Source organism: Labrys sp. (in: a-proteobacteria) (assembly GCF_047605565.1).
In the GTDB taxonomy this organism is placed as follows: domain Bacteria; phylum Pseudomonadota; class Alphaproteobacteria; order Rhizobiales; family Labraceae; genus Labrys; species Labrys neptuniae.
Genome location: NZ_JASGFM010000049.1, coordinates 1 through 47,250, shown reverse-complemented (window position 1 = coordinate 47,250; position 47,250 = coordinate 1). Strand labels below are relative to the sequence as shown.

The 47,250-nt window shown below is 65.1% G+C and carries 47 protein-coding genes; 21 read left to right on the top strand and 26 right to left on the bottom strand.

The window, feature by feature from the left end; translation table 11 throughout:
- From QM672_RS28805 to QM672_RS28780, 6 genes are all read right to left on the bottom strand, one after another.
- On the bottom strand, nt 1-477 hold a 477-nt coding region (locus QM672_RS28805), incomplete at its 3' end, for a hypothetical protein (RefSeq protein WP_415086725.1).
- A 10-nt stretch (nt 478-487) separates the two neighbouring features.
- On the bottom strand, nt 488-679 hold the full coding sequence (locus tag QM672_RS28800) for a hypothetical protein (RefSeq protein ID WP_415086723.1): 192 nt from the start codon (nt 677-679) through the stop codon (nt 488-490).
- 10 nt (nt 680-689) lie between these two features.
- Nucleotides 690-2,168: a caspase family protein gene (locus tag QM672_RS28795; protein WP_415086721.1), complete on the bottom strand. Its 1,479-nt coding sequence runs from the start codon at nt 2,166-2,168 to the stop codon at nt 690-692.
- Nucleotides 2,169-2,176: 8 nt separating this feature from the next.
- Nucleotides 2,177-3,784, bottom strand: coding sequence for a caspase family protein (locus QM672_RS28790; RefSeq protein ID WP_415086719.1), 1,608 nt, complete (start codon nt 3,782-3,784; stop codon nt 2,177-2,179).
- Between the two features lie 220 nt (nt 3,785-4,004).
- Entirely contained in the window at nt 4,005-4,931 is a 927-nt protein-coding gene (locus QM672_RS28785; RefSeq protein WP_415086717.1) for a c-type cytochrome, read from the bottom strand.
- Nucleotides 4,932-5,225: 294 nt separating this feature from the next.
- Nucleotides 5,226-5,660, bottom strand: coding sequence for a c-type cytochrome (locus tag QM672_RS28780; RefSeq protein ID WP_311944265.1), 435 nt, complete (start codon nt 5,658-5,660; stop codon nt 5,226-5,228).
- 326 nt (nt 5,661-5,986) lie between these two features.
- Between QM672_RS28780 and QM672_RS28775 the strand changes: the two genes are divergently transcribed.
- From QM672_RS28775 to QM672_RS28705, 15 genes are all read left to right on the top strand, one after another.
- Nucleotides 5,987-6,868: an AraC family transcriptional regulator gene (locus QM672_RS28775; RefSeq protein ID WP_311944266.1), complete on the top strand. Its 882-nt coding sequence runs from the start codon at nt 5,987-5,989 to the stop codon at nt 6,866-6,868.
- Nucleotides 6,869-6,929: 61 nt separating this feature from the next.
- Nucleotides 6,930-8,018 (top strand): alcohol dehydrogenase catalytic domain-containing protein, encoded by a 1,089-nt coding sequence (locus tag QM672_RS28770; protein WP_311944267.1) that lies wholly within the window; start codon nt 6,930-6,932, stop codon nt 8,016-8,018.
- Nucleotides 8,019-8,388: 370 nt separating this feature from the next.
- Nucleotides 8,389-8,976 carry an ACP phosphodiesterase gene (locus tag QM672_RS28765; protein ID WP_311944269.1) on the top strand — a complete coding sequence of 196 codons (588 nt, stop codon included), beginning with the start codon at nt 8,389-8,391 and terminating at the stop codon, nt 8,974-8,976.
- Between the two features lie 166 nt (nt 8,977-9,142).
- Nucleotides 9,143-9,571 (top strand): invasion associated locus B family protein, encoded by a 429-nt coding sequence (locus tag QM672_RS28760; protein ID WP_311944270.1) that lies wholly within the window; start codon nt 9,143-9,145, stop codon nt 9,569-9,571.
- Nucleotides 9,572-9,918: 347 nt separating this feature from the next.
- Nucleotides 9,919-11,319, top strand: a complete 1,401-nt coding sequence (locus QM672_RS28755) for a L,D-transpeptidase family protein (RefSeq protein WP_415086713.1) — start codon at nt 9,919-9,921, stop codon at nt 11,317-11,319.
- A gap of 138 nt (nt 11,320-11,457) precedes the next feature.
- Nucleotides 11,458-12,081: a PadR family transcriptional regulator gene (locus tag QM672_RS28750; protein ID WP_415086711.1), complete on the top strand. Its 624-nt coding sequence runs from the start codon at nt 11,458-11,460 to the stop codon at nt 12,079-12,081.
- 130 nt (nt 12,082-12,211) lie between these two features.
- Nucleotides 12,212-13,585, top strand: a complete 1,374-nt coding sequence (locus QM672_RS28745; protein WP_415086709.1) for an FAD-dependent oxidoreductase — start codon at nt 12,212-12,214, stop codon at nt 13,583-13,585.
- A gap of 85 nt (nt 13,586-13,670) precedes the next feature.
- Nucleotides 13,671-14,483 (top strand): class I SAM-dependent methyltransferase, encoded by an 813-nt coding sequence (locus QM672_RS28740; protein WP_415086707.1) that lies wholly within the window; start codon nt 13,671-13,673, stop codon nt 14,481-14,483.
- Nucleotides 14,484-14,617: 134 nt separating this feature from the next.
- Nucleotides 14,618-15,544 carry a class I SAM-dependent methyltransferase gene (locus QM672_RS28735; protein ID WP_415086705.1) on the top strand — a complete coding sequence of 309 codons (927 nt, stop codon included), beginning with the start codon at nt 14,618-14,620 and terminating at the stop codon, nt 15,542-15,544.
- Complete coding sequence (locus QM672_RS28730; protein WP_415086703.1) at nt 15,541-16,395, top strand: TrmH family RNA methyltransferase; 855 nt, start codon at nt 15,541-15,543, stop codon at nt 16,393-16,395. The genes QM672_RS28735 and QM672_RS28730 overlap by 4 nt, the downstream gene beginning before the upstream one ends.
- A gap of 10 nt (nt 16,396-16,405) precedes the next feature.
- Complete coding sequence (locus QM672_RS28725) at nt 16,406-17,404, top strand: DUF4105 domain-containing protein (RefSeq protein ID WP_415086701.1); 999 nt, start codon at nt 16,406-16,408, stop codon at nt 17,402-17,404.
- Nucleotides 17,405-17,541: 137 nt separating this feature from the next.
- A complete protein-coding gene (locus QM672_RS28720; RefSeq protein ID WP_415086699.1) occupies nt 17,542-18,405 on the top strand; it encodes a hypothetical protein in 864 nt (287 codons plus the stop codon).
- An 87-nt stretch (nt 18,406-18,492) separates the two neighbouring features.
- On the top strand, nt 18,493-18,780 hold the full coding sequence (locus tag QM672_RS28715; protein ID WP_311944281.1) for a type II toxin-antitoxin system ParD family antitoxin: 288 nt from the start codon (nt 18,493-18,495) through the stop codon (nt 18,778-18,780).
- Nucleotides 18,777-18,983, top strand: coding sequence for a type II toxin-antitoxin system RelE/ParE family toxin (locus QM672_RS28710; RefSeq protein WP_415086697.1), 207 nt, complete (start codon nt 18,777-18,779; stop codon nt 18,981-18,983). The genes QM672_RS28715 and QM672_RS28710 overlap by 4 nt, the downstream gene beginning before the upstream one ends.
- Nucleotides 18,980-19,075 carry a hypothetical protein gene (locus tag QM672_RS28705; protein ID WP_415086733.1) on the top strand — a complete coding sequence of 32 codons (96 nt, stop codon included), beginning with the start codon at nt 18,980-18,982 and terminating at the stop codon, nt 19,073-19,075. Before QM672_RS28710 ends, QM672_RS28705 begins: the two co-directional genes overlap by 4 nt.
- A 15-nt stretch (nt 19,076-19,090) precedes the next feature.
- Here the strand turns inward: QM672_RS28705 and QM672_RS28700 are convergent, their stop codons facing one another.
- The 7 genes from QM672_RS28700 to QM672_RS28670 all read right to left on the bottom strand — a co-directional run bounded on the left by QM672_RS28700 (nt 19,091) and on the right by QM672_RS28670 (nt 26,933).
- Nucleotides 19,091-19,756, bottom strand: coding sequence for a class I SAM-dependent methyltransferase (locus tag QM672_RS28700; protein WP_415086695.1), 666 nt, complete (start codon nt 19,754-19,756; stop codon nt 19,091-19,093).
- Nucleotides 19,757-19,758: 2 nt separating this feature from the next.
- Nucleotides 19,759-21,381, bottom strand: coding sequence for a Mur ligase family protein (locus tag QM672_RS28695; protein ID WP_415086693.1), 1,623 nt, complete (start codon nt 21,379-21,381; stop codon nt 19,759-19,761).
- A gap of 249 nt (nt 21,382-21,630) precedes the next feature.
- A complete protein-coding gene (locus tag QM672_RS28690; RefSeq protein ID WP_415086691.1) occupies nt 21,631-22,431 on the bottom strand; it encodes an alpha/beta fold hydrolase in 801 nt (266 codons plus the stop codon).
- Complete coding sequence (locus QM672_RS28685; RefSeq protein ID WP_415086689.1) at nt 22,425-23,234, bottom strand: M15 family metallopeptidase; 810 nt, start codon at nt 23,232-23,234, stop codon at nt 22,425-22,427. The genes QM672_RS28690 and QM672_RS28685 overlap by 7 nt, the downstream gene beginning before the upstream one ends.
- Before the next feature lie 136 nt (nt 23,235-23,370).
- Nucleotides 23,371-23,988, bottom strand: a complete 618-nt coding sequence (locus QM672_RS28680) for an REP-associated tyrosine transposase (protein ID WP_149253613.1) — start codon at nt 23,986-23,988, stop codon at nt 23,371-23,373.
- A gap of 95 nt (nt 23,989-24,083) precedes the next feature.
- A complete protein-coding gene (locus QM672_RS28675; protein ID WP_415086687.1) occupies nt 24,084-25,415 on the bottom strand; it encodes an 8-oxoguanine deaminase in 1,332 nt (443 codons plus the stop codon).
- A 294-nt stretch (nt 25,416-25,709) separates the two neighbouring features.
- Entirely contained in the window at nt 25,710-26,933 is a 1,224-nt protein-coding gene (locus tag QM672_RS28670; RefSeq protein WP_311944291.1) for an acyl-CoA dehydrogenase, read from the bottom strand.
- 79 nt (nt 26,934-27,012) lie between these two features.
- Here QM672_RS28670 and cobD point away from each other — a divergent pair, with 79 nt between their 5' ends.
- The gene (gene cobD / locus QM672_RS28665; protein WP_311944292.1) at nt 27,013-28,026 is read left to right on the top strand and encodes a threonine-phosphate decarboxylase CobD; all 1,014 of its coding nucleotides are present in this window, start codon (nt 27,013-27,015) and stop codon (nt 28,024-28,026) included.
- Between the two features lie 111 nt (nt 28,027-28,137).
- On the opposite strand, the gene QM672_RS28660 is transcribed toward cobD, so the two are convergent.
- Nucleotides 28,138-28,854 carry a glutathione S-transferase family protein gene (locus QM672_RS28660; protein WP_415086685.1) on the bottom strand — a complete coding sequence of 239 codons (717 nt, stop codon included), beginning with the start codon at nt 28,852-28,854 and terminating at the stop codon, nt 28,138-28,140.
- A gap of 101 nt (nt 28,855-28,955) precedes the next feature.
- On the opposite strand from QM672_RS28660, the gene QM672_RS28655 reads away from it, so the two are divergent.
- From QM672_RS28655 to QM672_RS28645, 3 genes are all read left to right on the top strand, one after another.
- Nucleotides 28,956-29,855, top strand: coding sequence for a LysR substrate-binding domain-containing protein (locus QM672_RS28655; protein WP_415086683.1), 900 nt, complete (start codon nt 28,956-28,958; stop codon nt 29,853-29,855).
- 77 nt (nt 29,856-29,932) lie between these two features.
- Nucleotides 29,933-30,412, top strand: coding sequence for an OsmC family protein (locus QM672_RS28650; RefSeq protein WP_415086681.1), 480 nt, complete (start codon nt 29,933-29,935; stop codon nt 30,410-30,412).
- Nucleotides 30,413-30,798: 386 nt separating this feature from the next.
- A complete protein-coding gene (locus QM672_RS28645; RefSeq protein ID WP_394315242.1) occupies nt 30,799-32,187 on the top strand; it encodes an aspartate aminotransferase family protein in 1,389 nt (462 codons plus the stop codon).
- 185 nt (nt 32,188-32,372) lie between these two features.
- Here the strand turns inward: QM672_RS28645 and QM672_RS28640 are convergent, their stop codons facing one another.
- The 5 genes from QM672_RS28640 to QM672_RS28620 form a co-directional block, all read right to left on the bottom strand.
- The gene (locus QM672_RS28640; RefSeq protein ID WP_415086679.1) at nt 32,373-33,269 is read right to left on the bottom strand and encodes a carbohydrate kinase family protein; all 897 of its coding nucleotides are present in this window, start codon (nt 33,267-33,269) and stop codon (nt 32,373-32,375) included.
- Complete coding sequence (locus QM672_RS28635; protein WP_415086677.1) at nt 33,266-34,282, bottom strand: SIS domain-containing protein; 1,017 nt, start codon at nt 34,280-34,282, stop codon at nt 33,266-33,268. The genes QM672_RS28640 and QM672_RS28635 overlap by 4 nt, the downstream gene beginning before the upstream one ends.
- Nucleotides 34,283-34,286: 4 nt before the next feature.
- On the bottom strand, nt 34,287-35,138 hold the full coding sequence (locus QM672_RS28630) for a carbohydrate ABC transporter permease (RefSeq protein ID WP_415086731.1): 852 nt from the start codon (nt 35,136-35,138) through the stop codon (nt 34,287-34,289).
- Nucleotides 35,138-36,019 carry a carbohydrate ABC transporter permease gene (locus QM672_RS28625; RefSeq protein WP_415086729.1) on the bottom strand — a complete coding sequence of 294 codons (882 nt, stop codon included), beginning with the start codon at nt 36,017-36,019 and terminating at the stop codon, nt 35,138-35,140. Before QM672_RS28625 ends, QM672_RS28630 begins: the two co-directional genes overlap by 1 nt.
- A gap of 192 nt (nt 36,020-36,211) precedes the next feature.
- Nucleotides 36,212-37,417: an extracellular solute-binding protein gene (locus QM672_RS28620; RefSeq protein WP_415086727.1), complete on the bottom strand. Its 1,206-nt coding sequence runs from the start codon at nt 37,415-37,417 to the stop codon at nt 36,212-36,214.
- Nucleotides 37,418-37,739: 322 nt separating this feature from the next.
- On the opposite strand from QM672_RS28620, the gene QM672_RS28615 reads away from it, so the two are divergent.
- A complete protein-coding gene (locus QM672_RS28615; protein ID WP_415086675.1) occupies nt 37,740-38,954 on the top strand; it encodes an ROK family transcriptional regulator in 1,215 nt (404 codons plus the stop codon).
- Between the two features lie 265 nt (nt 38,955-39,219).
- Here the strand turns inward: QM672_RS28615 and recF are convergent, their stop codons facing one another.
- The 5 genes from recF to trpS form a co-directional block, all read right to left on the bottom strand.
- Nucleotides 39,220-40,344 carry a DNA replication/repair protein RecF gene (gene recF / locus QM672_RS28610; protein ID WP_367625610.1) on the bottom strand — a complete coding sequence of 375 codons (1,125 nt, stop codon included), beginning with the start codon at nt 40,342-40,344 and terminating at the stop codon, nt 39,220-39,222.
- Between the two features lie 110 nt (nt 40,345-40,454).
- Nucleotides 40,455-41,573 carry a DNA polymerase III subunit beta gene (dnaN, locus tag QM672_RS28605; protein ID WP_311943906.1) on the bottom strand — a complete coding sequence of 373 codons (1,119 nt, stop codon included), beginning with the start codon at nt 41,571-41,573 and terminating at the stop codon, nt 40,455-40,457.
- Between the two features lie 196 nt (nt 41,574-41,769).
- Nucleotides 41,770-41,967, bottom strand: a complete 198-nt coding sequence (locus QM672_RS28600) for a hypothetical protein (RefSeq protein ID WP_367625609.1) — start codon at nt 41,965-41,967, stop codon at nt 41,770-41,772.
- Between the two features lie 76 nt (nt 41,968-42,043).
- Nucleotides 42,044-42,664 (bottom strand): glutathione S-transferase, encoded by a 621-nt coding sequence (locus tag QM672_RS28595; RefSeq protein ID WP_311943902.1) that lies wholly within the window; start codon nt 42,662-42,664, stop codon nt 42,044-42,046.
- Between the two features lie 193 nt (nt 42,665-42,857).
- Complete coding sequence (gene trpS / locus QM672_RS28590) at nt 42,858-43,898, bottom strand: tryptophan--tRNA ligase (protein WP_311943901.1); 1,041 nt, start codon at nt 43,896-43,898, stop codon at nt 42,858-42,860.
- Between the two features lie 265 nt (nt 43,899-44,163).
- Here trpS and QM672_RS28585 point away from each other — a divergent pair, with 265 nt between their 5' ends.
- On the top strand, nt 44,164-45,864 hold the full coding sequence (locus tag QM672_RS28585) for a DUF4166 domain-containing protein (RefSeq protein ID WP_415086671.1): 1,701 nt from the start codon (nt 44,164-44,166) through the stop codon (nt 45,862-45,864).
- A 232-nt stretch (nt 45,865-46,096) separates the two neighbouring features.
- Here the strand turns inward: QM672_RS28585 and QM672_RS28580 are convergent, their stop codons facing one another.
- Both QM672_RS28580 and QM672_RS28575 read right to left on the bottom strand, forming a co-directional pair.
- Nucleotides 46,097-46,339 carry a hypothetical protein gene (locus QM672_RS28580; RefSeq protein ID WP_415086669.1) on the bottom strand — a complete coding sequence of 81 codons (243 nt, stop codon included), beginning with the start codon at nt 46,337-46,339 and terminating at the stop codon, nt 46,097-46,099.
- 90 nt (nt 46,340-46,429) lie between these two features.
- Nucleotides 46,430-47,155: a DUF1223 domain-containing protein gene (locus tag QM672_RS28575; protein WP_415086667.1), complete on the bottom strand. Its 726-nt coding sequence runs from the start codon at nt 47,153-47,155 to the stop codon at nt 46,430-46,432.
- Nucleotides 47,156-47,250 lie beyond the last annotated feature (95 nt).

Below are 47,250 nucleotides of genomic sequence, written 5' to 3'. Positions count from 1 at the left end.
TGCGGCCGGGGCGGGTGCAGGCGCAGGTGCCGCCGGGGCGGGAGCCGCCGCCGGTGTCGGTGCCGGGGCAGGCGCCGGCTCTGGAGCCGGTGCGGCAGCAGGCGCGGGAGCCGGTGCGGCAGGTGCAGGAGCGGGAGATGCTGCCGGAGCGGGAGCGGGAGCCGGGGTCGCGGCAGGGGCAGCGGCCGGTTCGGGTTCGGGCTCGGGCTCCACCACCGGTGCGGCAGGCGCCGCCGCAGGTGCCGGCGTGGGCTTGGGCGCCTCGGGTGCGGCTGCGGCCGGCGCAGGGGCAGGAGCCTCGGCCTGTGCCGGAGCGGCCGGCTTGGCGGTTGCCGGCGTCTCGGCGGCCGCAGGAGCGGCACTGTTCTGGGTGCTGGTCTGGGCAAAGACCTGCGAGGTCGAGGCCGCCAGCCCCACCGTCAGCAGGGCGCCCGCGACCATCAGGCCGGCGATGCGCAAGGGATTGCGGTAAAACATGACGGTCTCCTCACGGGACGATTTGGCGGAAGGGAGCGGCGAAGCCGCGCCCTCCGAATTGCTTGTTGGCCTGGGCGTCTGCCGCCTGCCCGGCAAGGACGAGCCAGCGGCCCGAACCGGGCAGCGCCCTGCCGGTCGACGGTTTCGGCCGCATGATCGCTACCATCGGACCGGCGGTAAAGTCGTTCTGGCGGCAGGTCATCGCGAACTCCTCACGGCACGATTTCATAGCGCATGGTCGCGACGGAGCGTCCAACCGCCTTGGCATTGGCCTTGACACTGTCCGCATTGGCAGGCCTGGCAAGGCTGTCGGCAAGTTCGGGCAGCACCTGGTCATTGACTTCGTCCTGTGGGATCACATCGATCTTGCGCGTGACGAAGCCTTTCGACAGCTTCAGAGGATCGATCGCAACCAGCGCCAGGACTGTACCTTTTGTCACAGAGGTCGCATCGAAGCGCATGCCGTAGCTGGCATCCGGCACCATGATCGGGCTGCCCGCACGGATGCGGCCATCCTTGCCGTGGGCGGCGGCGATGGCATTGGGGAAGAGCTGCACCACTTCACCCTCGTCGGAGACCGACAGCAGGATCAGGAAGCCGTCCTGCGACGAGGTCACCTTGAAGCGCATGTCCTTGGTACCCAAACGCACGGGCGAAGGTGGAATCTGTTCGACGCTGACGCTGTCCGACAGTTTGGCGCCCAGCAGGTCGAGGATCTTGTCTGCCGTCGGCTTGCCCTGGTTGAGCGCCTCGCCACTGCCTGTCTTGTCGGCCGCGACCTTGAGGGCAGCGCCCTCCCCCGACAGCATCGGCGTCAGGCCCATCTCGCAACGGTCGCGATGACGCCCGCAATAGGCCGAGGATTGCGCCCTGACATAGTCGAGCAGTTCCTGGTTCGAGACGGTGCCGTTGCCATTGGCGTCGGCCAGTCCCTTCTCGATGCCATCGGCAAAGGCCGTGGTGAAGACGCCGCGATAGGCAGGTGCGGCTTCCTCGTCGACCAGGGCGGTCTGGGCGGGCGAGACCGCCTGCCACTTGACGAAATCCGCTCCTGCCGGCTCGGGGGCGGCCACCGGCTCCTCACCGAGCGCGGGCTCGACCACGATCGAACGGGTGGAGCCATCGAGCTGCGGCGAGCGGGCCGCCGGGTTCCCCCCGACGCTGGCTTCCACGCTGATCGCCCGCGTCACGGTGCCGGCATGGCTGGAATCGATCACTTCCGTGATCCGGCGGCCGGCAAGCCTGCCGAGCTGCCGGTCGATCTCGTTGCGACTCAGCGCATTGCCGAAACCGCCCGGCTTCGTGGTGGCGTCGAACGGCAGAAGAATGTCCTCGCGCCCGCCGCCCGTCTTGGCGGACTGGCCCTGGCCGGCGAAATAGAAGAACACCCGCTCGCCCGGCTTGCTGCGGCCAAGCCAGTCCTGCAGGCCGGTGCGAATGGCCGCCGTGGTGGCCCGATCGTCGACGAGGAGCCGGATGTCGTCCTGGCCGTAGCCGAGCGTACCCGTCAGCAGGGCCTGCATGCGCAGGGCATCGGCACGGGCGCCGCCCCCGAGCTCGGCCGAAAGCTTGCTTTCCCGATAGGTGTCGATGCCGACGATCAGGGCCTTGTCGGCCAAGGCCGGGCCGGCGGTCACCAGGGCCGCCAAGCCCGTACCGATCAGGCCCGTAGCGATCTGGAGGTGCCGCATGAAGCGCATCATGGCGTCCCCGCGCTGGTGAAGACATTGGCGATGCCGACCGTGACCGACTGGCCGCTAAGGGCGTTCTTCAGCGTGTCGGGCAGGTCCTGGGCAGCCTGCGGGCTCGACAATTTCTGCAGGGCGGTATGCAGCTGGTCCAGTGGCTGGTCGGACAGGATGGCGACCAGATGCTCGGCACCGAAAGGAGGATCACGCACCTGCAGCGGCAGGGTGAACGGCTTGTCGCTCCAATCCTCGTCGCGTTCGGCCTGGGAGGTCGGATAGAGGAATTCGACCTTGCCGTTGGGCGGCAGGTTGAACAGCGTCATGAAACGGTGGTTGGAGGCGGCGAGGCCCACCGTCAGCTTTTCGCCGCGGTTGAAGGTACGCGAGCCGCCCGCCACTTCGAAAGGCTGGATCGAGCCCCCCGCCATGGCCTGCAGGAAAGAGATCGCACGCCATTTGGCGACGATGCCGCCGAGACCGGAAGGCTGCACGCCCTCTGCCACCACGCCGGCCACGCGCTTTTCCACCGTGCCGGCCGCCGCATCATAGACGAGATCGGCCCCGGCCTCGTCGCTCACCAGCGTCGCGCCAGGGGGCGCTTCGGCGAGGTTGCCATTGCGCACGGCGAGCTTGAGCTGGGTATTGGCCGCGACCTGTTCGGCAACGGCGATCGCCTTCACGATATCGTCCTGGCTCCCCGCCGGGCCGGCCGCGACGGAGCGGAAGACGGGAATGTCGCGGCTGATATCGGGGAAGGACTGCGAGACCTGCTGGCTCTGCGTCGCCTGCAGCACGAAAGCGCGCACGAAGGCGACGAGTTCCTTCTCGGTGGTCACGCCGTCATGATTGGCGTCCGCCTTGCCCTCCAGCGCACGCGAAAAGGCATAGGACAGGGCGCCGCGCGGCTGGCCGTCGATCGCCACCTCCGGCACCAGCTTGTCGTCGGCAACGCCCGCCAGGAAGGTGAACGGATCATTGGCGGCGATCTTGGTGGAGACGTCGGGCACGGGCGGGGCGAATTCCAGCAATTCCTCGCGCGAGATCTTGGCCTGGGGCGTCGCTCTGTAGGTCAGGCCCAAGGTGACCGAACGATACATCGTGCCGGAGTTGCAGGCATCGATGACGACGATGGGATAGACCTGCCTGGCCGCAGCCTGCTTGAGCAGTACGGCCATTTCCTTGTCGACGATGCGGTTGAGAGCGCCTGGCAGCTTGGGGGCGAAATCCGTCATCACCAGGATGTTGTTCAAGCCGTCCGGTGAATCGGGATCGTTCGGCTTGCCTGGCTCGCGCGAGCCATGGCCGGCATAGGTGAAGTAGAAGGTGTCGCCGGGTTGGGCCTGATCCATCAGCTCCTTCCAGGCGGCCAGGATATTGGGCTTGGTCGCCTGCTTGTCCGTGATCAGGGTCAGCTTCTTGACGCCGGCCTTGGTCAGCGCCTGGGCGATATCCTTGGCATCGTTGACGGCGCCGTGCAGGGAGTTGATCGGCGCGTCATAGGCGTCGATACCCACCACCAGCGCATAGGAATCGGCAGCCAGCACCGGTGAAGCGAGAACCAGCCCCGCCCCGGTCAGAACCGCCCTGATCGACGTCAGTATTCTCGGCGCTCGCACCACGTGTCGTCCCTGCCTGAAGCAAAGCGCGCTTATGAAAAACGCCGCCTGGCTCTTACTCTTTGTTTTGACGCGCTCTGCGTGATTCCTCCGGGACAGGAGCGCCCCGCCCCGGAAAACCTGCCCGGAGCGCGGTCCTGTCAATTGATCGGACCGCCCCCCGGGCCTTTGTTTCAACGCATAATCCTATCCAAAAAGCAGTGCAGCTTCTTGGGACTATGTTCTAGGGCTTCTTCGGCGCCTTGCCCGGGATCGCCGGCAGCGTCACAAGGAAGGCCGCCATCGCCTTGCGGTCGTCGTCGCTGAGATGGCCCGTATTCTGGATCACCTCAGCCATGCTGCCACCGGCCGAATCGTAGTCAGGCGTGAAGCCATCCTTCAGGAAACTCGCGATCTGTGCCTCGGTCCAGCTGCCGATACCGTCGGCATGGGGGGTGATGTTGGGCACCCAGCCCTTGCCTTCCGGATCGGGCCCGCCCGAGAAGCGTTTATCCGCTTCAATACCGCCAAAGGCGTTGCGCGGGCTGTGACATTCGGAACAGTGCCCCGGACCGAGCACCAGATAGGCGCCGCGATTCCACTCGACGCTTTTGGACGGATCGGGCTTGAAGGGCTTGTCGTCGAAGAACAGGAACTTCCAGCCGCCGAGCAGCCGGCGGATGTTGAAGGGAAAGCCGATCGCATGCGGCTTGTCGACGGTATCGACCGCCGGCAGCGTCTTCATATAGGCATAGAGATCGCGCACATCCTCCAGCTTCAGCTTGGCGTAGGAGGTGAAGGGAAGAGCCGGATAAAGATGCTCGCCCTCGCGCCCGACGCCGCGCTGCAGGGCGTTGACGAACTCCAATTCGCTCCAGGCGCCGATACCCTGCTTGGCATCGGGGGAAATATTGGGGGCGTAGAAGGTGCCGAAGGGTGAGCCCAGAGCCAGGCCACCGCCGAGCTTGAGCCGCTCTTCCTGGCCGGGCGACTTGTGGCAGGAGACGCAGCCACCGACGTTGAAAATGGTCTCGCCATTGGCAAGGTTCGGCTTGTAGTCGGCCGTGAGAACGGAGGCCGGCAAGGGCGAGGGTTGCGTGACGAACCAGAATACGCCCAGCCCGATCAGGCCGAGCACCACCAACCCACCGAGTATTCGCTTGAGTGACATCCGGGAAAGCCCCCTTTTCCGGCTTGAACGCCATTGTCCAGGCCTGTCTCGCCCGACAGCCGCCGCCCCGGTTTTATTCCCGGTCCGCACCCGCCCGCAGGATTCCCGGCCCTTATCGTCTTTTGACCCGGCCGTCCCGTTGCGGCATGTCCCCGGGTCATCGAGGCGTCGTGTGATGTGGCGGAGCCGCCAGCCACCGCGAAGACGCCTCAAAACGACATTACCGGGACGAGCCCGGCAATGTCAGCTTGAGATCAATTTTCGGTGAAGCATCCCGGCAGGTCTGCTCCAACCTCAGTTCTTCTTGATGCGGTAGGTGCCGTGGCAGGCATTGCAATTGGAGGCAACCGTGCCGAAAGCCTTGGCGAAGCTGGCCTGATCGGCGGCGGCAAGAGCAGCGGTTGCATCGGTGCCGAGCTTGGCGGCTGCAGTCTTGAAGCCAGCCTGGTCCTCCCAGATCTTCGGCGCGGCGGTGGTCGGATCGGTGCCGCCGGTCTTGCTGTCATCGGGGAAGAGCGTGGGCAGCTTGGCCGAGTCGTCGATATAAACCTGCAGCAACGCCTTGACCTTGGCCGCGTCGAACGGCGTCTCGCCCTTGGCGACCGCCGCCAGTTCCTTGGTGTTCTTGGCCATGGTCTTCATCAAGGCCTGACGATCCTCGATCGGGCCGGCGAAAGCCGAGGCGGCGCCGACAGCAACCAGAGCGGCGGCAATAACGAAACGTTTCATACAGTTCTCCCTCACATGGGCAAAACGACGCGGTGGCGAATAGCACCTTTTTTTTGTTTCAATCGCAAGTGGGTAGCTTTGAATTATTTCAAATCATACGGCAGATTTTGCGCTTGACCTTTGCGGATGTCATGGTCGCGTCACGCCTGATCGCCGGGGCCGGACCGGCATGCGTTCGGCCGCTGGCCGGCATCGTCGATCAAAAAAGTATCGGTCTTCACATCGATGGCTGGTAGCTGGCGCCACCGCCATGCAGTAGGCTTCCTCATACCGGGCAAGCCTCGACAAGAAAGATGCCAAGCTCCGGGATAGGGGAGGCGAAGGCGATGGAGCCACAGCTCGAACTGGTGCAGATCCATAGCGGCGAATCCTTCATCGTCTGGGCGCATGGCTACCCCTTCCGTACGGTTCGCTGGCATTTTCATCCCGAATACGAGATTCACCTGATCACCGATACCAACGGGCACTACTTCGTCGGCGATTTCATCGGCGACTTCGTGCCCGGCAATCTGGTGATGACCGGCCCCAACCTGCCGCACAACTGGATCAGCGACGTTCCCGAGGGCACCACCATCCCGCGCCGCTGCATCGTGCTGCAATTCACCCAGACCTTCATCGAATCCTGCATCGGCGTGTTCCCTGAACTCGAGCCGGTCGCCACCCTGCTGGACGAGAGCCGGCGCGGCCTCCTGTTCCGGCCCGAGGCCGGCGAAACTGCCCGCAAGGTCCTGACGGCGCTTCTCAATGCCCATGGGGCGGAGCGCATCGCCCTGTTCGTGCAGCTGCTCGGCCTGCTCACCGCCGACAGGGGCCGCAAGAACCTCACCAGCGCAGGCTATCTCCCCGACCCCTCGGCCTATATGTCCGGCGGCATGAACCGGGCGCTCGCCTATGTCGGGGAACATCTCGAGGGTAATATGAGCGAAGGCGCGATCGCCGCCATTGCCGGGATGACGCCGGGCGGCTTCTCGCGCGCCTTCAAGCGCCACACCGGCATGACCTTCGTGCACTATGTCAACCGCATGCGCATCAACCTGGCCTGCCAGCTGCTGATGAGCGAGAAGAGCCCTGTGACCGACATCTGCTTCCGGATCGGCTTCAACAACCTGTCGAATTTCAACCGGCATTTCGCCCTGCAGAAGGGCATGTCGCCGAGCCGTTTCCGCGCCCTGTTCAACGAAAACCGCACCGCCAATTTCGCGGCGTGACGGCGGTTCCATCAGCAGACCGCGACCACGAACAATCGATACCCCAGCCCAGAGGAACGCCATGCCTGCCAGCAATTCGAGAATGACGGCCATCGTCTGCCACGGCCCCGAGGACTACCGCGTCGAGGAAGTCGGCCGTCCGGTGGCCGGCCAGAACGAGCTGGTCGTGAAGATCGGCGCCTGCGGCATCTGCGCCAGCGACTGCAAATGCTGGTCGGGCGCCGCCATGTTCTGGGGCGGCAAGAACCCCTATGTGAAGCCGCCCGTCATCCCCGGTCATGAATTCTTCGGCTATGTCGAGGAGCTGGGCGCAGGAGCGGCCGAGCATTTCGGCGTGAAGGCCGGCGACATGGTGATCGCCGAGCAGATCGTGCCCTGCGACCGCTGCCGCTATTGCCGCTCGGGCAGCTACTGGATGTGCGAGGTGCACAACATCTTCGGCTTCCAGCGTGAAGTCGCCGATGGCGGCATGAGCGAATATATGAAGTTCCCCTCCACCGCCCGTGTGCACAAGATCCCAGCGGAGATGCCGCTGGCCGATGCCGCGGTGATCGAGCCCTTGTCCTGCGCCATCCACACGGTGCAGCGCGGCGACATCCAGCTTGCCGACGTGGTGGTGATCGCCGGCGCCGGCCCTCTCGGCCTGCTGATGACCCAGGTCGCCCGGCTGAAGACGCCCAGGAAACTGGTGGTCGTCGACCTGATGGAAGACCGGCTGGAGCTCGCCAGGGGTTTCGGGGCCGACGTCACCATCAATCCCAAGATGCAGGATGTCGACGAGGTCGTGCGCTCCCTCACCGACGGCTATGGCTGCGACGTCTATATCGAGACCACCGGCCATCCCTCGGGCGTTACCCAGGGCCTGCAGATCATCCGCAAGCTCGGGCGCTTCGTCGAATTCTCGGTCTTCGGCAAGGAGACCTCGGCGGACTGGTCGATCATCGGCGATCGCAAGGAGCTCGACATCCGCGGCGCCCATCTCGGCCCCTATTGCTACCCGATCGCCATCGACCTGCTGACGCGGGGGCTGGTGACCTCGAAGGGCATCGTCACCCATCAATATGACCTGGCCGACTGGGACGAGGCCCTCAAGCTCGCCAACTCCACCGACTCGATCAAGGTGCTGCTGACGCCGGGCTATCGCAAATAAGGCCCTAAGCAGGAAGGCGGCTCGCTGAAAGAGAAAAAACTCCGAATTGTCATAGCCGGGCTTGGCCCGGCTATCCGGAAGCCGCCCGCACAACCGGGGTCGAGGCTGGATTGCCGGGTCAAGCCCGGCAATGACAAAGGTCGTGCAAGCCCGACAAGGCTCAAGTCAACTCTATCGCCCCCAAGCAGCGTTTTCCTGCTTGGGCGGCTCCGATCTTCCGTCCAACAGGTCAAAGCACAGGCAGGGATCGTCCCTCGTCTTCTCTCCCAAGCAGAGGGGAACCCTGCCCGAGGGCCGGCGCGTCTTGCGTCCCAGCGCGCCGGCCCTCATATCTTGCGCAAACGGGCATCTGTTTCGCCCCCGGATCCGCATGAACTATCTCGCCCATCTCCTGCTCTCGCCGCCCGATGCGGCGTTCCGGGTCGGCAATCTCCTGCCGGACCTGCTGCGACTGCCGCAACTCGAACAGTTCGACGGCCGCTATCGTGACGGCATCGCGCTGCATCGGCGCATCGATGCCTTCACCGATGCCCATCCCCTCACGCGGCGCAGCCGGCAACGCCTGTGGCCGACTTTCAGGCGCTTTTCCGGCGTGATCGTGGATGTCGTTTACGACCATTGCCTGATCCAGCGCTGGGAGCACTATCACGAACAGCCCCTGCCGCTCTTCCTGGCCGAGGTGCGGGCCTCCTTGCCCGAGCTGCGCGAGGATTTGCCGGACAAGGCCTATCGGCGCATCGATTCCCTCACGCAATGGCTCGGCGACTACGAGACCATGGCAGGCGTCAGCACCGCCATGACCGAACTCGGCAGGCGCCTGCGCCGGCCGGTGGAATTCGTCGGGCTCCAGGCTGCGCTGGAACGCCAGCAGCAGGGATTTCTCGACGATTTCGACGCCTTCTTCCCCGATCTCGTCGCCATGACTGAAACCGTCATGAATGGGAGCGCTCAAAAGTAATCTAATTGTAATGATACCTTAGCTCCTCGTTAACACCTGTGCCCAAACATTGTCGTGCGGGGGCAAGAAACGAGGAATTCATGCAAACATGACTCAACTATCGATTTTCGCGCTGGTCATTTTCGTTCTTTCGACCACAGGTGTACTTGCATCATCACCAAAATCTTTGGGTGTATTCGGCAAATGGAGCACGTGGTCCTATAGTGATAACTCTGGGAACCACTGTTTCATCTATTCGAGCCCGATCAGCAAGGAGCCAGCATCGCTCAATCACGGCGATGTTTCCTTCTTCATTCGTGCCGCCAGGCAGACGGAAGCCCGCAGCGAGGCAAGCCTGCAGACCGGCTATGCCCTTGCCGGCAATGCCGACATCCTGGTCAGTGTAGGGGCGCAGCCCTTCCACATGATCTCGTCCGGCAATGGCGCCTGGTTGCGCCGGACGGGCACGCGGGAGACGGAATTCCTCACCGCGCTGAAGCAGGAGCGCACCATGACCGTCGACGCGGTCTCGGGCCGGGGCAACAAGACCCATTACGTCTTTTCGCTCGACGGCGTGACCAAGGCGATGGCGCGCCTGCGCCAGGCCTGCCCCTGACGGGGACGATCACCGGCGTCATGCCGCCGGCTCGCCACTCCCATCGATGGCGCGCCGTCATTGCGAGCGCAGCGAAGCAATTCAGTTTCTCCCATGGCGCAGAGCCTGGATTGCTTCGCCATGCCAATCCTGCGGATTGGCAGAGCCCGCAATGACGGCCATCGGATCATCGTTAACGGGCCAGGGACCTCCCGTAAGGAAAGATTCACTATCCTCGCGCTAGTCTGCGGGCCTGAAAGTGTCTCCAGTTGCGTTTGAGTGATTTCATGACCTCCTCCTGGCTTTCGTATTCGTTTCAAGACCGGGAGACATCGTCCCCCTGCCCTTCTTCCTGGTCCGGCGCCACATTGCGCCGCCTGAGCGCCCTGACTTCCGCCCTCGTCGTCGCCTTCACCATCCCGGCTTTCGCCAACGAGGAACCCAACTATTCCCCGCGCACCTATGAACTGACCTTGCGGGCTATCTCCGCCTATGAGGAGATCGCCGACAGTGGCGGCTGGCAGGCCTTGCCGCCGGCCGCTGCGGGCCTGAGGATCGGCGCCAAGGGCAAGTTCGCCAAGGCCCTGCGCGACCGGCTCACCGCCACCCGCGACCTCGATCCGTCCCTGCCGCCCAGCAGCGAGTTCGACCAGGCCACGCAGGATGCGCTCAAGCACTTCCAGGCCCGGCACGGCCTGAGCGAGACCGGCTCGGTCGGCCGCCTCACCATGCTGGCGCTCAACGTGCCGGTGGAGCAGCGGCTGCGCGAGCTCGACGCCTCCGCCAACCGCCTGGCCGCCCTCAAGTTCAAGTTCGGCGAACGCTACATCGTCTCCAACATTCCCGCCGCCGCCCTGGAGGCGGTCGACAATGGCGTGGTGGCGCGCACCTACACCACCGTGGTCGGCCGGCCCGACCGCGCCTCGCCGACGCTGCAGACCAGGGTCATCGCCGTCAACATCCTGCCCTACTGGAACGCGCCGCAGTCGATCTTCAAGGCCGACATCATGCCCAAGCTTCAGAAGGACCCGGGCTATCTGAAGGCCAACCATCTCAGGCTCTATCGCGGCCGCCAGGAGATCGATCCGACCACCGTGGACTGGAGCAAGGCGCGCGCTTCCGATTTCCTCGCCAAGCAGGATCCCGGGGTGTGGAACTCGCTCGGCTTCCTGCGCATCGACATGCCCAACTCCGATGCCGTCTACATGCACGACACCTCACACCGCGAGCTCTTCCGCAACGATGTTCGCTTCCAGTCCTCGGGCTGCATCCGCGTCGCCGGCGCCCAGGATCTCGCTGCCTGGATCATGGAAGGTTCCGACTGGAGCGGTCAGGCAATCCAGGACCAGATCGATTCCGGCGAACCCAAGACCATCAAGCCGGCCAAGCCGATTCCCGTCGCCTGGGTCTACCTGACGGGCTGGGGCGGCCCCGACGGCAGCGTGCAGTTCCGCCCGGACGTCTACAATTTCGACACGCCGGCCGATCAGCTCGTGGCCAAGGACGCCAATGCCCAACCCACCCCGGTGGACCGTACCGGCTCGGTGCCGGTTGCACCGCCCAAGACGGCAAAGCCGGCGGCGTCCAAGCCCGCCGCAGCCAAACCGATTTCCGCCTCCAAACCAGCTTCCTCCTCCATGCCTGCCGCCCCGGCCAAACCGGCCACCGTCAAGCCTGCGAGCGTCAAGGCCGTGACCGTGAAGGCGCCTGCCAGCAGGACGGTAACGATCAAGACCATTCCCGTCTCGGTCAGCCTGCCGGCCAACTGATCGCACGCGGCACCCCACCGCCCTTCTGCTCGACGCCCCGACCCCAATGCCGGGGCGTTGCGCATTTCAGGCCACTTTCTTGGATGTTCATATAGTTATAAATTGACTAGCCTTACCAAAGCTAGTAATAATATGACTATGGCAAATTTCAAACGCTCGCCGCTTGCCCTCGCCGTGCTCGCGCTTCTGATCGAAGCGCCCATGCATCCCTATCGCATGCAGCAATTGCTGAAATCGCGCGGCAAGGAGGAGGTCATCAATATCCGCCAGCGCGGCTCGCTCTATCAGACCATCGAGCGGCTCGAACGCGAAGGCCTGATCGCTCCGGGCAGTGTCGAGAAGAGCGAGGGACGGCCGGAGCGGACCGTTTATGAGGCAACCCCGCTCGGGCGCACGGTTGCCGTCGATTGGCTGCGCACGATGCTGGCGGAACCGCACAACGAGTTTCCGGAATTCCCGGTCACCATGTCCTTCCTCCCGCTGCTTTCGCCGGAGGAAGTCATGCCGCTGCTCGAAACGCGGTTGACGGCCTTGCGCAAGCGCGAATTCGAACTGGCAGCGGAGCTGGAGAACTATCTCACCGTGCTGCCACGCGTGGTGCTGCTGGAAAGCCAGTATATGCTGGCCATCGTGAGCGCGGAGCGAAACTGGATCGAAGGGGTCATCGCCGATCTCCGCTCGGGCCGGCTCGCCTGGTCGATCGAGGAACTCAAGACAATCGCCGCCCAGTTCGAGGGTGAACAACCGCCCCGCCCCGGATAAGCCCGCTCCCCGGCGTTCCACCCATAATCCCAAGGAAGACCGCGGCCAACCTCTTTCGAGGCGGATGTCGCGCGGCCTTCATCGACCGTCAGCCACCCGCCGGGACGCCCCGCGCGGGAAAGGAGGAACCATGTCCAATGTCCCCGAAAAGCAAAATCTGAGCGTGATGGTCATCGGCGCCGGCACCGGTGGCCTCTGCCTTGCCCATGGCCTCAAGCGGGCCGGCATCGCCGTCAACGTGTTCGAACGCGACCGCACCCGCAAGGACGGGCTGCAGGGCTTCCGGGTCGGCATCGACCCCGATGGCTGCCGCGCGCTCGACGCCAACCTGCCGCCGGCGTTGTACGAGACCTTTCTGGCGACCTGCGCCATCTCCCCGCAATGGTTCAACATGCTCAGCGAGCACTATGGCGAATTGCTGAGCCTGAAGCCCAGCCCGCCGATGGATCCTCGCCATGGCGAACGTTCCGTCAGCCGCATGACGCTCCGCCAGGTCCTGCTGACGGGGCTGGAAGACGTCACCCATTTCGACAAGGTGTTTTCCCGCTACGAGCAGCGGGCGGACGGCAAGGTCGAGGCCTTCTTCGAAGACGGATCGAGCGCGGTCGCCGACGTGCTGGTCGCGGCCGACGGCTCCAACTCGCGCATCCGCCGGCAATATCTGCCGCAGGCCGGCATGGACGACACGCTGATACGTTCGATCGGCGGAAAGGTGCCCGCCACGCCGGAAACCCTGGCACTTCTCACCCCCAAGATTCACCGCGGCGTAACGCTGATCCTGGCCCCAAGGGGTTTCGGCGGCATTCTCCATGTCATGGAGTTTCCCTGGGACGAGGCTGGTGCCCCCAAGCACGGCATCGGCGCGACGGATGCCGACCTGATCGCCCAATGGCCCGGCCTGCGCTTCGACAACAGCCGCGACTATATCAGCTGGGGCATCTGGGCGGCCGCCGACAAGTTTCCCGAAGACCTGCGCACGATGAACGGGGAAGCCCTGCTGGCTCTGAGCCGGCGCCTCACCGCAACATGGCACCCGGACTGGCGCCGGCTGCTGGCCGCTTCCGATCCGAATTCGGTGTTTCCGGTTGTCATCCGCACCTCGGTGCCCATCGAACCCTGGGCGCCTTCCAATGTCACCTTGCTGGGCGATGCCATCCACACCATGACCCCGGGACGCGGGGTCGGCGCCAATACGGCGCTGCGCGATGCCGCCCTGCTGACCCGGCATCTTCAGGCGGTTCAGGAGGGACGCTCGGGCCTGGTGGCGGCGATCGGTGCCTATGAGGCCGAGATGCGGCGATACAGTGCCGAGGCGGTCGAACGGTCGCGCCGGCAGATGGACGGCCGCACGGCGATCCACAGGCCGGTGATCGGGCGTATCTTGCTGGCTTGCCAGCGCACCGCCATGCGCCTCGTCAACGTCACGCCGCCGCTGAAGCGAAAGATGCTGCGCTCGCTGGAGGCCCTGCGCGGCGGCGAGCGCAAGGCGGAGGGACCGGCCTGACGCCCAAGGGCGCCCGGTCGAAAACAGGCAGGGACACGCCATTCATGCTAAGCTGGCGCAACCGAACCGACGGTGGGTGATCGCCATGTTGGAAGCGGACAAGCTGTTCACGGGCTCGATTCCGGAAAACTACGACCGCTATATGGTGCCGCTGATTTTCGAGGCGTTTGCCGTCGACCTGGCGCGACGGGCCGCGTCCCTGTCGCCCATTTCGGTCCTGGAAATCGCCGCGGGCACGGGGGTCGTCACCCGCGAACTCGCGCCAAAACTGTCTCCCGACGCCCACTATGTCGTCACCGACCTCAACCAGCCGATGCTCGACTACGCCGCTTCGCGGCAGGCTCCCGACAGCCGCATCACCTGGCGCCAGGCCGATGCCCTGGCCCTGCCTTTCGACGATGCGGCCTTCGATCTCGTCTGCTGCCAGTTCGGCGCGATGTTCTTTCCCGACCGGCCGGCCGCCTATCGCGAAGCAAGGCGGCTGCTCAGACCCGGCGGCCATTTCCTGTTCAACGTCTGGGATCGGATCGAGGAAAATGTCTTTGCCGATGAGGTGACGAAGGCCCTGGCGGGGATCTTCCCGGACGATCCGCCGCGCTTCCTGGCGCGCACGCCGCATGGCTATCACGATACCGGATTGATCCGAAGGGAGTTGGAGGGCGCCGGCTTCGCCCGCGTGCTGATCGAGACGAGGGCCGAGCAAAGCCGTGCCTCCTCACCGCGACTGCCGGCCCTTGCCTATTGCCAGGGAACCCTGCTTCGCACCGAAATCGAGGCCAGGGCGGCAGGAACGCTCGACGCGGCAACCGATCATGCGGCAGCCGCGATCGCAGCCCGGCACGGCCAAGGAGAGGTTGCCGCCAAGATTCAGGCGCACATCGTCGTGGCAGCGGTCTAGTTTCCATGTAGTTCGCTTACAATGAAAAACGTGCGCGAACTTACCGCCACTGAAGTAAACTGCATGGGGACTAGGTCCCATGGCCCGGCAAGAACGCACTTGCCGCGCGCGAAAAACTCCTGTTTGGTCCGCGCATGCCCGACCTACGACATTCCGTTACCCAGACCCTGCCGCAATTGCTGGTGACACCCGGCTTCGCCGATTATCGCCTGGTCGATTGCGGCGAAGGCCGCAAGCTCGAACGCTTCGGCAAGCTCCTCGTCGACCGTCCCGAGCCGCAGGCCATGGGCCTGCGCCTGAAGCCCGAGGCCTGGGACAAGGCCGATGCCGTCTTCCTGGGCATGAATGCCGAGGACGAGGGCTCGGACGGGCGCTGGAAATTCGCCGGCAGGCCGGTCGAGACCTTCCCCGTCTCCTATCGCGGCGTCGCCTTCCACGGCCGCTTCACGCCCTTCCGCCATCTTGGCTTCTTTCCCGAACAGGCCCCGCATTGGGACTACATGATCGAGGCGCTTCAGGCCCTGAAGCGCCCGGCCCGGGTGCTCAATCTGTTCGGCTATACCGGCGTCGCCTCCCTGCTCGCGGCCAAGCATGGCGCCCAGGTCACCCATGTCGACGCCTCCAAGAAGTCGATCGGCTTCGCGCGCGAGAACCAGGCCCTGGCCGGCCTCGCCGATGCGCCGATCCGCTGGATCGTCGACGACGCCATGAAGTTCACCGCGCGCGAGCAGCGTCGCGGCTCGCAATACGACATCGTGCTGCTCGATCCGCCCAAATATGGACGCGGCCCGGGCGGCGAGGTGTGGGACCTCTTCCGCGACCTGCCCAAGATGCTCGACCTCTGCCGGGCCGTGCTCACCGACAAGCCGGCCTTCGTGATCGTCACCGCCTATGCCATCCGCGCGTCCTTCGTGGCGGTGCACGAACTCACCCGCGAGGTGTTCGGCGAACTCGGCGGCGACATCACCTCCGGCGAACTCGTCGTGTCCGAGGAGGGTTCGGGGCGCCTGCTCTCGACCTCGCTCTATTCACGCTGGAGTGCTGGCGGAGGCGCCGCATGAAGCCCCGCTTTCAACGCCCGCGTCCCGCAGCGCCGGTCGCGCCCGTCTCCCGCGTCGTGACCAGCCTGACCAATCCTCTGATCAAGGACATCCGTGCGCTCGAGATGCGCAAGGTCCGCCAGGAGGCCGGCCTGTTCATCGCCGAAGGGTTGAAGCTGGTGGCCGACGCCATCGAGGCCGGCTGGCCGATCCGCATCCTGGTGCACCGCTCTGGCGAGGACAAACCGATGCTGGCCCGCGCCGTACGCGCCACCCGTCAGGCCGGCGGAGAGGTATTGGAGGTTACCGGCGAGATCCTGGAAAAGCTGTCGCGCCGCGACAATCCGCAGACGGTGATCGGCGTCTTCGAGCAGCGCCTGGAAAAAGTCGACAGCGTCAAGATCGCGCGCGATCAGATCTGGATCGGGCTCGACCGGGTGCGCGATCCCGGCAATCTCGGCACCATCATCCGTACCGCCGATGCGGTCGGCGCCGAGGGCATCGTGCTGATCGGCGACACCACCGATCCCTTCGGCATCGAGGCCGTCAGGGCCACCATGGGCTCGATCTTCAATGTCCGCCTGGCGACGGCAACGCCGCAGGCCTTCCTCGCCTGGCGCAAGGGCTTCGACGGCCTCGTCATCGGCACCCATCTGTCCGGCACACATGACTATCGCGACGTCGCCTATGCCCGCAGCCCCTGCCTCCTCCTGATGGGCAATGAGCAGCAGGGCCTGCCCGACGACCTGGCGGCGGCCTGCAGCCATCTCGTCAAGATTCCGATGCGCGGCCAGGCCGATTCGCTCAATCTGGCGGTGGCGACCGGCGTGATGCTGTTCGAGATCGCGCGCGGGCAGCTGAAGCTGGGATGAGAAAGCGCCGATGACCGCCAGGCTGCTCAGCATCGCCGGTCGCCTCCTGCTGGTGCTGGCGGCCATGCTCGCCGCACTCTGGGGCACGCTGGCGCTGTGGTATCGCCTGCCACTCGGGGAATTTGGCCGCTATGCCCTCCCCGCTCTATGGATCGTTCTTGCCTTCCTCGCCCTGGCCGCCGTGATCGCGGCACGCTGGAGGCTCACTCTTCCCTTCGTCATCGCCTTCGCCGGTCTGCTGATCTGGTGGTCCACCATCCAGCCGACCGGCAACGGCAATTGGGCTGATGACGTGGCGCGCCAGTTCACCGCCACCGTGGAGGGCTCCACCGCCCGGCTCACCAATGTGCGCGATTTCGACTGGCGCTCCGACAACGATTTTACCGAGCACTGGGACGACCGCAGCTACGATCTCGACACCATCACCAGCGTCGACCTGTTCGCCTCCTATTGGTCCGGCCCGGCCATCGCCCATACCATACTGAGCTTCGGCTTCGCCGACGGGCGCCACCTCGCCTTTTCCGTGGAGGTGAGACGCCAGAAAAACGAGGTGTATTCGGCGATATCCGGCTTCTTCAAGCAGAACGAACTCGTGGTGATCGCCGCCGACGAGCGCGACGTCATTCGCGTGCGTTCCAATGTCAGGGGCGAGGATGTTCAGCTCTTCCGGCTGCGCACCAGCCCGCCCCAGGCCAAGGAGCTGATCCTCTATCTCCTCTCGGAAGCCAACGATCTCGCCGCCAGGCCGCGCTTCTACAACACGGCGACCACCAATTGCACCACGGTACCCTTCCACCTCGCCCAGAAACTCGATCCCGACCTGCCGGTCGACTGGCGCGTGCTCGTCAGCGGCTATATGCCCGACTATCTCTACGACATCGGCGCCCTGAGCCATCAAGTGCCGCTCAGCGAGCTGCGCCAGCGCGGCCAGATCGAGACGCGCGCCAAGGCAGCCGGCGACAGCCCCGATTTTTCCGCCCTCATCCGGGTCGGCGTCCCCGGGCCTTGACGGCACCTTGAGCCTCGGGCGGACGATGACCCGGGGCACCGGAGAGAATATCGGCACGACCATCAGGCATAGTATGTTGGGTTACCTAACGTTGCCTGCCGGCTCGAAAGGGCCGATAGCCGAATGGAAAGAGCCGCATGCCGACAGTGGTGCCCGGGATCCTCGCCGACCAGGTCAAGGCCGTTTCGAATACCGCCCTTCCTGCCAGCCTCGCTACCTATGCCCAGATGTGGGCCGTCGGTGTCAAAGGCCCCCTCTACGACATCTATTTTGTCGAGACGCTGGGTGGCCCGCGTACGATCTGCTTCATGAAGCTGTATTTTCGCTTTGTTGCCGGCAAGAGCGAGACCTGGACCAGCCAGCAGGAAATGGTCGGTTTCGCGACGCGGTGGCAAGCCGACATTCAGAACAAATTCAATATGAAATCCCTGACCACGACATCGAGTGGCCGCATCGTCGGCCTCGAATTCCATTTCGGATCGGGATTGTATAGCTGGGAGCCGGGGGATCACTGGACGATAGACGTCGTCAAAGTCCCCAAGGGCCAATTCTATACCAGCAATGTCGAGCATGCTCATGGCAACATCATCGGCCGGACGACGCTTTTCAGCAACGACCTCGCTCCCATCACCCGGCAGGCGGACAACAAATCCTACAGGCAGCGCCCCGCGATCCACGAATTCGTGCATATGATCGGCCTGCCCGACGAATATGAGGAAAAATGCGATGCCAACGGCATGCGCGCCGATGGTTTCAAATGCAGCGGCAAGCCTCGGGATCCCAGATACGTCAAGGATTATCCATCCGTGGCCAATCTCGGCGAGCGTATCCGGTTCGACCATCTGGACGCGATCCGGAATTGGACAAAGCTGGTCGCGCCTCTATCGCCCGTGGAAAAGGACAGGCCTTCCCTCAAAGGCATCACGGATGCGCTCGCCTTCCTGAAAGGCGTACCCGGGAATGACGACAAGACCCCGGTGATGCTGGCAAAGCTGCGATGATCGCGCGTATTTCAGCCTTTCTCGCTGGCGTTGATGAAGTGAAAAGCAGTGTGATACACTGCAACTTCCTTCAAGCGAGGATCCCCGATGAAACCGGCTGGACAGATGACGCTGACATTGACGGACGAGCTTGAACAGTTCGTCCGCGAAGAAGTACGCCGAGGGGCGTTCGCCTCCAGCAGCGAATATGTCCGCTCACTGATCCGCGAGAGCTACCTTAAGCAGCGGGATCATGAGGAGAAGCTGAAGGCGCTGGACACTGCCCTGGCGCGCGGTATCGCAGATGCCGAAGCGGGGCGAACGATGCCGCTGGATGAGGCCTTCCGGAAATTGCGCAAGAAGTTGAATCTTCCCGCTGCCAATTCCACCAAATGAAGGTCGTCGTTACCGAACAGGCCTGGAACGACATGCTGGCGATCGGGCGAACCATTGCCGATGACAATCCGACCCGAGCTGACAGCTTCTTGGGCGAACTTTATGAGCGATGCTTGCAGCTCGGCACGATGCCGAAGGCTTATCCGCTCATACCAAACAGGGAAAAGGCGGGTATTCGCCGCCGCCTTACGGCAACTATCTGATTTTCTATCGTCTCACTGTCAGCAATGTGGAAATCTTGCACGTACTCCACGGAGCTCGGGACTACGAAAGGATATTGTTTCCCGATGACTAGCCACGTCCAGGCGGCTCACGCTTTCAGCGTCCATACGCTGGTCTTCTTGATCTCCAGGTCCTCCAGGTCACGCGAAACCGGCACCTGATAGGTCGCCAGCAGACTGAGTTCGTCCCTGGGCAGGTAGGTCCGGCCGGGATCGCCCACCAGGATGGTGGCCCCGCGTTCGCGCCAGCCCTTGAGCCAGCCCAGGACCTCGGCCGAAATCTCGCGGTCGTAGAAGATGTCACCCGCTAGAACGACATCGACGGGCGGATCGAAGCGCCCGAGCACATTCTCGCCGCAAGGCTCGACCGCCACGCCGTTGAGTTCGGCATTGAGCCGGATGGCCTCGACGGCGAACGCGTCGATGTCGGCGGCAAGGGCCTGCGCCGCTCCCGCCTTCATCGCTGCTACAGCCACCAGGCCGGAGCCAGAGGCGAAGTCGAGCACGCGGCGGCCGGCCACATGATCGGGATGGTCGAGGATATAGCGCGCCAGCGCCTGGCCGCCGGCCCAGGCGAAGGCCCAAAAGGGCGGCGGCAGCCCCATTTCGCCGAGTTCCTCCTCGGTCTTCAGCCAGAGTGGCGTGACCTCGTCGGCGAGATAAAGGCTGATTTCCGGCGCATGCGGTACCGGCAGCGGGCGCGTATTGGCGGTGATGAAGCTTCTTCTGTCCCGGATCGTGCCTTCACGAGCCATGATCACAGCCGCAACTGGCGCTCATAGAGGTCGGGCAGGTCATTTTCGAGCAGCACCACGTCCCCGGCCTTCAGATTGGTGCCCATCCAGGCCTGCGCCGCAGCGAAGCTGGCACATTCCACCACCTGGCCGTCGGGTTTCGCCGCCTTGTAGGCGTCGATGAGGTCGCGGATGCGATCGGGCGCCACGGCCAGCAATATGTCGACCGTCTCACCGGCCTTGGTGCCGATCTTGCGATGCTCCTCGGCATGGGCAGCGCCTAGTTCGACCATGCCTGGCGTCACCAGGATGCGCCGCCCCTCCCCCGAGACCAGCAAGGGCAGGATCTCCAGGGCCGAGGCGAAGCCCGCCGGATTGGAATTATAGGCATCGTCGACGATGACCGTGCCGTCGGCCTGGCGCTTCACCTCGAGGCGATGGCTGATCTGCGGCGTCGAGCGCATGGCGATTTCGGCCGTCTCGGCGTCGATGTCCATCGCCAGCGCCGTGACGAAGGCAATCGCCATGTTGCTGCCGTGATGCAGGCCGTAGAGCGGAGCGGAGAGCTGGTAGTCCTTGCCCAGATAGGTCAGGGAGACCTTGAGCCCGTCCTTTTCCTGGGTGACGGCATTGATGCGGGCCTCGCTGCCCTCGCCATTGCCGACCAGCACCATCGAGGGGCGGTGTGCATCGGTGAAGTCGCGGGCATCCTTGAAGGCGAGCACGGCATCGTTGATAATCGCCTTGCCGCCCCGCGCGATCGCTGCGGTGGGCAGCTCGAACTTGGTCTTGGCCACGATGTCGAGCGACTTGAAGCGCTCGTAATGGGCGGCGCCGACGGCCGTCACCACCGCGATGTCGGGTGGGGCCAGGCGGCAGAGACGCTCGATCGAGCCCGGGCCATAGGCGCCCATCTCCACCACGAAATGGCGGTGATAGGGCTCCAGGCGTTCGCGCACGATGCGGGCAATGCCCATCGGCGTGTTGACCGAGCCGGGCGTGATCAGCGCCGAGCCGGCGCTTTCGAGCAGATGGCCGAGGATGTGCTTGGTCGAGGTCTTGCCATAGGAGCCGGTGACGCCGACGATGACCGGCGACAGGCGCTTGAGTTTCTCATGCGCCTCGTTCCAGAAGCCCTGCTGGATGCGGTTCTCGCCGGGCTGCAGGATCATTACCGCCGCGACCAGGGCGAAGGGGATCAGCTGGATCAGGAGCACGACCCAGACCGGTGCCACGCCGAAGCCGACCCCGACAAGGCCGATCACCAGGACCAGGGCGAAGGCGACGCGCAGGATACGGGTGGCGCGCTGCGTCATCGCCAGCTTCTTCTTTCCCGTCTGGCGCGGATCGCGCTCCCGCCGCGCCACCACCAGCAGGATCACGGCGATGAACAGCGCGAGCACCAGCACCGGCGAGGGGTAGAGCTTGGCCATCACCGAGAGGAGGACGATGGCAAGGCTCGCCTTGGTATCGACAACCACGTTGTAGAAGAGCCAGTGCAGGAAGCGCCGGCCGTCATATTCCTCCTGCTGGAAGATATGCAGATAGGTCAGGAAGCGCTTCCAGGCGAAGGGAACGAAACCGATAAGGACCAAAGCGGCGGCGAGGTAGGGCGAGTTCAGCACGGGGGCCAGTGTTTCAAGCATCAGGACACCCTGCGATCGAGCTATCAAAAAGGGGCACAAACAGCCTTCTCCACGCAGTGGGGAAGGTGGCATTTCGCAGAAATGACGGATGGGGTGTGGCCCGCCAGGAAGGTCTATCAGGATAGGGCGCCAAGGCGGGCCGCACCCCATCCGACCCGACTTCGTCGGGCCACCTTCCCCACTGCGTGGAGAAGGCTATTTGCGCGTTTCTTGTCTCGCGCCGAAAATAGGGCAGTCCGTCGACCATCTTCACCCCTGCCCTTCCAGCAGCTTGGCAACCGTATGGGCGATCTGGGGGCCGCCATCGGACAGAACGGTGTAATGGTCGAGGCCCGGCAGGATGCTGACGGTGGCGCCCGGGATGAGCCGGCCCATGCGTTCGCTCATCTCCGGCGGAGCCTGATCGTCAAGTGCGCCGCAGATGATGCGAACGGGAATGCGGATGGCCTTGATGGCTTCGCTCTGGTCCTCGCCGATCACCTTGACGAAAACAGGGCGCATGCCGCCGGCATTGCGATAATCGGCCGAGCCATACTTGGCCTTGCGGGCCGACACATCGACGCCGAGTCTTTCGAGGAGCTTGAGGGCCTTGAAGGTACGCACGCGCAAGAAGATCTTCAACCGGGCCATCAGGCTGCGGATGGGCTTGAGGCCATGCGAGCCCACCAGCACCATGCCGTCGAGGACATCGGGATGACGGGCCGCCAGCCGGAGGCCGACGCGCCCGCCGAAGGAGTGCCCCACCCAGATGCGTTTGCCGCGCGGCAGGGTTCCAAGCCATTCGGCGACGGCATCGGCGTAGTCAGCCGTATCCCAGATGCCGCCATGGCCTGTCTCAGGCGGCACCGGGCTCTGGCCGAAACCGGGAAAGTCGATCAGCGTGTGATGGGCAGCCCGTTCCAGGGAGACCGCCAGGGCCTGGAAGGCCCGATGATCCTGGCCCCAGCCATGGGCCCAGATGACATGCGGAGCCCCGGCTTCGAGCGGCTTGCCCAGCGAGACGATGGCATGGGGAGCGCCCTTGGCGGAGAAAGTCGATTGGATCAGCATAGTCCTTCCGGCAGGTCCGTGGTTCCATACCACGCAGCTTGGGGAACGCCGACCTGTCCTTCATCCTGCAGGGTCAGGATGTGGGCCTGCGTTCCGTAGTCGAAGTGCCAGAATTCGTACGCGTAGTTGGTAAAGCCCACGTTAACCATGGCGTTGACCAGAATGCGGCGATTGACCAGACGGGCATCGTCGGCGGCGATTTCGCCGTGCTTCAGCAGGCGCTCATAATGGTCGGTATAGGAGCGCTCATGACCTTCGTCGAAGGCCGCGCCATGATCGAGCACGGCGCCACTGGCCGCATCCACCAGCACGACGTCGACGGATCCGCCCGTCGAATGGATCGGCCAAGTGGTCTCGTCCTCGCGATTGAAGCGGCGCGGGTCGGAGACGAAGGTGCGGACGATCACCTCCTGCTCGGCCGCGGAAAGCTCGGGACGCTCGGCCGCCACCTGCTTTTCGAAGAAGGTCCACAGGCCGGCCTGGGTCTCGATCGGTCTGTAGGCGTCGAGCACCTTGAGCCGCAGCCCCAGGCCGGAGACGGCAGCATCGGCCTCGCGCACCAGGCGTGCCACACTGGCGCGGGCCGCCACCGTCTTCACCGCGCCGGCGATCGGCATGAAATAAGGCGCGTTGCCGCCATCGGTGCGGGCATACCAGGCTTCGGTGAGCAGCCCCTCCGCCGCCATGTCGACCAGCGGTTCGTTCCAGCGCGGATCGGCACGGTCGAAGGGGATCCACCGGTACTCGACGGGCGTGCCATTCGGGTCGGGACGGAGGCGCAGGGGAGCGTGGAGATCGGGCATGGCAATCCGGGTGCACGGGCATCTTGCCCGTCCCTTCCTATCCCACAGGCTCAATGGTTCAAGGAGAAAGTTGAACCCTTATGATTTCCCAGGTCGAGGATCGGCAGCCCCAAACCAGAGCGCGCAGGACACTCGTTCAGCACCGAGCGCGTTCAGAAAAAGAAGCGCTCGAATAGCGCCATTGCGCCGGCTCCGCGCAAAGTGCCGCCTTCACCGGATTCTGCTCGATATAGTGGCGGGAATCCTCGAAATGCTTCTCGTTGCGGATCCTACGATCGAAATATTCCTCAAACCACACCTTGCCCGTGCGTTCCAAGATCCTGTTGATCTGCTTGGCGGTGTAGGACTTCCAGCCGTGCACGATGGCCGAAAGCGCATGGCCGCTGAGCGGCGTGATCAGAGCATGGACATGGTTCGGCATCACGCACCAGGCATGCAACCTGTAACGATCGCCATCGTAATGAAGCAGGGCGGTCTCAATGATGGGGCCGATGGCGGCATGGCACAGAAAGGCTTCGCCGAAGCCGGCATCCAGAACGGTTTCCAGGCGCCTTCTGCGTTCGCCCGGCGGAATCGCTTCGGGCCGGGTTTGCAATTCCTCCGCCCATCGTTCGCGGATATGGTGAGGCATGGAATCCGCCAGACGGAAGAAGAGCGCCTGCGGAGTTTCACCAGCTTCCCAATGCGGGAGAAATCCGCGCGAATGCCACTCGCCTCGCGGTTTCAGAGGAGATCGGTTTTGCTCCGCCTCCATGCTTCACTCCGGGTCCATGGGCTTCGTGCCCATTCTTGCACCGTCAAGCTGGCAGGACAGGAAAGAACGGGCAAGATGCCCGTGCACCCGGAGACCTAAAGAAACTTCGCCGCCACCCTGCCATGGGCTTCGCGCAGCACACCGAGGTCGACGCCGACGGGCAGGCCGTCCTCGACCCGCCACTGGCCCGCCACCATCACGCGGTCGGCGCGGTGGGCACCGCAATGGACCAAAGCGGCGATGGGATGATGAGCGCCGGAGAAGCGCAATTCGTCGAGCGTGTAGAGCGCAAGATCCGCCTCCAGGCCAGCCCTGACAGCGCCGATGTCGTCACGGCCCAGGCACCGGGCCGAGCCTTCGCTGGCCCAGCGCAGGCAATCGCGCCAGGATACCGCCTCCGCGCCATGCGAAAGGCGGTTGATCATCAGAGCGTGGCGCACGCCTTCCATCAGATTGGAGGAATCGTTGGAGGCCGAGCCGTCGACGCCGAGGCCGACGGGCGCCCCGGCCTTTTCGAGCAGGCCGGTATGGCAGAAGCCGGAGGCGAGCACCGCGTTGGAGGTCGGGCAATGGCAGACGCCGACGCCGTGGCGACCGAGTGTGGTGCAGTCGTCGGCGCTGAAATGAATGCCGTGGGCGAGCCAGGTGCGCGGGCTCATCCAGCCCACTTCGTCCAGCAGTTCGATCGGTCGGCACTTGTAGGTGGCGAGGCAGAAATCGTCCTCGTCATGGGTTTCGGCCAGATGGGTGTGCAGGCGGCAGTCGAAACGCTCGGCCAGTTCGGCCGTCTTGCGCATCAGGCTCTTGGTCACCGAGAAGGGCGAGCAGGGCGAGAAGGCGATGCGCGTCATCGCGCCCGGCCTGGTGTCGTGATAGGCGCCCGCCACCCGTTCGCAATCGGCCAGGATGGTGTCCTCGTCCTGCACCACCGAATCGGGTGGCAGGCCGCCATCCTTCTGCGACAGGTTCATCGAGCCGCGCGACACCGTCATGCGGATGCCGAGCTTGCGGGCTTCCTCGACCTCGATGTCGACGGCGTTTTCCAGCCCTTTCGGAAAGACATAGTGATGGTCGGCCGCCGTGGTGCAGCCGGACATCAGGAGCTCGACCAGCGCGAGGCGCACCGACAGGCGGAAGCTGTCGGGATCGAGGCGCGACCAGATCGGATAGAGCGTCTTCAGCCAGGGAAACAACGGCTGGTCGCAGGCGTCTGGATGGGCCCGGGTGAGCGTCTGGTAGAAATGGTGGTGGGTGTTGACCAGGCCGGGCAGCACGACATGACGCGAGGCATCGAAGACCTTGTCGACGGGCGCACCGGGTTCGCGCCCGGCCGGCACCAGCTCGACGATCTGGCTGCCTTCGACGACAATGCCGCGCTCGGCGCTCTCGGCGAGAATGGCGAGCGGGTCCTTGAGCCACAGGCGCATGATTTTTCCTCGGATGCTGATCTTGGTTGCGCGCATAAGAACGCGCCCGGCAGCCGAGGCCAAGCTGTATTAAATTGGAAGATGTATCGCAGGAAACCGGGATGCGACCTTTCGATCACCACCACAGGGGTGGCAGATCAACAGGCGAACTAGCTCGACCTTTGTCATTGCCGGGCTCGACCCGGCAATCCAGCACACGCCGTTGCGCTGGATGCCCGGGTCAAGCCCGGGCATGACAAGGATTGCGTTCTTTTCTGTATAAATCAGACATTTAAGAACGCTAAACGGCACACCTCAGAAGAAGGCCTGGATACCGGTCTGGGCGCGGCCGAGGATGAGGGCGTGCACGTCATGCGTGCCCTCATAGGTGTTCACCGTCTCCAGGTTCTGCGCCACGCGCAGCACGTGGAACTCGTCGGCGATACCGTTGCCGCCATGCATGTCGCGGGCGACGCGGGCAATGTCGAGTGCCTTGCCGCAATTGTTGCGCTTCATCAGGCTGATCGCCGGCGGCGCCGCGGTATGGGCATCGAGCAGGCGCCCGAGCTGCAGCGCGCCGAGCAAGCCGAGAGCGATCTCGGTCTGCATGTCGGCGAGCTTCTTCTGCACGAGCTGCGTCGCTGCCAGGGGCCGGCCGAACTGCTTGCGGTCCAGCGTGTACTGGCGAGCACGGTGCCAGCAGAACTCGGCGGCGCCCATGGCGCCCCAGGCAATGCCGTAGCGCGCCTTGTTGAGGCAGCCGAACGGGCCGGACAGGCCCTTGGCATTGGGCAGCAGGTTTTCTTCCGGCACCACGGCGCCGTCGAGCACGATTTCGCCGGTGATCGAAGCGCGCAGCGAAAGCTTGCCCTCGATCTTGGGCGTGGAGAAACCCTTGGTACCCCGCTCGACGATGAAACCGCGGATCACGTCGTCCAGCTTGGCCCAGACCACGGCGATGTCGGCGATCGGCGAATTGGTGATCCACATCTTGGTGCCGTTGAGCTCGAAGCCGCCGGCCACTTTCACCGCGCGGGTCTTCATCGAGCCCGGATCGGAGCCGGCATCCGGCTCGGTGAGGCCGAAACAGCCGACGAGTTCGCCGCTGGCAAGCTTGGGCAGGTACTTCTTGCGCTGCTCCTCGCTGCCATAGGCATGGATCGGGTGCATCACCAGCGAGGACTGCACCGACATGGCCGAGCGATAGCCCGAATCAACCCGCTCCACTTCGCGGGCAACCAGGCCATAGGCGACATGGCCGAGGCCGGCGCCGCCATAGGCTTCCGGAATCGTGGCGCCGAGCAGGCCGAGCTCGCCCATCTCCGACATGATGGCGCGATCGAAATCCTCGTCACGATAGGCCTTGAGCACGCGCGGCATCAGCCTGTCCTGCGCGTAGTCGCGGGCGGTGTCGCGGACCAGCCGCTCTTCTTCCGTCAACAGTGATTCGAGATCGAGCGGATCCGACCAGTCGAAGGCTTCGCCAGCCTTTTTGATCGCTTCGCCGGCGTCATGAAGCTTGATCGCAGCGTCCACCATGGCCATACCCTCCAATGAATAAATTTGGCGCGACATTGGTCGCGCCGGTTTCAGGCGTCAAGACAAGAGTGGCAGGCGAATGAGCGCAGTGGAGCATGGCGGCAATCTCGGCGAGGCACGTCGCCTCTTCCCGCAGGCCTCCGGGCCCTGGATCGATCTTTCCACCGGCATCAATCCCTGGCCCTATCCCATTCCGGCGATTCCGGCTGAATCCTGGGCTGCGCTGCCCTCCCCCGACGAGGCCCGCGAACTGGAGGCCGTCGCAGCGCAGTGCTATGGCGTGCCCTTCGATGCCTGCGTCGTTGCGACGCCGGGCACGCAGGCCGCCATCCAGTGGCTGCCGCATCTGTTCGCGGCCGGCACAGTGAGCGTGCTGAGCCCGACCTATGCCGAACATGCCCGCAGCTGGGCGCTGGGCGGCCATCACGTGCGGGAAGCGCGCCGTTTCGAGGAACTGGCCGGCTCCGAGATCGCCGTCCTGGTCAATCCGAACAATCCCGACGGCAATTTTTTCGGCCGCGAGGAATTGCTGGCGCTCGCCGCCGAGAAATATGCCCGGGGCGGCGCCCTCATCGTCGACGAGGCCTTCGCGGATGTGATGCCGCAGGTGAGCCTGGCCCCCATGGCCGGCACGCAGGGCCTGGTCATGCTGCGCTCCTTCGGCAAATTCTTCGGCCTGGCCGGCATCCGGCTCGGCTTCGTACTGGCCGAGCCTTCGCTGACCGGCAAGCTGCGCCAGGCGATGGGAGCCTGGGCGGTTTCGGGCGAGGCCATCGCCATTGGCCGTGCCGCACTCGCCGACATCCTCTGGCAGAACGGCACACGCACCTCCCTGCGCACGGCGCGCCAGAATCTCGATGAGGACCTGACCAAGGCCGGCGCCGTTGTCGGCGGCACCGATCTCTATCGCCTGCTGCAGACCGCCCATGCCCCGGCCCTGTTCCGCCAGCTCGGCCAGGCCGGCATCTGGGTGCGCCGTTTCTCCGCCAATCCGCGCTGGCTGCGCTTCGGCCTGCCGCCCCATGCGGACGCCGAAGCGCGCCTGCGCGCCGTGCTCGCCCGCTACCACAAGAACGGCACCCGCGCGATGTGAGGTGTTCCCTGGGACCGCCGGCTTCCAGCCGGCTCTTCCTTCCGGTCGGCGCGATGCTTCCAGGAGCCGACTGGTCTAAGAGCCGGCTGGAAGCCGGCGGTCCCAGGAAGATTATGCCGCCAGTGGCGCTGCTACTCCGCACAACACCTCGTCCAGCGGCAACAGGCCGCGCAGGGCACTGCTGCCGGTGGCGGGGACGCCGTCCTCGATCGCATGGGCGAAGCGCACCGCCGGATCGGCCTCGAGCCTTGCCTTGAGCGCCTGGATCTTCGGGAAAGGCGTGAGATCGAGCGCCTGGTGGAACTCGGCCCAGCGCGCCACACCGATGAAGACCGCATCGGCCAGGGTCGGCCTGTCGCCGACGAGGTAGGGCGAGGAACCGATCATCGCCTCGAGCTGGCGATGGCGGCGGGCGACGAGGTCTCGGCCGAAGGTCTGCAGCGCTTGCCTGTAGGCTTCGCTCCCGCCCTGCATTTCCAGCGCCACCCAGAGCGGCGTGAAGGCGCCCGTGAAGCCTGTGTTCAGGAAGCCGATGAACTGGTGCATGCGATGCGCCTCGGCACTGCCGGGCTCGAAGCTGATGCGGCGTTCGTCGTCGCGCAGTTCGAGCCAGCGGGCGATCGCCATGGTCTCGGTCAGCACGCTGCCGTCCTCGCGGATCAGCACCGGCGTTTCCTGGCGGCCGTTCACCCGGCTATAGGCCTCGGTCAGCATGGCGTCGGGCATGTGCACCCGGGTGGCACGATAGGGCTTGCCGAGCCATTCGAAGGCGGCGACGAGGCCGAGGGAGCTGCCCGCGGGATAGCCGGCGAAGATGATCGGTTCCATAGTCATATCTCCTGTTTGGTGATGATGACTATATGCATGCATGGACTTTGATACTCTAGACTGCCAATTATGGATCTAAAGTCCATGCCGGGAGACTTTCTTTGTCCAACCTCAACGATTTCATCCTGTTCGCCCAGGCCGTCGAGCAGGGCGGCTTTGCCGCCGCCGCGCGGCACCTGGGCCTGCCGAAGTCCACGGTGAGCAAGCGGGTGGCCGAATTGGAGGCGCGGCTCGATGCCAGGCTGCTCCATCGCACCTCGCGCAACTTCGTGCTGACCGATGCCGGCCGGGAGGTATTCGAGCATGCGCGGGCAGCGATGATCGAGGTCGAGGCGGCGGAAAGCGCCGTGCTGGCCCGGCGGGCGGAACCGAGCGGCATCGTCCGCATCACCGCCTCGGTACCCACCGCACAATTCCACCTCGCCGGCCAGCTGCCCAGGCTTGCCGCGGCGCTACCCAAGCTGCAGATCCAACTCCACGTCACCGACCGTTTCGTCGACCTCATCCAGGAAGGCTTCGACATCGCGCTCCGGAGCCATTTCGGGCCGCTCGCCGATTCCGATCTGATGGCCCGCCCCATTCATCGCGAGACGATCGGCCTGGTCGCCGCGCCCGGCTATCTCGCCGCCGCGGGAATGCCGGCCGCGCCGGAAGACCTTGCCGGCCATGACGGCCTCCTCGCCCAGCCGAGGGCGCCGGTGTGGACGCTTTCAGCGGGCGGTCAGATGGCCGAAGTCACGCCCCATGCCCGCTTTTTCGCCGACGAATCAATCGCCTTGCTCGAAGCGGCCAAGGCCGGCCTCGGCATCACGGCCCTGCCCCGCTCGATCAGCGCGGCAGCCGTCGCCGGCGGCCTGGTCGTGCCCGTACTGCCGCAATGGCAGGCGGGCGAGGTGACCACCACGGTGCTGACGACCCACCGGCGCGGGCAATTGCCCGCGGTGCGCGCCGTGGTCGACTTCCTGGCCGGTTCGCTGCGGCCGGCCGGTGCAAGCGATTGACATTCCGCTCCCCGTCCTTGCGACACAGCCCGTCAACAAGGCATCCTCCCGCCACGCAACGACACGAGGAGGAAGGCATGGCTGGGCGCGAACATCGCTACAAGGTCACAATCGTGTGGACCGGCAATGAGGGCGAGGGGACCGCGACCTATCGCGGCTACAGCCGTGCCCACCAGATCCTGGCCGAGGGCAAACCGACGATCGAAGGCTCGTCAGACCCGAGCTTTCGCGGCGATGCCACCCGCTGGAACCCCGAGGACCTGCTGGTCGCCTCGCTCTCGGCCTGCCACAAGCTTTGGTATCTCGGCCTGTGCTCGCAGATGGGCGTCAACGTGCTCTCCTATGAGGATGAGGCCGAGGGCGTGATGGTCGAAGTGGCTGGCGGTGCCGGCCAGTTCGAGAAGGTCACCCTGCGCCCACACATCGTGGTCGCCGCCGGCTCAGACCTGCAGAAGGCGCATGATTTGCACAAGAAGGCCCATGAGATGTGCTTCATCGCCCGCTCGGTGAATTTTCCAGTCGAGCACGATGCGGAGATCGTCCTGGCAGGGGCGTAGAGGCTTTTCGATCGGTTATTTGGGGACGCGTTGGTGGGACGATAGAGCGGACGAAACGTCCATAGATACTAGGTCAAGGCGACTGGCGCGACACCGGCCATCCCTTCGCCCCGTTCTTACGGGGAGAAGGTACGGATGAGGGGCAGCGCGGAACCCACAAAACCAACCAGTGCGTAGCCCCTCACCCTTACCCTCTCCCCGTAAACGGGGCGAGGGGGCTCAAACGCTGAGCCTCATCTCCAGGTCGATCACCTCGCCCCAGTCCTTATCCTAGCGCCTATGGACGTCCCGTCCGCCTCCGCAATCCCTATAACAACGCTTCCCCCTTGACTTCCGCAATTTGTGATCACAAAATTGGGATCACATTTTTCGGGAAAGCACGCATCATGACCTTGCACCAGACCAACCTCACCACAGCGGAACTGCGTGCGATCGATGCCGCACATCATTTGCATCCCTTCACCGACACCAAGGGCCTGAACGCCGAGGGCGCGCGCGTCATCGTCAAGGCCAAGGGCGTGCATCTGTGGGATTCCGAAGGCAACCAGATCATCGACGGGATGTCGGGTCTGTGGAACGTCAATATCGGCTATGGCCGCGAGGAAATCGTCGAGGTGGTGGCGCAGCAGATGCGCGAACTGCCCTTCTACAATACCTTCTTCAAGACCACCCATCTGCCGGCCATCGAGCTGTCGCGCCTGCTGGCGGAGGTGACTCCGCCGCAGTTCAGCCGGGTGTTCTTCACCGGCTCGGGCTCGGAATCCAACGACACCATCATCCGCATGGTACGCCATTACTGGGCGGCCCAGGACAAGCCGGGCAAATCGACCATCATCGCCCGCAAGAACGGCTATCACGGCTCGACCATCGGCGGCGCCTCGCTCGGCGGCATGACGCCGATGCACGCCCAGGGCGGCCTGCCGATCCCCGGCATCGTCCATATCGCCCAGCCCTATTGGTATGCCGAGGGCGGCGACCGCAGCCCGGAGGAATTCGGCCTGTGGGCGGCGCGTGAACTCGAGCGCACCATCGACGAGCTCGGCGCCGACAATATCGCCGCCTTCATCGCCGAACCGATCCAGGGCGCCGGCGCCGTGGTGATCCCGCCCGCCACCTACTGGCCGGAAATCCAGCGCATCTGCCGCGAGCGCGACATCCTGCTGGTCTCGGACGAGGTGATCTGCGGCTTCGGGCGCACCGGCGAATGGTTCGGCTGCGAGTATTTCGGCGTCCAGCCCGACATCATGGCCATGGCCAAGGGCATCTCCTCCGGCTATCTGCCGATCGGCGGCGTGATGGTGACGGAAAAGGTGGCCGAAGTGATCGCCAATGCCGGCGACTTCAACCACGGCTACACCTATTCGGGCCATCCGGCCTGCGCGGCGGCGGCGATCGCCAACATCAAGATCCTGCGCGAAGAGAAGATCGTCGAGCGCGTGAAGGACGACATCGGCCCCTATATGCAGAAGCAGTGGCTGGCGCTGGGCGACCATCCCATGGTGGGCGAAGCCCGCATGGTCGGCCTGATCGGCGCCCTCGAACTGACCCCGAACAAGAAGACCCGCGCCTCCTGGCCGGTGGAGACGGGCACGGTCGGCCTGATCGCCCGCGACTTCTCCTTCCAGCACGGCCTCGTCATGCGCGCCACCCGCGACACGCTGATCATCGCCCCGCCGCTGGTGATCAGCCATGAGGAAGTCGACGCCCTGATCGCCGCCGCCAAGAAGACGCTCGACGACAGCTGGGCCGAGGTGAAGCGCCGGGGGTATGTCTGAGGGCGCGCGATAACACCCCTCATCCGGCTGCCGCCACCTTCTCCCGCAAGGGGAGAAGGGGACTTATTGGACTTGGGATACGGTACTCGGCACCGGGCAGTTAAGCTCGATCTAACCCACTAAAACCCCTTCTCCCCTTGCGGGAGAAGGTCCCGGCAGGGGGATGAGGGGTGGCAACACTGTCCTCACCGATAACGCCGCGGCCGCGTCGAGACCGCCAGAGAGGCGACCGCAACGCCATTCGCCACTGCCTTTTCCAGATCCTCGCTCTCGACCAGGCTGGCGAAATAGCCGGCCGAGAAGGTGTCGCCGGCCCCGATGGTGTCGACGACGTCGACCTTCGGCGCCGCGACGGCGACATGCTCGTCCCCACGCCAGGCCAGGGCGCCCCGGGGCCCGCATTTGATCACCAGGCTGGCGCCGGCCGGCAGCAGCGGGAGGATCTTCCCGGCGGCTGATTCAACCGTATCGGCGCCCGTGAGCCCCTTGGCCTCGATGTCGTTGATCAGGACATGCTCGCAATGGCCGATCCAGGCGTTCACCCGCGCGCGCACCCCATCCGTCCAGCCGCCATCTGGCCAGCCCGTATCGAGGGCCACCCGATAGTTCCGGCGGCGCAGGATGGCGATCAGCTCGTCATAATCGGCGAGCAAGGCCGGTATCACGAAAGGACCGGCCAGCAGGGCCACGCAGCCCTCTCCCGCCACGTCGAGTTGGGCGAGCACATCCTTGAGCCCAAAGGCATGCAGGTGCCCCGTGGTGGTGAAGAAGGTGCGGTCCCCGTCGGGATGGCCGATGCCGACCGAAACCGTGGTCGCCCCCTCGGCCACCGTCCAGCCCTGCGCCCTCACCCCGAAAGGCTCGGCGAGCCAGCGACCGAGCATGTCGTTGCCGCGGCTGGTGATCAGCCGATAGTCGATGCCGAGGGCATCGAGCGCCAGCGCCGTGTTGCCGGCGGCGCCACCGACCCGAAATTCGCTTTCGGGCACGATCACTTCCGTGCCCGGTTGCGGCCAGGGCGCCTGCGGGCCCATTACGAGATCGACATTGACGTTGCCGATCAAAAACAGCGGTTCCCTCATAATTCCGTCGTCACCTTGGTCGAGCGCAGGGGCTCGCCGACATGCTCGACCCGGCCGGCCGCGAAGGTCACCAGAAAGGCCTGCAGCGCCGGCAGCACGGCGAAAATGGCCGCCATGCCCCCCTCGCGCGGCAGGCGGACGGTGACGGCATCGGCGATGTCGGCCTCGCCGGAGAGATCGAACACCACCACCGGCGATCCGGCCGCGCGGCAGGCCGCGGCCAGCCCCGGCGCCAGGCCAGCCGAAGGGCCGGCGGCACGCAGGAGCACGATGCCGCTCGTCGGCGACAGCATCTCCATCGGGCCGTGCCGCAACTGGCCGCCCTCCAGCGCCAGGGCCGGCAGGCGGGCGAGTTCCATCACGCAGAGCGCCCCGGATTCGGCCACGCCCTGCAGCTCGGCCCGGCCGCTGAGGATCAGGGAGGTACAGGCGGCGAGAGCTGATAGCGCGCGCCCGATGTCGGGCCGGACGGGGGCATCGAGCGTTGCGAGCGCCCGTTCCGGCGGCAGGCCCAGCGCCGCAAGCACCGCCAGATGCAGCGCATGGCTGACGAGGAGACTGCGCGTGGCGGCGAAGGCCTTTTCCGAGCCGCCGACACCGACGAGGGCGGGCACGCAGCGACCGAGCGCGCTATCGGCGTCGAGGGTGAGGCCGAAGCGCTCCTGCCGGCCGGCGGGCCGCTCGAGAAAGGCGACGATCTCGCCCGAATTGCCGGATTGGGACACCAGCAGCACGGTGCGCTCGCGGTCGGGCTGCGGCGTGATCAGGAGTTCGGAGACCACCTCGGTCTCGACCTCGATGCCGAGCCGGCGATAGAGCACAGCCGCAGCGCGGTTGACCCAGTGCGAACCACCCATGGCGGCGAGCGTCAGCCGCCCGGTGCGGCGGATGCTGTCCGCCAGCCGCGCCGCCATCGGCCCGGCGCCGTGGAAGGAGGCCAGCGCATCGGCGTGTTGGCGGGCCATTTCGGCCTCGATCATCGCCAGGCCCGTGCCCGGCACGATTGTGCTCATGATATCAACCCTTGACGCTGCCGGCGGTGAGCCCGGCAACCAGTGATTTTTGCAGGATGAAGGCGATCAGGACCGGCGGCAGCGCCGTCAGCAGGCCCGCGGCCGAGACCAGGCCGAAATCCGTGGCGCGGCCGGCGGCGAAATCGGCGATGGTGACGGTGAGGGTCTTGGCGTTCTGGTTGGAGGTGAAGAGCAAGGCGTAGAAGAACTCGTCCCAGGCCAGCAGGATGGCGAACAGGGCCGCGGTGGCGACGCCGGCCCGGGCATAGGGCAGCGTCACCCACCACAGGGTCTGCAGCGTCGAGGCGCCGTCGATCGCCGCCGCGCTTTCGAGTTCGCCGGGCACCGCGTCGAAAGAGGATTTGATGAACCAGGCGGTGAAGGGCGTCAGGATGGAGCAATAGACGATGATCAGGCCCAGGACATTGTTGAGCAGCCCGAGCATCGAGAGCAGGAAATAGAGCGGCAGGATCAGCGCCACGGCGGGTGTCATATAGGTGGCGAGGATGGAGTAGAGCACCACCGAGACGCCGCGATTGCGGTAGCGCGAAAAGGCCCAGCCCGCCGGCACCGCCACCAGCAGCGATAAAGCCGTCGCGCCCAGCGAGCTCAACAGGCTGTTGCGCAGCGCCATCAGGAAGGCCTCGCCCGGGCTGTTGGCCTCGAAGGTGAGCAGGCGGGCATAGCGGCTGAAGTCGACCTGGTGCGGGATGAGCGACAGGGGCTTGGTGGTGAGGTCGGATGGCAGCGAGATGCTCATCACGCCGAGCCAGGCCACCGGCGCCAGCGTCACCACCAGGAACAGGGCGACGCCGCAATACAGGAAGAAGGTTGCTACAGCGCTACGTTGCATGATCAAGCCTCCTGCCTGCGCATCAGCCGGACATAGAAGCCGACGAAGACCATGCAGATCAGCACCACGATGAGGGCGTAGGAGGCGCCTGATCCCACCCGCATGAAGCGGAAGGATTCCTCATAGACGAAGAAGCTCATGGTCTTGGTCGAGCTCGCCGGCCCGCCCCGGGTCATCACATAGAAAATGTCGAAGACTTTCAGCGCCTCGATCGAGCGCAGCACCAGCGCCACCAGCAAGGGCGGCGCGATCACCGGCCAGGTGACGGCCTTGAAGCGCTGCCAGGCATTGGCGCCGTCGAGCGTGGCGGCGCCGTAGAGTTCCAGCGGCGCCGACTGCAGCGCGGCCAGCACGATCAGCGCCACCAGCGGATAGTTCTTCCAGACATCGGCGACGATCACCGCATTCATGGCGCTGCCTTCGCTGCCGAGCCAGCTGCGATAGCTTTCCATCAGCCCGCTCTGGGTCAACACCGCATTGAGCACGCCGAAATCGGGCTGGTAGATCAGACGCCACATCAAGGCGTTGACGATGGTGGGCACGGCCCAGGGCAGCACCAACAGGGCCCGGCAGAAGGTACGGCCACGGAACTTCTCGTTGAGCAGCAGGGCGACCGCGATGCCAAGCAGCGCTTCGGCACTGATCGAAACGACGGTGAAATAGATCGTCCGCCCTGCCGCGGCGAGGAATTCGGAATCGCTGAAGGCAAAGGCGAAGTTTTCCAGCCCGATGAAATGCGCCGCTCCCGGTCCCGCCATCAGGCGGGTATCGGTGAAGGCCAGCCACAGGGTCATCAGGATGGGATAGCCGACTGCCGCAAACACGATGATCAGCATCGGGCCGAGCAGAAGCCATGGTGAGGGCATGCCGACGCGGCCGCTCATCATCAGGCAGATTCCTTCCAGCAAGACGGGAGGGCGTGCCTGCCCCCTTCAGTCGGTATTTGGCTTTTGGACGCCGAAAATAGCGCAACCTTTGTCATTGCCGGGCTTGACCCGGCAATCCAGCCTGCCTTTCCAAGCGAAGTCTGGATGCCCGGGTCAAGCCCGGGCATGACAAAGGTCGCTGTCTCTCCCTCACCGGATGCGCGCGGCATCCTTGACCGCGGCCGCCAGCGCGTCGGCGGGCGAAGCCTTGCCGGCGAGCGCGTTCTGGATCTGCGCCTGCAGGATGGTCGAGAGTTCCTGGTAGGAGGCGACCGTCGGGCGCGGCGTCATCAGGCCGATGGAGACGTCGGCGGCCTTGACCAGGCTCTCCTGGCCCTTGGTGACGGCCGGATCGGTGTAGGATGCCTTCCAGATCGGCAGGCTGAGCTTGGCATACTGGTCCTGCACCGGCTTGGAGGTGAGATAGGCGATATATTTCCAGGCCAGGTCCGGCTTGGTCGAGCCGGCCGTGATGCCGAGCGCCATCGAGCCGTTCACGCCCGAAGCCGTGCTCTTGCCTTCGACGCCGGGAGCCGGCACCACGCCGACCTTGCCGACCACCTTGCTTTCGGCCGGATCATTGGCCTTGGCATACATATAGGTCCAGTTGAGCGCGAAGGCCGCATCCCCCGCCGAGAACACTTTCCGCACGTCCTCTTCCAGATATTCCTTGGAATTGGGGTTGGAGAGGCCGTTCTTGAGGCTGTCGGCCATATAGGTGACGGCATCGAGCGAACCGCCCTTGTCGAAGACCGGCTTGTCCCCGTCGAAGAACTTGCCGCCATAGGCCGCGGTCAGGGTCACGTAATCGCAGATCACCGCCTCGGCCTGCGACCAGCTCCAGACGATGGGATATTGCACCAGGCCCTTGTCCTTGATGATCTTGGCGTCCTTGGCCAGTTCATCCCAGGTCTTGGGCGGCTCCTTGATGCCGGCCTTTTCGAGGATCTCGGTGTTGTAGAATAGATATTTGGTGTCGAGGATCCACGGCATGCCATAGGTCTTGCCGTCATAGTTCACCGTGGCCCAGGCCCCATCGAACACCTTGGAGCGATCGAGATCCTTCAACCGGTCGGTGACATCGACCAGGACACCGTTCTGCGCGAAAGCGGCCGGCCAGATCACGTCGTAGAGCACCACGTCATAGCCGGCACCGCCGGCGGCCTTGGAAGCCACGATCTTGTCGTAGAGGGCTTCATAGGGCACGAATTCGGCATTGACGGTAACGCCGGGATTTTCCTTCTCGAAGGCCGCCGTCATCGCCTTGACGTCGGCGTCGCTATAGGCGGCCTGCGCCATGAACAGGGCATTGAGAGTCTCGGCCGCTGCCGGCGACAATCCCGCCAGGGCCGTCATCGCCAGCCCGGCCAGCACCGATTTGTGAATTCCAGACATTGCAATCATCTCCCGCTTGCAATTCGATCGGCAGCCCGTAGCCGCCCTGCATGGTTCAGGGGCGCGGAGAGTTCTCGATGGCTCCCGATCCTTTTCTGCGACCCGGAAAAATTATTAACTCAATTTGTTTGAATGTAAACATGCTGCCATAGTCGCGAGTGAAATCGGAAAGCGTTTTGCGATTTGACGGATCCGCTGGAATCGCAAAGGCGCGTCGAACCAAAGAGTTAGAGCAAAAATGCGTTCCCATCCGAACGCGTCTTGATCTAGGGAGTGGGCGGACATGGCGAGACGCGAGGCGGACAGGACACCCCAACCGAGCCGGAGCGTTGCGGGGACCAATCTCGAATTCACCCGCTCCCACAACCGGCGTGTCGTGCTCGACACCATACGCCGGCTCGGGCCGGTCTCGCGGGCCGAGATCGCCCGCGAAACCGCCCTGACCAACCAGACGATCTCCAACATCGTCGAGGAGTTGGAGCAGGCCGGCTTTGTCCTGGCTGGCGAACCCAAGCGCGAGGGGCGGGGCCAGCCCTCAATTCCCTATGCCATCAATCCCGAGGGGGCCTGGTCGCTCGGCTTCCATGTCGACCACAGCGCCATCATCGCGGCCCTGGTCGACCTCACCGGCAAGCCGGTTGCGATCCGGGAGACCCCCGCCCAGCGCCCCTCCCCCCGCAGCGCGGCGCCCGCCTTGCGGCGGCTCGCCGACGAACTGATCGAGGAAGCCGGCGTTCCCGCCTCGCGCCTGCTCGGCGCCGGGGTCGCCCTACCGGTGCGCTTCGGGGTCGGCGCCATCACCACCGCCGGTCCGACAACCCTGCCCGGATGGGACGATCCCGATGCCAGGCAGCATATCGCCGAAGCCCTCGAACAGCCCGTGCAGATCGAAAACGATGCCATGGCGGCGGCGATCGGCGAACGCCTGCATGGCGTCGCCCGCGCGATCGACAGCTTCGTCTTCCTGTTCCTGGACGAGGGGCTCGGCGCCGGCGTCTTCCTCGGCGGGCAGCCCTGGCGCGGGGCCTCGCTCAATGCCGGCGAGATCGGCCACATGATCGTGGCGCCGAACGGCAAGCCCTGCCCCTGCGGCAATCGCGGCTGCCTGGAACGTTATCTCTCTTTGAGCGCGGCTCAGGAATTCCTCGCCGATCAGCCCGGCGCCCCTGCTCTTTCCGAACTGGACGGCGCGCTATCCGCCCCCGTCGAGCGCTGGGTGACGGAGGCCGCACCCTATCTTGCCGGCGCCGTCAACATCCTGGAATCGACCCTGGACCCGGAGACCATCCTGCTCGGCGGGCTGGCGCCGGCCGGCGTGCTGGCCAGCCTGATCGAAAAGGCCATGCCGCTGCCGATGTCGGTGGGCTCGCGCAGCGGCCGCAGCCTGCCCCGCCTGATGGCCGGCTCGGTGGGGCATCATACCGTGGTGCTCGGCGCCGCCTCGCTGCCGATCTTCGACGAAATCAATCCCCGCTTCGACGTGCTGCTGAAGCATTGAGCTTCGAGATCGCGAAAGAACGGACTCTTCCGAGGACGGCGCTGCCCCTCACCTTACCTCTCCCCGTAAGAACGGGGCGAGGAGACTTTGACCTCAAGTTTTATGTCGGAAATCTTTCATCTCGCTCAACGGTAGGGCGAGATGAAAGCTCCGACGACCAATCGCAACGATTGCGCCCCCTCGCCCCGTTCTTACGGGGAGAGGATGGAGGTGAGGGGCTACTCCACCAGCCGGATTTCCCCTCTGATCCCCCTCGCCCGAAACCTCAGCCCTCGACCCGGCCCGGCGTGACGCGATAGACCGCGGCCCTGCCGGCGATCGCCTCGAAGGCGGAGGGATCGGCGCCGGTCAGCCAGACCTGGGCGCCGAAACTTTCGAGCCGGTCATAGAGGGCCGCCCGCCGCATCGGGTCGAGATGGGCGGCGACCTCGTCGAGCAGGACGATCGGCGTCATGCCGGCGAGACGGGCGACCAGCCTGGCATGCGCCAGCACCAGGCCGAGCAGCAGGGCCTTCTGCTCGCCGGTGGAGGCGCGCTCGGCCGCGATGCCCTTGGGGCCGTGCACGACGAGAAGATCGGTCAGATGCGGCCCGTCGAGCGTGCGGCCGGCCGCCCTGTCCCGGGCGCGGCCTTCACGCAGGGTCTGGCGATAGCGCTCCTCCACGGCCAGCGCCGGCTCGTCCAGCACGGCATTCTCGATGGCGCCGTCGAGGGCGATGCGCGCATGGGGGAAGGGAGAGGCGGGATCGATCTCCTCCTCGATCAGGCCGGCGAGACGACGCACCGTATCGGCGCGCGACGCTGCCACCGCGATGGCGAGATCGGCGACCTCATGCTCGGCAGCATCGAGCCAGCGCTGGTCGGCGCGCGGATCCTCCAGCAGCCGGTTGCGCGAGCGTAGCGCGCGTTCGAGCGCATTGACCCGGGTGCCATGGCCGGCATCGACGGCCAGCACCAGCCGGTCGAGAAAGCGGCGCCGCTCGCCGGCCGAGCCGGAGAACAGCCCGTCCATCGAGGGCGTCAGCCAGACGAGGCGCAGATGGTCGGCAAAGCTCGTGGCCGAGGAAACCGGCTGGCGGTCGACACGATATTTGCGCGGCCCGCTGTCGGGGCCTTCCAGCCCGGTGCCGAGATGCGCGAGGCCAAGCGCACCCTCGACTTCGGCGGCGACGGCGAAGCTGCCGGGCCCGTCCTCGCTGGCCATGTCCTCGAGATCCGCCCGGCGCAAGCCCTTGCCCTGGGTGAACAGCGAGATGGCCTCGAGCACATTGGTCTTGCCGGCGCCGTTCTGCCCGGTCAGCACCACCATGCCGGCATCCACGGCGAGATCGAGCCGCGGATAGGACCGGAACGAGGTGAGGATCAGGCGGGTGATGCGGGGCGAGATCATTTTTGGAGCGCGGACATCACAGCGACATGCAGACATGTCGCGATGTCCGCTCTTCCTCTCAATCTAACGCATCGTTTCCAGGATGCGGACAAGATGTCCGCGCTCCGAGCTTACACCCGCATCGGCATCAGGACGTAGAGCGCGGCCGCACCTTCGCGGTCCTGCACCAGGGTCGGCGAGCCCGGATCGGCGAATTTCAACAAGGCGGTATCGCCGTCGAGCTGCGCGGCGATGTCGAGGAGATAGCGCGAGTTGAAGCCGATATCGAGCGGCGTGGAATCATAATCGACCTCGATCTCCTCGGTCGCCGTGCCGGAATCGGGATTGGTGACGGTGAGGACGAGGCGCCTGTCGGCCAGCGACAGCTTCACGGCGCGGCCGCGCTCGGAGGAGATGGTCGAGACGCGGTCGACGGCGGCGGTGAAGTCGGCGCGCTCGACGATCAGCGCCTTGTCGTTGCCGGTCGGAATGACGCGGGCGTAATCGGGGAAGGTGCCGTCGATCAGCTTGGAGGTCAGCACCACCGGGCCGATGGTGAAGCGGACCTTGGCCTGGGACAGCTCGACCGAGACGATGGCCTCGGCATCCTCCATCAGCTTCTGGATCTCGCCCACCGCCTTGCGCGGCAGGATCACGCCCGGCATGCCGTTGGAACCCTCGGGCGCCGGCAGTTCGACGCGGGCGAGGCGATGGCCGTCGGTCGCCACGGCGCGGATGCGGGTCTCGCCCTCGACATCCAGCGTGTGCAGATAGATGCCGTTGAGATAATAGCGCGTCTCCTCGGTGGAGATCGCGAACTGGGTCTTCTCGATCAGCTTGCGCAGATCGGCGGCCTTGAGCTGGAAATTATGCGGAAACTCGCCCGCCGCCAGGTCCGGAAAATCGGAAGGCGGCAGCGTCTGCAAGGTGAAGCGCGAGCGGCCGGAACGCACGATCAGCTGGGTCGCCTCGCCGCCGCCTTCCAGCGAGACCTGAGCCCCGTCGGGCAGCTTGCGGACGATGTCGTAGAGGGTATGTGCCGGCACCGTGGTGGCGCCGTCCATGGTGACGTCGGCAGGAGAGGACTCCACCACCTCCAGATCGAGGTCGGTCGCTTTCAGGAGCAGGCTGGCGCCCTGAGCCTCGATCAGCACGTTGGACAGGATCGGAATGGTGTTGCGCCGCTCGACGACGCGGTGGACGTGGCCCAGCGATTTGAGAAGGGCAGTCCGTTCGAGCGTAACCTTCATGGAGTGCGTCCTGGCATAGCGACCCGCAAGCGGACCGAGCTGCCGCAAACGGTGGAAAAAGGGCGAAGACCATGCAATTTGCTCGGGCGAAAGGCAAGCCATCCCGCAGCTTTTTCAGGGTTTTCCCGAACATGTCGGATGTGTGCCTGTCACGATGCGTCGCGCAGGCAAGCCGCCTTCAAGGCGGAGCCGTTCCTTACAATGTCGGCACGGGCTCCATCAGCACCACGACGCGTTGCAGGATGGCGAGCACCGCGATGAGGATGATCAGAATACGCAGGATCTGCTTGAAGCGTCCGTCCATGGGCAGGCGGTCGATCACATACATCAACAGCCAGCAGACGAGACCGATGACGACGATACCGATCAGCAGCGAGATCACACCAGACAGCATGCACACATTCCCCGAGCGACCATGACAACCATGGTCGGCTCGGTAACGCGGATGTCGGCCCGGAGGTTCCCGCTCGTCAGGTCAGCGGGATCATCACAGCCTTGCGATAGGCCGGGCGCTCGGTCAGGCGCTCGTACCAGGCGGCCAGATGGGGCAGGTCCGGCCGCTCGATCGGCATATTGAACCAGCCATAGGCGAGGCAGCCGAGCGGTATGTCGCCGATGCCGAATTTGTCGCCCGACAGATAGGGCTGGCCGGCCAGCGCCTTGTCGGCGATGGCCAGCAGCCTGCTGCAGCTGTCGAGGCCCCGGGAGAGCTCGGTCTCCACCCGGTCCTGGGCGGTACGACGCACGACGTTCCAGAACACATCACGGAAGGGACCGGCGATGGTGGAGGTCGTCCAGTCCATCCAGCGTTCGGCCGAAGCCTTGGCCTGGCGCGTTGCCGGCACCAGCCGGCGCTCGGCATCGCCTTCGGCCAGATACCGCACGATGGCATTGGATTCCCACAGCACGAAGCCGTCATCCTCGATGCAAGGCACCAACCCGTTGGGATTGAGAGCGCGGTAGGCAGGGTCGTTGACCACCCCGAAAGCACCGCCCGCATCGATGCGCTCATAAGTGAGCCCGAGTTCCTCGACGCACCACAGCACCTTCTTCACATTGGAGGAATTGGTGCGGCCCCAGATCTTCAGCATGTCGGTTCCTTCCCACAGCACATTGAGGTTCACCCCGCCCGACCTTTGTCATTGCCGGGCTGACCCGGCAATCCAGCTCTTCCCGCCCTACATCAAAGACGGGCCCCCTGGATGCCCGGGTCAAGCCCCGGGCATGACAAAGCAAGCGCCTGAGTTATTTCCGAACGAGGCTCGGTTCTTTCCTGACGCCGCCTCACTTCGCCCGGATGAAGCCGACGATGTCCTTCACCGAGGCCATGATCGGGGCGGCGATCGCCCGGGCCCGGTCCGAGCCCTCGGCCAGCACCGCGTCGATATGGCCGGGATCGGCCATCAGGCGCTTCATCTCGGCGGTGATCGGCGAGATCTTGGCGACGGTGAGATCGGCGAGCGCCGTCTTGAAGGTGGAGAACTGGCCGCCGCCGAACTCGGCGAGAACCTCCGCCACCGTCCGCCCCGACAGGGCCGCGAAGATCGAGACCAGGTTGTCGGCCTCGGGGCGTCCCTTCAGCCCCTCCTCCTCACCAGGCAGCGGCTCGGGATCGGTGCGGGCCTTGCGGATCTTGGCGGCGATCGTATCGGCATCGTCGGTCATGTTGATGCGCGACAGGTCGGAGGGATCCGATTTCGACATCTTCTTGGAACCGTCGCGCAGGCTCATCACGCGGGTGGCCGCGCCCTGGATCAGGGGTTCGGGCAGCGGGAAGAAGCCGCCATTGAAACCGTTGGCAGCAATGGAATCGCCGAAATCATTGTTGAACTTCGCCGCGATGTCGCGGGCGAGTTCCAGATGCTGCTTCTGGTCCTCGCCGACGGGCACATGGGTGGCACGATAGACCAGGATGTCGGCTGCCATCAGCGTGGGATAGGCGAACAGGCCCACCGAGGCCGCCTCCTTGTCCTTGCCGGCCTTCTCCTTGAACTGGGTCATGCGGTTGAGCCAGCCCATGCGCGCCACGCAGTTGAACACCCAGGCGAGCTCGGCATGCTCGGCCACCTGGCTCTGGTTGAAGACGATATGGGCCTTCGGGTCGATGCCCGCGGCCAGGAAGGCGGCGGTGACCTCGCGGATGGCACTCGCCAGGCTCTTGGGATCCTGCCACAGCGTGATGGCGTGCTGATCCACCACGCAATAGATGCATTGATGGCTCTTCTGCATCTCGACGAAGCGCTGGATCGCGCCGAGATAATTGCCCAGATGCAGGTTGCCGGTCGGCTGAACGCCCGAAAAGACGCGCTCCACGAACTTCGTCATGGCGAGAGGATTCCATATTGTCCGAGCAGCTTGCTCTTGATCGAACCACGGGCGCGATCAAGAACAAGCTGAAAGATATCGAAAATGTGCACGATTTTCCGGCAAAGCCCGCCCGCGGGTCTGGCCGGAAAATCGTGCTCAGGCTAGCGCTTATGGCGGGCGACGGCGCAAGACGCAAGTGCGGCCATCCGCTCCGGCACCGGTGCGAGGCTCCATCTTGCCGGTTCCGGTCGCTCCCTGTACGCATGCGGGGCTGGAGTAGCCCGTGACCGCATCCCCATCCCCCCTGCGCGTGCTGATCGTCGGCGGCTACGGCATCTTTGGCGGGCGGCTGGCGGAATTGCTGGCAGACGAACCCCGCCTCACCCTCATCATCGCGGGCCGCTCTCTCGCCAAGGCGGAATTCTTCTGCGCCAGCCGTCCGGTGCGGGCCCGCCTGTTTCCGGCTGAATTCGATCGCGACCGGCCGCTCGAGCCGCAATTGCAGGCCCTGAAGCCCGACATCGTCGTCGATGCCAGCGGCCCCTTCCAGGGCTACGGCAAACAGCCCTATCGCCTGGTCGAGGCCACGATCGCCCATGGGGCCGACTATTTCGATTTCTCGGACGGGGCCGCCTTCGTGCGCGGCATCGCCAGCCTCGATGCGGCGGCCCGGCAGCGCGGCGTCGCCATCCTGTCGGGCGTAAGCAGCTTTCCTGTCCTGACCGCAGCAATCGTCAGGCATCTCGCCGGTGCCTTCTCGCGCATCGACATCATCCGCGCCGGTATCGCCCCCTCGCCGCATGCGGTCGTCGGCGAGAACGTGCTCAAGGCCATCGCGGGCTATGCCGGCCAGGCCGTGCCGGCCCGGCGGCAGGGCCAGACCCTGCTGGTGCATCCCCTCACCGAAACCCGCCGCTTCACCATCGCCCCGCCTGGAAAGTTGCCGCTGCCGAACACGCTGTTCTCCCTGGTGGAGGTACCCGACCTCCTGCTGCTCTCCGACCTGTGGCCAAGCGTGCGCTCGGTCTGGGTCGGCGCCGGGCCGCGCCCGGAGATCCTGCATCGCTGCCTGATCGGGCTGAGCCTGCTGGTGCGCTGGAAAATGCTGCCCTCCCTCGCGCCCCTCGCCGGCCTGTTTCACAGGGTGAACCGCATCCTGCGCTGGGGCGCCCGTCGCGGTGGCATGATCGTCGAGGTCGAGGGCGCAGGGCATCGCGGGGAAAGGCTGGTCCGCAGCTGGCATCTGAACGCCGAGGGCGACGATGGACCCTATATTCCGGCGATGGCGATCGAAGCCCTGATCCGCCAGCGCCTCGAAGGCATCAGGCCGGAACCGGGCGCCCGTCCCGCAACGGGAGCGCTCGCCTTGGCCGACTATGATCGCGTCTTTGACGGCCGGCCCTTCGCCCATGGCACGCGTGAGGTCACGGCCGAGGCGAGCCTGCCGCTTTACCCGGGCATTCTGGGCTCGGCCTATGCGAGCCTGCCACCGGCCATCCAGGCCTTGCATCGGCACGAAACCAGCCATGCCGTCGCTGGCCGCGCCAGCGTCGAGCGCGGCAAGGGGTTGTTGTCGCGGCTGGTGGGCGCTCTCGTCGGCTTCCCCCAGGCCGGTGCGGATATTCCGGTGCGCGTATCGTTCGAAATCCAGAACAAGCGGGAAGTGTGGACGCGGAACTTTGCCGGGCGCCGCTTCCGTTCGGTCCAGACCGCCGGCCGCGGCCGCAATGCCGGCCTGGTCGACGAGCGCTTCGGACCTTTCAGCTTCGGGCTGGCCCTCCTCGCCGAAGACGGCAGGCTCACGCTCGTCGTACGCAACTGGCGCTTCCTCGGCCTGAGACTGCCGCGTTTCCTCGCCCCCTCCGGCGACAGTTTCGAGAGCGCCGAGGACGGACGATTCAACTTCCATGTCGAGATCGCCCATCCCCTGTTCGGCCTGATCGTGCGCTACAAGGGCTGGCTGGTGGCGGAGCCCCGGAGCTGAGGGGAGGCAAAGCGCGGTTTCCGATCGGACAATCGATCGATGGTCATACTTACACGGCAGCTTCTTCACCCTCCCCTGGAGGGGGAGGGTCGGCCTGAAAGGCCGGGGTGGGGAGAAACTACGCAGTGCCTGACGATAAAGACGCTAGATTCTTTGCACAGACGCTACCCCACCCCGAAGCTTCGCTTCGACCCTCCCCCTCCAGGGGAGGGTGAAGAAGGTGGCGCCGAGATCACATCGCCTTCATGGCCTTGTGGTGCTTCTTCATCATCTTCTTCTTGGCCATTTTCTTCATCGGCTTCTTCATGGTGTCGCCCTTCATGGCATCACCCTGCATCGCATTCGGTTTCATCGTTTGCGATTGCATCGTGTTCGTCTGCGGCATCGCGTCCTGGGCCTGCGCCAAGGGGGCGGCGGCGAAAGCAAGCCCCAGGCCCAGCAAGCCCGCGGAGGCGAGTTTGGCAATACGATCCATGATCCGTTCCTTTCTGTGATTGCGCCTCGGCGCAGGGGAAGCCGGACGAGCCGTCCGGCGGGTCGAAGAGCTGTGACGGTTCGAGGTTCCTCAGTCGGTTGCGGCAGCCTGGATGGCGCCGCCATCCGGCGCCTGCAGCAGGATCGCCGTGTGCTGGCCGGCGGGCGCCCGTGCGATCGGCAGATCGAGTGCCTCGCCCTTCCAAAGTCCGAGCCGGACCAGATCGTGCACGACATTCTTGTGAGCCAGGGTGCGGCCGGCATTCTCGCCGGCGCGTACCGGCACCTCGACCTGCCTCGGGTCATAGCGCACCAGCCAGATGTCGAGGCTGGCCGGAGGCGAGGCCTGGCTGCCGATGACGACATGGCCGCCCGAGACGGCCAGGCTCGGACCTGCTCGCAACACAGCCGCGCCCGCGATCGCCGCATCCAGCTCGACAAGCTCGTTGCCGACCAGGGACGCCCGGCCATTCACCACCATCTGCGGCGTGAAGGGGCCGCTCTGTCCGAGAGGCTTCTCATAGGCGATCTGGCGCTGCGTGTAGTCAGGGCGCGCGAAGACGTCCTTCCAGCCCAGCCGGTCCCAATAGGTGACACCGAAGCTCAGGGCCAGCACGCCGGGGCGCCGGCTGATCGCGGCCAGATTGGCATTGGCCGGCGGACAGGACGAGCAGCCCTGGCTGGTGAAGAGCTCCACCACGGTGAGCCGCCCCGCCTCGGCCGGCGCAACACTGCCGAGCGGCAGCAGGACCAACCCCAATCCCAGCGGAGCCAGCCGCCACAAGCCGGTGCGCGGCCTCCTGGTCGATCTCCTCATCAATGGCCTCATCAGTATTCGACCCGAGCGAGGGCCGCTTCCTAGGAGTTGTGGACTCTTGGGATTCCCAAGAGTGGGGGGTATGTGATTCAAAG

Bases quoted from the DNA above. Each gene is read 5' to 3' on its own strand.
- QM672_RS28800 (WP_415086723.1), bottom strand. From the start codon at position 679: ATGACCTGCCGCCAGAACGACTTTACCGCCGGTCCGATGGTAGCGATC.
- QM672_RS28795 (WP_415086721.1), bottom strand. From the start codon at position 2,168: ATGCGGCACCTCCAGATCGCTACGGGCCTGATCGGTACGGGCTTGGCG.
- QM672_RS28785 (WP_415086717.1), bottom strand. From the start codon at position 4,931: ATGTCACTCAAGCGAATACTCGGTGGGTTGGTGGTGCTCGGCCTGATC.
- QM672_RS28780 (WP_311944265.1), bottom strand. From the start codon at position 5,660: ATGAAACGTTTCGTTATTGCCGCCGCTCTGGTTGCTGTCGGCGCCGCC.
- QM672_RS28775 (WP_311944266.1), top strand. From the start codon at position 5,987: ATGGAGCCACAGCTCGAACTGGTGCAGATCCATAGCGGCGAATCCTTC.
- QM672_RS28770 (WP_311944267.1), top strand. From the start codon at position 6,930: ATGCCTGCCAGCAATTCGAGAATGACGGCCATCGTCTGCCACGGCCCC.
- QM672_RS28765 (WP_311944269.1), top strand. From the start codon at position 8,389: ATGAACTATCTCGCCCATCTCCTGCTCTCGCCGCCCGATGCGGCGTTC.
- QM672_RS28750 (WP_415086711.1), top strand. From the start codon at position 11,458: ATGGCAAATTTCAAACGCTCGCCGCTTGCCCTCGCCGTGCTCGCGCTT.
- QM672_RS28745 (WP_415086709.1), top strand. From the start codon at position 12,212: ATGTCCAATGTCCCCGAAAAGCAAAATCTGAGCGTGATGGTCATCGGC.
- QM672_RS28740 (WP_415086707.1), top strand. From the start codon at position 13,671: ATGTTGGAAGCGGACAAGCTGTTCACGGGCTCGATTCCGGAAAACTAC.
- QM672_RS28735 (WP_415086705.1), top strand. From the start codon at position 14,618: ATGCCCGACCTACGACATTCCGTTACCCAGACCCTGCCGCAATTGCTG.
- QM672_RS28730 (WP_415086703.1), top strand. From the start codon at position 15,541: ATGAAGCCCCGCTTTCAACGCCCGCGTCCCGCAGCGCCGGTCGCGCCC.
- QM672_RS28725 (WP_415086701.1), top strand. From the start codon at position 16,406: ATGACCGCCAGGCTGCTCAGCATCGCCGGTCGCCTCCTGCTGGTGCTG.
- QM672_RS28720 (WP_415086699.1), top strand. From the start codon at position 17,542: ATGCCGACAGTGGTGCCCGGGATCCTCGCCGACCAGGTCAAGGCCGTT.
- QM672_RS28715 (WP_311944281.1), top strand. From the start codon at position 18,493: ATGAAACCGGCTGGACAGATGACGCTGACATTGACGGACGAGCTTGAA.
- QM672_RS28710 (WP_415086697.1), top strand. From the start codon at position 18,777: ATGAAGGTCGTCGTTACCGAACAGGCCTGGAACGACATGCTGGCGATC.
- QM672_RS28700 (WP_415086695.1), bottom strand. From the start codon at position 19,756: ATGGCTCGTGAAGGCACGATCCGGGACAGAAGAAGCTTCATCACCGCC.
- QM672_RS28695 (WP_415086693.1), bottom strand. From the start codon at position 21,381: ATGCTTGAAACACTGGCCCCCGTGCTGAACTCGCCCTACCTCGCCGCC.
- QM672_RS28690 (WP_415086691.1), bottom strand. From the start codon at position 22,431: ATGCTGATCCAATCGACTTTCTCCGCCAAGGGCGCTCCCCATGCCATC.
- QM672_RS28685 (WP_415086689.1), bottom strand. From the start codon at position 23,234: ATGCCCGATCTCCACGCTCCCCTGCGCCTCCGTCCCGACCCGAATGGC.
- QM672_RS28680 (WP_149253613.1), bottom strand. From the start codon at position 23,988: ATGGAGGCGGAGCAAAACCGATCTCCTCTGAAACCGCGAGGCGAGTGG.
- QM672_RS28675 (WP_415086687.1), bottom strand. From the start codon at position 25,415: ATGCGCCTGTGGCTCAAGGACCCGCTCGCCATTCTCGCCGAGAGCGCC.
- QM672_RS28670 (WP_311944291.1), bottom strand. From the start codon at position 26,933: ATGGTGGACGCTGCGATCAAGCTTCATGACGCCGGCGAAGCGATCAAA.
- cobD (WP_311944292.1), top strand. From the start codon at position 27,013: ATGAGCGCAGTGGAGCATGGCGGCAATCTCGGCGAGGCACGTCGCCTC.
- QM672_RS28660 (WP_415086685.1), bottom strand. From the start codon at position 28,854: ATGGAACCGATCATCTTCGCCGGCTATCCCGCGGGCAGCTCCCTCGGC.
- QM672_RS28650 (WP_415086681.1), top strand. From the start codon at position 29,933: ATGGCTGGGCGCGAACATCGCTACAAGGTCACAATCGTGTGGACCGGC.
- QM672_RS28645 (WP_394315242.1), top strand. From the start codon at position 30,799: ATGACCTTGCACCAGACCAACCTCACCACAGCGGAACTGCGTGCGATC.
- QM672_RS28640 (WP_415086679.1), bottom strand. From the start codon at position 33,269: ATGAGGGAACCGCTGTTTTTGATCGGCAACGTCAATGTCGATCTCGTA.
- QM672_RS28635 (WP_415086677.1), bottom strand. From the start codon at position 34,282: ATGAGCACAATCGTGCCGGGCACGGGCCTGGCGATGATCGAGGCCGAA.
- QM672_RS28625 (WP_415086729.1), bottom strand. From the start codon at position 36,019: ATGAGCGGCCGCGTCGGCATGCCCTCACCATGGCTTCTGCTCGGCCCG.
- QM672_RS28620 (WP_415086727.1), bottom strand. From the start codon at position 37,417: ATGACGGCCCTGGCGGGATTGTCGCCGGCAGCGGCCGAGACTCTCAAT.
- QM672_RS28615 (WP_415086675.1), top strand. From the start codon at position 37,740: ATGGCGAGACGCGAGGCGGACAGGACACCCCAACCGAGCCGGAGCGTT.
- recF (WP_367625610.1), bottom strand. From the start codon at position 40,344: ATGATCTCGCCCCGCATCACCCGCCTGATCCTCACCTCGTTCCGGTCC.
- dnaN (WP_311943906.1), bottom strand. From the start codon at position 41,573: ATGAAGGTTACGCTCGAACGGACTGCCCTTCTCAAATCGCTGGGCCAC.
- QM672_RS28600 (WP_367625609.1), bottom strand. From the start codon at position 41,967: ATGCTGTCTGGTGTGATCTCGCTGCTGATCGGTATCGTCGTCATCGGT.
- QM672_RS28595 (WP_311943902.1), bottom strand. From the start codon at position 42,664: ATGCTGAAGATCTGGGGCCGCACCAATTCCTCCAATGTGAAGAAGGTG.
- trpS (WP_311943901.1), bottom strand. From the start codon at position 43,898: ATGACGAAGTTCGTGGAGCGCGTCTTTTCGGGCGTTCAGCCGACCGGC.
- QM672_RS28580 (WP_415086669.1), bottom strand. From the start codon at position 46,339: ATGGATCGTATTGCCAAACTCGCCTCCGCGGGCTTGCTGGGCCTGGGG.
- QM672_RS28575 (WP_415086667.1), bottom strand. From the start codon at position 47,155: ATGAGGAGATCGACCAGGAGGCCGCGCACCGGCTTGTGGCGGCTGGCT.